The sequence below is a fragment of the Dactylosporangium sp. NPDC050588 genome (assembly GCF_040654975.1).
Lineage (GTDB): Bacteria > Actinomycetota > Actinomycetes > Mycobacteriales > Micromonosporaceae > Dactylosporangium > Dactylosporangium maewongense.
Genome location: NZ_JBFAJA010000052.1, coordinates 1 through 55,960, shown reverse-complemented (window position 1 = coordinate 55,960; position 55,960 = coordinate 1). Strand labels below are relative to the sequence as shown.

The following is a 55,960-nucleotide window of genomic DNA, read 5'->3' as shown; positions in this document are numbered from 1 at the left end:
CTCGTCTGGGCGACGATCCACCGCCTCCAGCTCGGCGACGAGAAGCTCTGGCGACTGCTGGTCGCCGCCGTCGCCTACCCCTTCTTCCTCCTGCTCGGCCTGGTCTCGACCTGGCGGGCGATCGGCCGGCAGATCAGCCGGCGACAGGCCTGGGCGAAGACCGAACGCCTGGTCGAAGAGCCGGTTCTCTCGTAAAGGACGCCACGCACATGTCTCCCGAAGTCTTCCTCATCGCCGGTACCCGTCCCGAGGCCATCAAGCTGGCGCCCGTCGCCGCCGCGATGCGCGCCGCCGGCCGGCTCACCCCGGTGCTGGTCGCCAGCGGCCAGCACCCGACGATGGTGACCCAGGCGCTCGACGCGTTCGACGTCCAGGCCGACGTGACGCTGCCACTGCAGCGGGTCACCGGCAGCCAGCCCGAGCTCCTCACCGCGATGATCTCCTCGCTCGACGCGCTCCTGGAGGAGCGCAAGCCGGCCGCGGTCATCGTCCAGGGCGACACCACCACGACGCTCGCCGGCGCCATGGCCGCGTTCTGGCGGCGCGTCCCGGTCGTGCACCTGGAGGCGGGGCTGCGCTCCGGCGACCTGGACTCGCCGTTCCCGGAGGAGGCCAACCGCAAGCTCGTCGGCCAGCTCGCCGCGCTGCACCTGGCGCCGACGGCCCTCGCCGCGACGAACCTGCTCGACGAGAGCATCGCCCCGGCCAGCGTCCTCATCACCGGCAACACGGTCGTGGACGCGGCCCTGTCGATCGCCGCTCGTGAGATGCCGTTCGAGGACTCCCGGATCGCCGCGGCGGTCGACGCCGCCGCGCACGGCGAAGCCCGGCTGGTCCTCGTCACCGCGCACCGCCGCGAGTCGTGGGGCGAGCCGCTGGACCGGATCCTCTCGGCGGTGCGGCGCCTGGTCGAGGCCTACCCCGACATCCGGGTCGTCCTGCCGGCGCACGCCAACCCCGCCGTGCGCGCCCAGGTCGAGGCCGGCCTCGCCGGGGTGCCGCGGGTCACCGTCACCGACCCGCTGCCCTACCCGGCGCTCGCCCGGCTGCTGTCCAACGCCTACCTGACGCTCACCGACTCGGGCGGCATCCAGGAGGAGGCGCCGTCGTTCAAGGTGCCGGCGCTGGTCCTGCGTGAGGTCACCGAGCGCGTCGAGTCGCTGCACGCCGGTTGCGCCAAGCTCGTCGGCACGGACGAGGACCTGATCGTCGCCGAGGCGGCCCGGCTGCTCGACGACCCGGCCCTGCGTGACTCCATGACCGCCAACGGCAACCCCTACGGTGACGGGCTCGCCTCGCACCGCACCGAGCAGGCCGTCGCCGCGCTCCTGGGCCTCGCCGCGCACCCCGCTCCCATGCCGTCCACCGTCGCCGCCTGAACTCGAAGGAACTTGTCCACCATGCGTAAGCTGCTCAGCTCGGTCGCGGCGGTTGCCGTCGCCGCGTCGCTCGCCCTGGCCGTGCCCTCGACCCCGGCGTTCGCCGCCGCCCCCACCGCGACCCGCTCCGGCGCCGGCGCCCCCGGCTCCAACGCCGCGACGAAGACGCTCGTCCTCTACGACAACACCGGCCCGTACTCGTGGCTCGGCGAGGACTACGGGATGATGGCGACGAACCTCGTCTCGCACTTCGGGTCCTGGACCGCGCACCCGGTCGGCAGCTACACGGCCGGTGAGATGGCGGCGTACTCGGCGGTCGTCTACGTCGGCTCCACCTACGACGAGCCGCTGCCCACCGCGTTCCTCGACGACACCCTCGCGGGCACGAAGCCGGTCGTCTGGATGTACAACAACATCTGGCAGCTGACCGCCCGCTCCGCGGACTTCGTCGCCAAGTACGGCTACACCTGGAAGGGCTACGACACCTCGCCCGTGTCGCAGGTCGTCTACAACGGCACCACGATGACCCGGGACGTGCGCAACGGCGGCGGCATCATGGACTACATCGTCTCCGACCCTGCGAAGGCCGTCTCCGTCGGCACCGCGGTGCGCGCCGACGGCACCACGTTCCCGTGGGGCATCAAGTCCGGCTACCTCACCTACCTGGGTGAGATCCCGCTGTCGTACATCACCTCCAACGACCGCTACCTCGCGTTCTCGGACCTGCTGTACTCGGTGCTCGCGCCGCAGACCGCCGCCCGGCACCGGGCCCTGGTCCGCATCGAGGACGTCGGCCCCGACGCCGACCCGGCGGAGCTGCGCGCCATCGCCGACTACCTGTCCTCGAAGCACGTCCCCTTCACCGTCGCCGTCTACAGCCGGTACCGCGACCCGAAAGGTGTGAACAACAATGGCAAGGCCGAGGACTACACGCTGCGCCAGCGGCCACTGGTGGTCAGCGCCCTGAAGTACATGCAGAGCAAGGGTGGCACCCTGCTCCAGCACGGCTACACGCACCAGCTCGACGCGCTCAACAACCCGTACGACGGCGTCAGCGCCAACGACTTCGAGTTCTTCACGGCGCACGTCGACGCCAACGACGCGGTCATCTACGACGGCCCGGTGAAGAACGACTCGGCGCTCAACGTCACCGCCCGGGTCCTGGCCTCCCGCGCCGACTGGGCCCTCGCCGGCCTGAAGCAGCCGACCATCTTCGAGTTCCCGCACTACGCGGCGAGCGCGCTGGACTACAAGACGATCAACACCCTGGTCGGCGTCCGCTACGAGCGCGGCCTGTACTTCCCCGGCGTCCTGTCCGGCGGCACCGTCGACAACAGCACGGCGCGCATGGTCGGGCAGTTCTTCCCCTACACCGTCCGTGACGTCTACGGCTCGACCGTCATCCCCGAGAACATCGGCAACATCGAGCCCGAGCCGTTCAACCAGCACCCGGCGGTCCTGCCCGCCGACCTGATCGCGAACGCGAAGACCAACCTGGCGGTCCGCGACGGCGTGGCGAGCTTCTTCTACCACCCGTACCTCGGCACGGCCTACCTGAAGCAGACCGTGGAGGGCATCCAGGGCCTCGGCTACACGTTCGTCTCCGCCGCCGCGATGTCCTGAAGTATCGAGTTGTCAACGGCCGGGTCCCTTCGGGGGCCCGGCCTTTCCTCGTCCCCGCCCACTTCCTTGTCCCCGCCCGCACAACGGTACGGTCCCGGCGCCCCGGACGGGAGGCGCCGCCCGGAGCAACCGGGGTGCGGGCGCGGTGCGGCCGGGGTCAGGTCTCCAGCAGGAGCTCGGGCATGAGCCGTTCGATCGCGTACAGGTCGTAGACGCGGCGGACCTCGGCGACCAGGCCGGTCGGGGTCACGACCAGGAACTCGGCGAGGCGGAACTGCTCCGCGTCGACCGCGCAGTCGTACACGAGCGCGACGCGCTGGTCGATCACGGTGCGGGTGAAGACCGACACCGAGGTCAGCGCGGCGGCGAAGCCGGTGAGCTTCTCGATGAAGTCGCCGTCGGGGTCCAGGTTGGACTCGACCCGGGCGCCGGCGGCGAGCAGCGTGAACAGGGTGCTGGTGCGGCCGGAGGTCCAGGCGGCGACCCAGCGATCGGTGACTTCCTCAACAGCCGTCGCGTCCATCACGCGCCATCCTGCCATGCGGCAAACCCCCGGCACCCCGGGGTTCTCAGGAAAGCGCTTTCCCCTTATCCTCGGGGGCATGTTGCGCATCGATGACGGGCTCGCGCCCAAGGATCTGCTGGCCGCGACCGGGCGGATGTGGGAGCTGTCCGCCGGGAAGATCGACGCGATCGACGCGTCCTGCCCCCCGGGCGGCAGCCAGGGAGCGCCCGTGTTCACCGTCGAGGGGCGGTACACGGCGCGCGGCTGGACCGAGTGGACGCAGGGGTTCCAGGTGGGCTCGGCGCTGCTGCAGTTCGACGCGACCGGCGACCCGCACTTCCTGGAGCAGGGCCGCCGGCACACGTTCGGCGTGATGGCGGCGCACGTCAGCCACATCGGCGTGCACGACCACGGGTTCAACAACGTCAGCACGTACGGGACGCTGCGCCGCCTCATCCTGGAGGGCCGCGCCGACGCCGGGGACCTCGCCTTCGCCGAGCTGGCGCTGAAGGTCAGCGGCGCCGTGCAGGCCGCCCGCTGGAGCCGGACCGCGGACGGCGGCGGCTACATCTACTCGTTCAACGGGCCGCAGTCGCTGTTCGTCGACACCATCCGCTCGTGCCGGTCGCTCGCCGTCGCGCACCGCCTCGGGCACGTGCTCATGGGCGAGCACGACGAGCGGATCGACCTCCTCGAACGGCTCGTGCGGCACGCGGAGAGCACCGCCCGCCACAACGTCTACTTCGGCGAGGGCCGCGACGTGTACGACGTCCGGGGCCGCACGGCGCACGAGGCCCTGTTCAACGTCAACGACGGGCGCTTCCGGGCGCCGAGCACGCAGCAGGGCTACTCGGCGTTCTCGACGTGGACGCGGGGGCTGGCCTGGGCGATGCTCGGCTTCGCCGAGCTCCTCGAGTTCCTCGAGTCCGGCGACCAGGTCGTCGACTCCGACCTGTTCCGCGCGGCGGCGCAAGCCACGTGCGACTTCTACATCGAGCACTCCCCCGCCGACGGGATCCCGTACTGGGACACGGGCGCGCCGGGCCTCGCGCACCTCGACGTCGACGCGCCCGCCGACCCGTACAACGCGTACGAGCCGGTCGACTCCAGCGCCGCCGCGATCGCCGCGCAGGGCCTGCTCCGCCTCGGTCGCGCGATCGGCGACGACCGGTACACCCAGGCGGGGCTCACGGTCGCGAGGACGTTGCTGCAGGAGCCCTACCTGTCGACGGACCCGCGGCACGAGGGGCTGCTGCTGCACTCGGTGTACCACCGCCCGAACGGCTGGGACCACGTCGCGCCGGGCCAGTCGGTGCCCAACGGCGAGTCGAGCATGTGGGGCGACTACCACCTGCGGGAGCTGGCGCTGTACATCGGCCGGCTGGTCGACGGGCCGTACTACACGTTCTTCGGCGGCACGCCCTCCTCCGCCGCTCCCGGCGGCACGCCCTCCTCCGCCGCTCCCGGCGGCACGCCCTCCTCCGCCGCTCCCGGCGGCACGCCCTCCTCCGCCGCTCCCGGCGGCGGCCTCGACGGCGACGGGGTGCAGCGGTGAGCGCGGCGCTCGTCACCGGGGCGTCCCGCGGGATCGGCCGGGGCATCGCCCTCGCCCTCGCCGGCGCCGGCTTCGACGTGGTGGTGAACTACGCGTCCAACCTCGCCGCCGCCGAGGACACCGCCGCCGAGATCCAGAAGCTCGGCGCCCGGGCCGCGCTCGTCCGTGCGGACGTCGGCGACGCCGAGGACCGTGCAAGGCTCGTGCAGGAGACGCACGACGCTTTCGGCGGCCTCGACCTCCTGGTGAACAACGCGGGCGTGGCCCCGAACGTCCGCGCCGACCTGCTGGAGGCGACCGAGGAGTCGTTCGACCGGCTCGTCGGCATCAACCTCAAAGGCCCCTACTTCCTCACCCAGCAGGTCGCCCGCCGGATGATCGACGCCGGCGTCCGCGGCAAGATCGTCACGATCTCGTCGATGAGCGCCTACACCGCGAGCGTCAACCGCGGCGACTACTGCGTGACGAAGGCCGGCCTGGGCATGATGACGAAGCTGTTCGCGGCCCGGCTCGCCGAGCACGGCATCACCGTGTTCGAGGTGCGGCCCGGCATCATCGCCACCGACATGACCGGCGCGGTGAAGGAGAAGTACGACAAGCTCATCCTCACCGACGGCATCACGCCGATCCGGCGCTGGGGCACCCCCGAGGACGTCGGCCGCGCCGTCGTCGCCGTCGCCACGGACCTGCTGCCGTTCTCCACCGGGCAGGTCATCGACGTGGACGGGGGCTTTCATCTGCGGACGCTGTAGCGCGCGCCCGCAGCAGCTCGTGCACCGCCTCGATGTCCGCCGGGGCGGTGCGCGACGCCAGCCAGTACATGACGCCGGTGGGCACGAAGAAGACCTGGAACGCGGCGAGCCCGACGGCGAGGTTCGTCGGCGGCGGGAAGCTGCGCGCGAGCGCGGCGAACACCGCCCCGACGAGCCCGTTCCCGGCGGCCCGCCCGACCCCGTTGACGAGGTTGCCCAGCGAGTACACGGTGCCGCGGTGCTCCGGCGGGTTCACGTCGGCGATCAGCGCGAACCAGTTCGGCGAGTTCGCCGACGTCAGCGCGAGCGCCAGCAGCGCGCACAGGAACGCCGCCAGCAGGCTCGGCGTCGTGAACAGCGCCTCGAGCACCAGCGTCGTCGCCGGCCGCCCGTCCGGCGCGGGCAGCGTCAGCGGCGCGAAGAACAGCAGCACGTACAGCGGCACCCCGGCGAGGATCCCGATCGCGGCGACCTTCGCCCGGCCGCCCCGGTCGCGCCGCTGCCAGCGGTCGCCGATCATCCCACCCACGACGGACAGCACGCCGCCGAGCTGGAAGAGGATCGCGAGGACGCCGCCGATCGCGATGGCCTGCTGCTCGTCGTAGCCCTGCGCCTCCGCCTTCGCCTGGAACAGCCGCGGCAGCCAGACGAGGGACCCGAACGCGGCCTGCGCGGTCAGCCCCTGCAGGATCAGCCACACGTTGGTGCGGCGGGCGACGATGCCGGGCAGGTCGGCGCGGGAGATCCGGTGCTCGTACTCCTCACCGGCGGCGAACACCGCGGCGAGGTCCGGTTCACTCTGCCCCCGCCGGATGTCGGCGGTCGTGAAGTACGCGGCGGACGCGAGCACCCCGAGCACCGCGAGGACGTAGAACGGCCGCCGCCAGTCCGCGCCGCCGAGCTGGCTCGCGACGAGGACGCCGGCGAGGGTGCCGACGCCCTGCGACAGCCCCCACAGGCTCATCACGAGGCCGCGGCGGCGGGGCGAGATCAGGTCGCTGACGACGGAGAACCCGACGGAGCCGACCGCGCCGAGGCCGACCGCCGCGACCAGCTGCGCGGCGAAGAACGTCCAGTAGCCGCCGGCGAGGACCGTGGCGACCGTGCCGCCGGCCCAGATCAGGGTGCCCGCCATGAGCACCGGCTTCCGGTCGGTCCGGTCGCCGGTGTACGCCCAGCCGACGGCGGCGACCGCGGTCACGAGGTACCCGACCGCGGTCACCACGCCGAGCGCTCCCTCGCCGACGCCGAGGGAGCGGCTGATCGGCGAGTAGAGCGGCGGCACCAGGCTGATCGCCACGTTGTCCAGCGACGCCAGCACGATGAAGACGGCGACGCTGTAGACGCGGTGGAAACTCACCCGCGGACGGTAACCCGTCGCGCCGCCTGGGGCGATGTCAGGGCGACGTCAGCCCGTCTCGCCGGCGACCGCGAACGTCCGCAGCTTCTGCACCGCGAGCGCCGTCATCCCGACGGTGAACACGCCCGCCATGACGAAGCTCACCGGCACCGACACGGACCCCGCGAGCACGTCGGTCGGGGCGAGCCAGTCGACGATCGTCTTCACGTACTGCTGGATGCTCAACTTCGCCGTGCCGGACAGCAGGTTGCCCAGCAGGCCCTCCCACAGCACCACGTAGACCAGGCCGAGCAGCACCGGCCGGCGGGTGATCACGCTGATCGCCAGGAACAGCGAGCAATAGGCGAGGGCCCCGACGAACGCGCCGACGACGAGGGCGAACGCGAGCGGCGTGGACTCGGCGAGCAGCCCGACGATGAACAGCGGCACGGCGGCGAACCCGCCGGTCACCCCGACCGCCACGGCCAGCTTGGTGAACACGATCTCCGAGCGCGGGATCGGCTTGGACAGGATGTGGGTGATCGTGCCGTCGTCGATCTCGGAGCCGAGCACGCCGGTGCCGACGATGAGCGCGATCACCGGCAGCACGGCGGCGAAGCCGAGACCGACGATGACCGGCTCACCCCACTCGGCCGGCGGCTCCCCGAAGGCCCGGGCCGCCGCGGCGAAGCCGGCGAGGATGATCGGCAGCGGCACCAGCAGCCAGATCCGGCGGCGGCCGAGCAGGCCGCGCAGCGTGATGCGGGCGATGGTCGGATTCATCAGGCACCCACCAGGTAGGAGAAGACGCTTTCCAGGGACTCGTCGGCGGGCAGCAGCTGCCGCACCCGCACGCCCTCCTTGAGCGCGATGCGGGGCAGCGCCCGGGTGAAGGTGCCGTAGTCGGACGCGCGGACCTGCAAGCCCGTTGCGTCGATGTCGACACCTGCGACGGACGCCTCGCCGATGAGCGCCACCGCGAGGCGGCGGTCGTCGCTGGAGCGGATGGAGAACACGTGCGGCCGGTTGGTCATCAGCCGGCGGATGGTACGGAAGTCGCCGGAGGCGGCGAGCCGGCCGGCGACCATGACCTGCACGGTGCCGGACACCTGCTCGACCTCCTCCAGGATGTGCGAGGAGAACAGCACGGTGCGGCCGTCGTCGCCCATCTTGTGCAGCAGGTCCATCATGTGGAAGCGCTGGCGCGGGTCCATGCCGTTGAACGGCTCGTCCAGCAGCAGCACGCCCGGGTCGTGCACGAGCGCGGCCGCGACCCGGACCCGCTGGCGCATGCCCTTGCTGTACGTGTCGATCCGCCGGTCCTGGGCCGGCTCCATCTCCACCATCGCCAGGGCGCGGCGGGCCGCCTCCTCCGGGTTCGCCAGGCGGAACAGCTTCGCGCTGGCGACGACGAACTCCTTGCCGGTGAGGAAGCCGTGCACGGCCTCCCGCTCGCTGACGAGGCCGAGCGTGCGGTACACGTCGGGGTTGCGCCACGACGGCGCGCCGTCGACGGTCAGCGTGCCCTTCGACGGGGCCAGGAAGCCCGACATCATGTGCAGCAGCGTGGTCTTGCCGGCGCCGTTCGGGCCCAGCAGGCCCGTGACGCCCGCCCCGAGGGTCATCGTCACGTCGTTGACGGCGACGACGTTGCCGTACCAGCGAGACACGTGCTGAAGATCGACGGTGCCCATCAGGCGGCCACCTTCCGGTAACGAAGCAGCAGCAGGCTGACACAGCCGGCGAGCACGACGGCGGTGCCGACGCCGTACGCGGGACCGTAGTCGCCGATCGGGACGCCTTCGGGCACCTTGCCGAAGATCCACTGCTCGAGGCCGAGCAGCAGGGTCATCGGGTTGACCAGGAACGCGAGGTAGCTCAGCGCGCTGCCCTGACCGCCGATGACGTTGAGGATGCCGACCATCGGCGCGGTGATGATGAACACGCCGACGATGAACGCCGCCGCGAACGCCCGCCGGCCGGTGAGCGACGCGACCAGCAGCGCGATCGCCGCGAGGACCAGCGACCGGATGACCGCACCGGCGAGGCCCGGACCCATGTCGCCGAGCTCCTTCATGGCGCCGGAGAACCCGTCGGTGCGGGTGAACACCGCACCGAGGTAGATGAGCAGCTGCGGCACGGCGAGCAGCAACAGCACGACCGTCGCCAGGGCCGCGTACTTCGTCAGCGCGTAGTCGGAGCGGCTGAGCGGCCGGCTGAAGTACAGCGGCAGCGTCCGGTCCCGCAGGTCACGGGAGACCAGCTCCGGCGCGACGATCGCCAGGAACAGCATCACCGGGAACGAGATGTTGGCCGCGTACGACCGGTAGCTTATGAGCGGCTCGCCGGTGCCGCTCAGCGACCGGACCGCGATCGCGATGACGGCGACGCTGAGCGCGATGCCGATCACCAGCCACGGGAAGATCTTCGCCTTGGCGCCCCGGCCGATGCCGAACGCGGTGCGCAGGCTCTGCTCGTAGAGGGAACGGTTGGCGTACCCGCGACCGAGCCTCGGGCCCGTGTACCGCTGGTAGCCGATGTCGTGGATGACGCTAGTTGGCTGCGCCATGGCCGGCCTCCTGCGGTGCGGATCCCATTACGGACGGGGTCTGGAAGAGCTCAGCGACGCGGTGGCGGCGCTGGTCGAGACGGTGCAGCGGCAGGTCCAGCTCGGCGACCGCGACGAGGATGCGGTCGTACACGTCGTCGCTGTCCATCGGCACCATGAGCGAGGCGCCGTCCCGGGACACCGGCAGGCCCTGCTCGCTGAGCCGGGCGACGAGCTGCTCGACGCCCTCGCTCACCTCGACGGTGAGCACGTCGCGGCTGGTCGTCATGTCCGACACCGTCGCGGAACGCAGCAGCTTGCCACCGTCGATCGCGATCAGCGACGTGCAGATCCGCTCGACCTCGCCGAGCAGGTGCGAGCACACGACGATCGAGATGCCGAACTCGGTGCCGATGCGGTGCACCAGCTCCAGCATCGCGTCGCGTCCGGCCGGATCGAGGCCGTTGGTCGGCTCGTCCAGCAGCAGCAGGTCCGGGTCGTGCGCGAGCGCCTGCGCCAGCTTGACCCGCTGCTTCATGCCGGTGGAGTAGCCGCCGATCTGGCGGTACCGCTCCTCGTAGAGCCCGACGTGCCGCAGCGCCTCGGAGGCCCGCTCCCGGGCGGCGTTGGCGGGCAGGCCGCTCATCCGCGCCAGGTGGGTCACGTACTCGGCGGCCGACGTCTCGCTGGGCAGGCAGTCGTGCTCGGGCATGTACCCGACGCGCTGCCGCACCTCAACCGACTGCGTCGTCGGGTCGAGCCCGAGGACCCGCAGCTCACCCCCGGACGGCTGGAGCAGACCGAGCATGATCTTGATGAAGGTCGACTTGCCGGCGCCGTTCGCGCCGACCAGACCGATGATCCCCGGCTCCACCGCCAGGGAAAGTTCCGAAAGGGCGGTGACGCCACCCCCGTAGCGCTTCGTCAGCGCACGCGTCTCGATGAGTGCCACGACGCCGACCTTACGGACCGTGAACCCTGAGGACTATCCGGAACGCACCTGAAAGCCGCCACCTAGGGGTTCAACCTGAGATTCTCCTCAGCTTCGCTCAGATCCTTCTCAGGTTTCGGCCACCGGTCCTCCTCAGATCCGGTTACTGGCGGTCGACGTCAGAGCGTGGATCTGCCCCTGTACCGCGTCCGGCGCAGCATCGAGTGGGCCGGCCTGATCAGCCGGTCGGTCTCGGTGCTGTGGATCGTCGTGTCCATCGCGGTGATGTCGCTGCCGCCCCTGACGACCATCTGGGTGCTCCCGCTGATCCTCACCAACCTCGTCGCCGTGTATGCGCTGCGCAGCGTCGCTCACCCCCGGTACCGCGTGCTCAACCCGCTGCTGGTCGCGCTGGACACGGCCACGTGCGTCGGCGCGGTCCTGGCGACCAGCCGCTGGGCCTCCGACGTCGGCCTCTGGCCGATCTTCGTCATCGCCATCGTCATCGGCGCCTTCCGCTGCCAGCTCGCCGGCGCCCTGCTGACCTGGCTCGCGACCGCCGCTGGCGGGGTCGCCCTCTACGTCTGGGCCGACCAGATCGCCGGCCGGCCGATGCCCGCCGACCTTGTCACGATGGCGCCCGCGCTGCACCTGGTCGTCGCCGTCCTCGCCGGCCTGCTGTCCCGGGGACACCGCAACCAGCTCCGGCAGCTCGGCGAGGCCCGCGCGAAGCTGCGCCACCTGGCACTGCACGACCCGCTGACCGGCCTGGGCAACCGCAACCTGCTCGACGAGCACACCCGCACCGCGCTCACCCCCGGCACCCCCGCGTCGGTGCTGGTCCTGGACCTCGACGGCTTCAAGGCCGTCAACGACACCCTCGGCCACGCGGCCGGCGACGAGCTGCTGCGGATCGTGGCCGCCCGCCTGCGCACCCACGCCCGCGAGGGCGACCTGGTCACCCGCCTCGGCGGCGACGAGTTCGTGGTCCTGCTGCCGGACACCCCGGCCGCGGCGGCGGCCGAGGTCGCGGCCAGGCTGCGCGCCGCGCTGCTCGACCCGATCACCATCGACGGCCGGCCGGTCCACATCGCCGCGAGCATCGGCGCCGCGACCGACACCGACACCACCCTCGACGCCCTGCTGCGCGCCGCCGACGCCGGCATGTACCGCGAGAAGGCGACCCACCGCCTCCACCCCGTCCCCGCCATGCACGCCGCCTGACGACGTCGGACGCATCAGGCCACTGCGAGGTGCGTGCCCGGCAGTTCTACTGGCACTCTACACACGCCGGAAAAATCGATCTCCGACATCTCGCGCTCCGCAGTCCACCCCGCACCGATCGTGACGCGTCCGTCCCGGACCGATCCGTGACGCGTCCGTCCCGGCGGGCGTGACGGAGCGGTCCCGGCCGGCGTGACGGGGGTGTGACAGCACCATCGAGGGCAGCACCGTCGAGGGCGGCGCGGGGGTGGTGCCGTGTCGTATTCTCGGGGCATGTCGTGGTCGCTGACCACTCTGCTCGCCGCGTGGTCCTCGGTGACCTCGCCGGCCGACGCTGTCGCCGTGGCGACGGCGGTGCTCACGGCGCTCGCGATCGTCCTCGCGGCGCGACTGCTCACCGGCGCGCCCATGGCGGCGCGGCGGGTGATGCCCGTCCCCGCCCGGGCCCGGTCCCGGCGGGCGCAGCCCACCCGGGCCATGGACCCCGACGCGGCCGGCCGGCCCCGGCCACGCGCGCCCGGACAGCGGTAGTCCGACTCCAGATCCGACTCCGTTCGTCCACTTCCCGCGCGCCCTCCTGCCCTGCCGACGACCCGTGCGGCGGCCGGCGCGTGCGTGCGCGCGTCCAAGCCGAAGGGCTCCCATCGTGCTGCACCATGTCCTCACCCTGCTCGCCACCTCCACCGGGTCCGTCGCCGCCGCCATCGTCATCGCCACCCTCGCCGTCCGGGCCGCGCTCCTGCCGCTGAGTCTCCGCGCGTACCGCGCAGAAAAGGTCCGGGCCAAGCTCGCGCCGCAGCTGGCGAAGCTGCGGGAGCGGCACGGCAAGGATCCGGTCGTCCTCGCCGAGAAGACCACCGAGCTCATGCGGGCGGAGGGGTCCGGGCCGCTCGCCGGCCTGCTGCCGATGCTGGCCCAGGCGCCGTTCATCTGGCTGCTGTACCGCGAGTTCACCGGCGACGCCGTCCGCGGGCACACCCTGCTCGGCGCCGACCTGACCGCCCGGCTGCTCGACCATCCGGCGATCGCCGCCGGGTGGCTGATCGCCGCCGCGCTCACCGCCATCGCCATCTGGAACGTGCGCCAGCTGCCTGAAGGCTCGCCCGTACTGGTCCGCCTGCTGTCGTTCGGGACTGTGGCGTTTTCCGTGATCACACCCGTCGCGGCCGGGATCTACCTGGTCACGTCGGGGGTCTGGACGGCCGTCGAGCGGGCCGTCGCCCGGCGTTGAGACCGGCGGCCTTTTGCACGTACACGCGCGAAGTTTTTTTCGTTTGTATAAAAGTTCGGTTGCCACTAGCGGAAGGCGGACACGCGTTCTACGCTGCCAAATCAGCGACAATCGGCGATGTCGCCCACAAGATCGTCACACAATTCCAACCGCCTTTGGAGGGCCCGGTGCAAACGGGTGTGTGGCTGGTAGGCGCGCGCGGCTCAGTCGCCGTCACCAGCATCGTCGGTGCCGCAGCAGTGCGCGCCGGGCTCACCGAGCCGATCGGTTGTGTCACCGAGCATCCCGTGCTGCGCAGCGACGCGCTGCCGGGGTTCGGTGAGCTCGTCTTCGGCGGCCACGACATCGCCACCATCTGCGTGGTGAAGAAGGCGGAGGCCCTGGCCGAGGCCGGGGTCGTGCCCGCCAGGCTGGTCGCGACGCTGCACACGGAGCTGTCGGCGGTGGACGAGGAGATCCGTCCGCTGCCGCACGGCACCGCGGCCGAGGTCGCCGCCGCCGTCACCGCCGACCTGCTGGACTTCCGGCGGCGGCACAACCTGGCCCGGGTGGTGGTCGTCAACGTCGCCTCGACCGAGGCCGCCGTCACGCCGCACCCCGCGCACGCCTCGCTGGACTCGTTACGCGACGCGCTGGACACGCTGCCGCCGAGCTCCCTGATGGCGTACGCCGCGTTCGAGGCCGGCTGCTCGTTCGTCGACTTCACCCCGTCGACGGGCGCCCGCCTGCCCGCGCTGGACGAGCTGGCGCAGGCCCGCAACGTCGTGTACGCGGGCCACGACGGCAAGACCGGCGAGACGCTGATCAAGTCGGTGCTGGCGCCGATGTTCGCGATGCGCAACCTGCGGGTGAAGTCCTGGTCCGGCACCAACCTGCTGGGCGGCGGCGACGGCGCGACCCTCGCCGAGCCGGCCGCCAACGCGGCCAAGTCCGCCAGCAAGCAGCGCGTCCTCAGCGAGACCCTCGGGTACCAGCCCGACGGCCACACCCGCATCGAATACGTGCCGGACATCGGCGACTTCAAGACCGCCTGGGACCTCATCACGTTCGCCGGCTTCCTCGGCACGCCGATGCGGATGGAGTTCACCTGGCACGGCTGCGACTCCGCGCTCGCCGCGCCCCTCGTCCTGGACCTCGCCCGGCTCGCCGCGGCCGCCCACGCCGCCGGCCGGGCCGGGCCGCTGACCGAGCTGGCGTTCTTCTTCAAGGACCCGCTCGGCGAGGTCGACCACGCCCTCGGCGCCCAGTTCGAGGCCCTCGCCGCGTTCGTGCGGTCGCTGTGAACCCCGCCCGACCCGACTGGCGGACCCTGGCCGAGCTGGTCCGTGCTCCCGCGGCGCTGAGCGTGCCCGGTGACGTCGTCGCCGGCGCGGCCGCCGCAGGCACGCTCGGGCCACGCACGCCGGTCCTCGCCGGATCGTCGGTCCTGCTGTACTGGGCGGGCATGGCGGCCAACGACTGGGCCGACCGGGACCTGGACGCCACCGAGCGCCCCGAGCGGCCGATCCCCTCGGGGCGCATCACCCCGGGGACCGCGTTCGGCGTCGCCGCCGGACTGACCGCCGCCGGGGTGGCCCTCGCCGGGCTCGCCGGCGGCCGCCGCGCCCTCGCCGTGGCCGTGCCGCTCGCCGGCGCGGTCTGGGCCTACGACCTGAAGCTGAAGAACACCCCGGCCGGCCCCGCCGCGATGGCCGCCTGCCGCGCCCTCGACGTGCTGCTCGGTGCGAGCGGTGGGCGGCTGCGCTCCGCCGTGTACCCCGCGGCGACGGTCTTCGCCCACACGTACACCGTGACCGCGCTGTCCACGGCGGAGGTCCACGGGTCCACGCCGGCGTTGCCCGCGGCCACGCTCGCCGGATCCGCCGCGGTCGCCGCCGCGGCGGCACTGCCGGCGCGACCCGTCGGCCGGTGGTCCTGGATTCCCGCCGCGCTGTCGGGCTGGTACGCGAAACGCTACGGCGAGGCGCAGCTGAAGGCGCTGGAGAAGCCGACGGCGGGCAACATCCGCGCGTCCGTCGGCGCCGGCATCGTGAACCTGCCGACGCTGCAGGGCGCGCTCACCGCCCGGGCCGGCGCACCCCTCGCCGGGATCGCCGTCGCGGCCGCCGCGCCGCTCGGCCGGCACCTCGCGAAGCGGCTGTCGCCGACATGAGTCTCCGATTCGGGTACGGCACCAACGGTTTCAGCAACCACCGGCTCGACGACGCGTTGACCGTCATCGCCGGGCTCGGCTACACGGGTGTGGCGCTGACCCTCGACCACCATCATCTGGATCCGTACGACGCCAACCTCTGGCGGCACGTCCGCGCGCTCGGCCACCGCCTCGCCGAGCTCGGCCTCGGTGTCGTCATCGAGACCGGCGCCCGGTTCCTGCTCGACCCGTGGCACAAGCACGCGCCGACGCTGCTGGACGACGAGCCCGAGGCGCGGATCGACTTCCTGAGCCGGGCCGTGCGGATCGGCTCGGACCTCGGCGCGGAGGCGGTCAGCTTCTGGGCCGGCGTCCGCCCGCCCGGGGTGGCGCCGGACCTCGCGTGGCGGCGGCTCGTCACCGGCAGCGCCGAGGTCCTCGCCGCCGCCGAGGGTGTGGAGATGATGCTCGGCTTCGAGCCCGAGCCGGGCATGCTGGTCGAGTCGATCGACGACTGGGAGCGGCTGCGGGCCGACCTCGGCGCGCCCGTCCACTTCGGACTGACCCTCGACATCGGCCACTGCCGCTGCCTGGAGCCGATCTCCGCAGAGGACTGCGTGCGCCGGGTCGCCGGGTCGCTCGTCAACGTGCAGATCGACGACATGCGCCGCGGCGTGCACGAGCATCTCGAGTTCGGCACCGGCGAGGTCGACTTCCCGGCGGTGCTGCGCGCCCTCAACGACACCGACTACGGCGGCCTCGTCGCCGTCGAGCTCCCCCGCCACAGCCACGCCGCGCCCGCGGTGGCCCGTGACTCCCTCGCCTTCCTGCGCGCCGCCGAAGCGCAGTCACTGGACCGATTCCAGGAGGTGCCATGAACCTGTACGACTCCCTCACCGCCGAGCTGACGGACACGGTGTGGCTCGACACGGCCCTGGAGACCGTGGCCCGCCAGCCATCGGCGATCGGCCGGCAGTTTCCCGCCGCGGGCCGCCGCTGCGGCCGGTGGGCCCTCGCCGGGCTGCCCGGGTGGACGGTCGACGACGCCGCCCGGGTCCTCCTGCTGACCCGGCTGCCCGAAAGCGCCTTGCAGACCGAGCTGGAGCCGCTCTACCGGTACGGTGACGCCGCCGAGAAGCGCGCGGTGCTGCGGGCGCTGCCGCTGCTGCCCGTGCAGGACTCGTTCCCGGGGCTCCTGCTCGACGCGTTGCGCACCAACGACACCAGGCTCGTCTCCGCCGCGCTCGGGCCGGCCGCCGCGTGCCTGCCCGCCGCCGCGTGGCGCCAGGGCGTGCTGAAGGCCGTCTTCATGGGCCTGCCCCTCGCCGACGTCGCCGACCTCGACACCCGCGCCGACGCGGAGCTCGCCACCATGCTCGCGGGGCTCGTCGAGGAGCGGCACGCCGCCGGCCGCGCCGTCGCCGACGACGCCACCGCGCTGCTGCACCGCCTCCAGGAAAAGGTCTCGTGATGCGCATCTTCGACCCGCACATCCACATGACGTCCCGCACCACCGACGACTACGAGCGGATGGCCGCCGCCGGCGTCCGGGCGATCGTGGAGCCGGCGTTCTGGCTCGGGCAGCCGCGCACCAACGTCGGCTCGTTCACCGACTACTTCGACTCCCTCGTCGGGTGGGAGCCCTTCCGGGCCTCGCAGTTCGGCATCCGGCACCACTGCACGATCGCGCTCAACCCGAAGGAGGCCAACGACCCGCGCTGCCGGGACGTGCTGTCGGTGCTGCCGCGGTACCTGGAGAAGGACGGCGTCGTCGCGGTCGGCGAGATCGGCTACGACTCGATGACGCCGGAGGAGGACGAGGTGTTCGCCGCGCAGCTCGCCCTCGCCGTCGAGCACGACCTGCCGGCGATGGTGCACACCCCGCACCGCGACAAGGCCCGCGGCACCGACCGGACCATCGCCATGGTCCGCGAGTCGGGCATCGACCCGGGCCGGGTCGTCGTCGACCACCTCAACGAGGTCACCGTCGCGCGGGTCGCCGAGAGCGGCTGCTGGATGGGGTTCTCCATCTACCCAGACACGAAGATGACGCCGTCGCGGATGGTGTCGATCCTGCAGGAGCACGGCATGGACCGGGTCCTGGTCAACTCGGCGGCCGACTGGGGCCGCTCCGACCCGCTGCTGACGCTGCGGACCGGCGAGGCGATGCTGGCCGCCGGGTTCAGCGACGACGACGTCGACCGGGTGCTGTGGCGCAACCCGGTCGAGTTCTACGGGCAGTCCAAACGCCTCGACGTCTCGGACCTCGCTTCCGCCGACGCCACCTTCGAGGGGAACTCGATCCTCCGCGGCGGGTCGTGATGCGGCTGCGGCACCCCGACGGCCAGGTGGTCCACCTGGCCTACGGGACCAACGTCCACCCCGCGGAGGACCTGCCCGGGATCCTGACGCAACTCGATGTCTACGCGGCGCGGGTCAGGTCGTGTCTCGACACGCCGGTGCTCGGCCTCGGGCTGTGGCTCGCCGCTCCGGTGGCCGCCGCCCTGGCCGGCGACGCCTCGCTGCGCCGGCAGCTGCGGCACGAGCTGGACGTCCGCGGGCTCGAGGTGGTGACCCTGAACGGGTTCCCGTACGAGGCGTTCCAGGCGCCGGTGGTGAAGAAGGCGGTGTACCTGCCGGACTGGGCCGACCCGCGGCGGCTGCGGTACACGATGGACCTCGCCCGGGTCCTCGTCGACCTGCTGCCCGACGACGCGGAGCGCGGCTCGATCTCGACGCTGCCGCTCGGCTGGCGCGACCCGTGGGACGGCCCGCAGGTCGCCGCCGTCCAGCGGGCCCTGGACCAGCTCGCGTACGGGCTGTCGTTCCTGGACCGGCCGATCCGGGTCGCGTTCGAGCCGGAGCCGGGGTGCGTCATCGAGAACACCCTCCAGGCGACGGTGCACCTGGCCCGGATCGACCCCAGGTACCTCGGGGTGTGTCTGGACCTCGCGCACCTGGCCTGCGCGTGGGAGGACCCGGTCACCGCGGTGCAGCGGCTCGCCCGCACCGGCCTGCCGGTCGTGAAGGTGCAGGTGTCGGCGGCGCTCGCGGTCGACGACCCGTCCGTGCCCGCGCTCGCCGACTACGTCGAGCCGCGCTTCATGCACCAGACCCGCTCCCGTGGCTGCGCGGCGTCCTTCGACGACCTCGACGAGGCCCTCGCCAGCGGCGACGGCGGCCCGTGGCGGGTGCACTACCACGTGCCGCTGCACGCCTCGCCGGAGCCGCCGCTGCAGGCGACCACCGACGTGCTGCGGGCCGGCCTCGCGGCGCTGCTCGGCGGGCCGGTCGCCGGCTGCGACCACCTCGAGGTCGAGACCTACACGTGGGGCGTGCTGCCGGAGTCCCAGCGGCCCACCGGCCCCGAGCAGCTCGCCGCGGGGATGGCCGCCGAGCTCGCCTACGCCCGCGACATCCTGCACGACCTCGGTCTCAAAACGTTGGAGCCTCGATGAGCAAGCCCCTGCTGGTCCTCGACGTGGTCGGGCTGACGCCCAGGCTGCTGCCGCACATGCCGCACCTGTCCGCCGTCGGCGCCGCCGTGCCGCTGCGCCCGGTCCTGCCCGCGGTCACCTGCTCGGTGCAATCGACGTTCCTCACCGGGGCGATGCCCTCCGACCACGGTGTCGTCGGCAACGGCTGGTACTTCCGCGACCTCGGCGAGATCTTCCTGTGGCGGCAGCACAACGCGCTCGTCGGCGGCGACAAGCTGTGGCACGCGGCCCGCCGGGCCGAACCCGGCTACACGGTCGCGAACGTCTGCTGGTGGTACGCGATGGGCGCCGACGTCGACTGGACCGTCACCCCGCGCCCCATCTACTACTCCGACGGTCGCAAGGAGCCGGACTGCTACACGTACCCGCCGGCGCTGCACGACGAGCTCACCACCCGGCTGGGCGAGTTCCCGCTCTTCACCTACTGGGGTCCCGGCGCCGGCATCCCGTCCTCGGAGTGGATCGCCAGGGCGGCCGAGCAGATCATGGTCGAGAAGTCGCCGGACCTGACCCTGGTGTACCTGCCGCACCTCGACTACGACCTGCAGCGCTTCGGCCCGTCCTCGCCGGAGGCCGCCGCGGCCGCCACGGCGCTGGACAACGTCGTCGCTCCCCTGCTGGCCGCCGCGGCCGCCCGGGACGTGACCGTCGTCGTCCTGTCCGAGTACGGCATCACCGAGGCCAGCCGGCCCGTCGACGTCAACCGCCTCCTGCGCGCCGAGGGCCTGCTCAACGTCTACACCCAGGACGGCATGGAGTACCTGGACCCGTGGACCTCGCGGGCGTTCGCCGTCGCCGACCACCAGATCGCCCACGTCTACGTGCGCGACGAGGCGGACCTGCCGGCGGTGCAGAAGCTGTGTGCGGCCCTGCCCGGCGTCGGCGAGGTCCTCGACGCCGCCGGCAAGGCACGGACCGGGCTCGACCACGAGCGCGCCGGCGAGCTGGTCCTGCTCGCCGAGCCCGACGCGTGGTTCACCTACTACTACTGGCTCGACGACGCCCGCCGCCCCGATTTCGCCCAGCTCGTCGAGATCCACCGCAAGCCCGGGTACGACCCGGCCGAGCTCCTCTTCGACCCCGCCGCCCCCGGCGCGGCGAAGGCCCGTGCGGGGGTCGCGCTGGCCCGCAAGAAGCTGGGGCTGCGGTACATGATGAACGTGGTCGGCCTCGACGCCGGCGCCAAAGCGGTCAAGGGCTCCCACGGCCTCCTCCCCGCGACCGTCGAAGACGGCCCGGTCTGGATGTGCGGCGACCCGTCGCTGTCCCTGGACTCGGTCGACGCGACGGAGGTGAAGGGCCTGCTGCTGCGCCTGGCCGGCCTGGCCTGACCGTCCCGGTGGTTCGGTGGACGACCCGCGTCGTCCACCTCAGCCTCCCGGCGGGCCGTTCGAAGCGTCGGCGGTCAGCGGACGAGGAGCCAGGCGTCCTGGGCGACCGTCCAGCGGCGGCTGCGGAAGGGGCCGGTGAGCTCGCCGTCGGCGTTGACGTGGAACGGGTCGCCTTCGATGTGGATGTCGCGGCCGCGGAGGTGGATGACGTCGTCGCGGCCCGGGTGGCGGCCCTTGCGCAGGGCGAGGGCGTAACCGACCCGGGCGAGCGGGCCGACGGCGAACGACACCGTGATGTCGGCCAGGCCGTCCGTCGGGTCCGCGTCGGGGGCCAGCTCGCCGGTGCCGCCGGCGATGGTCGGCGCGTTGGACAGGCCTGCCATCAGGACGCGACGGCGGCCGCGGGACACCACCGCACCGTCGACGGTGACGCGCAGGCGCCAGCCCCTGGCGGTGAACCCGGCGAGGACCGCGCCGATCGGGAACGCGGCGATCTTCAGGCGCTTCTTGAGAGGGCGGGCCTTCAGGGCCGCCTCGGCGCCGGCGCCGACGTGGACCGCGTTGATGACGACGCCGTCGCCGTCGGCGACGATCAGGTCGATCGGGCCGGCGATGCCGGCGGCGGCGATCCGGGCGGCGGCGTGCAGGTCGTCGACGGGGATGCCGGCGCCGCGGGCGAAGTCGTTGCCGGTGCCGAGGGGGATGAGGGCGACTTCGCAGGTGGCGGCCTCGCCGCGGCGCAGCAGGGCGCCGACCATCGTGTGCAGCGAACCGTCGCCCCCGACGACCACCAGCCGCCGGCCGCGCCGGGTGTCGAGGATCCTGTCGACGTCGCCCGCATGGCCGCACGTCATGGTCTCGACGTCGCCGGTTTCGCGCAGGACGCCGAGGACGGATTCGACCGCCTCGGCCTCGGTCCGGCCGGCGAGCTCGTTCGTGACGACCAGCACCCGCTCACCATACGGCGCCCACCCGCCCAGCACACCCGTCACTCGCCCAGCTTCAGCAGCACGGATAGACGCCGCGCGATCCACCTGCACATCAGAGATCATCTTGTGGGTGGATCGCGCAACGTCTAAGTCACAAAAGCCGCAAACACGGGCATTGATCAGTGTCTGTACGCGAGGGGCACGCGTACGAGACGGTGCGCGGGCAGAAACGGCGAAGCAGCACGGCTACGCGAAGAGCAGCAGCACGGCAAAGCGCGGCAAGGCACAGCACCGGTGACGCGAAGAACAGCTGTGCCGAGAAGAGCAGCGGCAAGGCGCAGCACCGGTGACGCGAAGGACGGCTGCGACGCGGGAGACCAGCGACGACCCGAAAGCACCGGCAACGCGAAGACAGCTGCGCCGAGGAGAGCAGCGGCGACGTGAGCAGCGGCGGCAGCACGAAGAGCGGAGACCGGCCGGCGCGAGTCGCACACCGGCGGCAGGACGAGACAGGAGTCAGCTGCCGGCGCGGACCCAGGCGGCGATCTGCGTGCGGGACTCCAGGTTGAGCTTGCTCAAGATGTTGGAGACGTGCACGGCGGCGGTGCGGGGGGAGATGTAGAGGCGGCGGGCGAGCTCGGCGTTGGTCAGACCCTCCGCGAGCAGCACCGCGACCTCGCGCTCGCGGGGCGTCAGCGCCTGGTCGCCGGCGACGGGGACGGCGAGGCCCAGCCTGCCGCGGAGGGCGGAGAGCTCCGCGACGCGCCAGCCGGACCAGCGGGCCAGGAGGGGCTCGGCGACGCGGACGTGCTGGCGGGCGGCTTCGAGGTCGCCGAGGGCGAGCAGGCAGCGGGCGGCGCCGACGTGCCCGGAGCCCTTGGTGGCGGGCAGGAGCATGGACGGTTCGGCGACAGCGCGGCGGTATCCGGCGAGCGCGGCCCGGTGGTCGCCCGCGGCCTCGGCGATCTGGGCGTCGGCGAGCCAGCGCCACGCGTCGTCGAAGAACGGGTCGTCGATGGCGGCGGCGACCGGGCGCAGCTCGTCGACGGCGAGGCCACCGACGAGGCCGGCGGAGATGAGGTCGTGGGCGAAGTCGCGGCCGGTGACGCCGGTGGCACGGACGGCGTCGAGGACCGCGCGGAGCAGCTCGCGGGCCTGCTCGGTCTGGCCGCGGCGGGCCGTCAGGTGGAACTGCAGGCCGGGCACCGACGTCTGGGTCAGCATCGTGTACGTGTCGGTGGCCTCGACCATGCCGCGGATGACGGCGTCGGCGCGGTCGAGCTCGCCGGCCTCCAGAAGCAGGCCGGCGAAGAAGACGCCGTGGTAGTCGATGCCGTTGCGGGTGCGCAGCAGGCCGCGGTCGCGGCGGCGGGCGGACTCCAGCTCGGCGAGGGCGCCGCCGAGGTTGCCCTCCTGCACGGCGAGCCGGGCACGGCCCTGGAAGTACGCGGCGACGGCGAGGGAGTCGAAGCCGGCCCGCTCCGCGAAGGTGCGCATGCGCTCCAGCGCCGCGGCCCAGTCGGCGGGGCCGCCGGGCAGGAGGTTGTACAGGTTGTTGAGCGACCGCGCGGCGAGCAGCCACTCCCCCGCCTGCTCCGCTTCCTGGGCCGCCTCGTTGAGCAGCTTGATGCCGTCGTCGACGCCGGCGGCGAAGTTGACCAGCGCGGAGCCCTTCTCGACCTTGCCGGCGAGCCAGACGCCGGGCAGCCCGAGCCGCTCGCCGAGGCCGATCGCCTTGTCGGCCCATTCGATGGCGCACTCGGTGTTGTCCATCAGCATGTAGGCCTGCGCGATCGCCGCGTATGCGTACGCCTTCGACGGCCCGTCGCCGAGGTGCTCGATCTCGGCCCGCAGCTCCTCGGCGCGCTCCTGCATGCTGCCGCTGCTGCCGACCTCCCAGCTGAGCCGCACGAGCAGGCGCAGCGCGTCGGCGCGCTCGTCGCCGGTGCCGGCCGCGGCGAGCCAGCGCCGGCCGAGCTGCTGCGCGTCGTCGAGGAGCCCGGCGAGCCAGGCGGCGCGGGCGCCGCACGACAGCAGCTCCACGTCGTCGGGCAGCTCGTCGAGGCCCATCTCGGCCAGCTGCAGCGCCTGGTAGGGCGAGCCCATCGCCAGGTACTTGGAGAGCCCGCGCCGGGCGGCCTCGACCATGTCGAGGTAGCGGCCGGCGCCCCGGGCGTGGTGCGCCACCAGGGCGTAGTCCTTGCTGCCGGTCGACAGCAGCGTCTCCAGGGCCAGCTCGTGCAGGCGGCGGCGCTGCCGGGCGAGCAGCTCGTCGGCGAGCGCCTCCCGGGTCAGCGCGTGCCGGAAGCTGAACTCGTCGTCGCCGGTCTCCACCATCAGCCCGCGCCGCACCAGGTCGCGCAGGGCGTCGATGAGCTCCGGCTCGCTGTGGCTCGTCACGGCCGCGAGCAGGTCGAACGGCACCTTGCGGCCGAGCACGGCGGCGGCCTCGACGATCCGCTTCTCGGTCGGGTCGAGGTCGTCGAGCTGCCTGCGCAGGGCCTCCGCGACGTTCCACGGCAGCGGCCGGTCACACAGCGTGTCGAGGTCCTCGTCGCCGTTGGCCTTGATCAGCTCTTCGAGGAAGAAGGGGTTGCCGCCGGTGCGGTTGTGCAGCGACAGCGCGGTCCGGTACGCCGGTGGCCGCCCGGTGACGGACTTGAGGAACTGCGACGTCTCGGCGAGGTTGAGCCGCTCCAGCCGCACGTTGGTCACCATGTACCGCCGTTCGAGGCGGGTCAGCAGGTCGGCGAGCGGGTGCCGGCGGGTGACCTCGTCGGGCCGGTACGTGCCGACGAGCAGCCTGGTGCCGGGCAGGTCCGCGATCCGCTCGAACAGCGCCACGCTCTCCGAGTCGGCCCAGTGCAGGTCCTCGAACACCACCACCGACGGTCCCGGCGTCGTCAGCTGCCGCACGATCTCCAGCCCGGCCTGGATCCGGTCGATCATGGACCGCGACGCGTCGGTGACCGTCACGAGCAGCTCCGGGTCGAGCCCGGCCGCGCGGTGGCCGCTGTCGATCGCGCCGAGCAGCACCTCGAACGGCCGGCTGAGCGTGCCGGGATCGGCCTGCCCGTCGAGCACCGGCACCGTCTCGGGCAACCCCGTGATCAGCTCCTGCACCAGACGGCTCTTGCCGATGCCCGGCTCGCCGCCGAGCATGGCGATGGAAGGCTCGGACCCGTCGAGAAGCCGGCGCAACCTGCGCAGCTCGTCGTCGCGGCCGACCATCACCTGGCTCACTCCGCTACGGCTGGCCCGCACGCAACCAGCCTACCGGCGGGCAGCTTGTGCGTCGGCTGTGACGCGCGCGACCTGCGCCACCATGGCCGGTCGTCCCCACCGGCCGGCCGCCGGCGCCGGCCCAGGCCGAGCAGGCTCTCCTGACGGTGCTGGACCTGGACGAAGAGGAACACTGGGTGCATCATGGCCGTCTCCTTGGCTCGGTGATGTCTCCATCCTGGTCGTGTAAGGAGCCGTTTCCATCTGTACCTGTTACGTATCTTGGGCGCCGCCGCGATACCTAGCCGGGCCGGACGCACGTAGTCACCTGCTACGCGTGAGGAAGAAGTTCATTGCTCAGGTCCGCCGCCGAGGGGTGGACGCACGGCAGCCCCGGACCGGTCGACGTCCGCGCCACCCGGAGGGATTGGGTGGCCGGGACGCGAGGTCCGGGGCTGCTGGGTTACGCCGGTGCGGGCCGGTCAGGCCGCGGTGCCGGAGCGGTCCGCTCTGCGGCGGAGCTTCACTCGGCTTGACCAGTGTTTGGCCTCGTCGAGCATGTGCAGCTGGCGCTGGCGGACGAGCTCGGTGAGAAGGATCGGGTGGACGTTCACTGCGGGCTCCTCTGGATCGTTGTGACACCATCCTCGCGCGGTAAGGCCCGCGCGACATCGGTAACACTTACCTAAACGCCTCCGGGCGACATACGTAGTCGGCCGGGCGACCGACGTACGTACACGTAGGCGACAGTGCCCCGGGTTTCTGGGTAACCGGTCGGCATGATGCGCATCGGCACGTCGGGCTGGCAGTACCGCGACTGGAAGGGCCGCTTGTACCCGGCCGGCCTGCCGCAACGGTGCTGGCTGGAGCACTACGCGACCGCGTTCGGCACGGTGGAGGTCAACAACGCGTTCTACCGGCTGCCCGAGCGGTCGACGTTCGAGGCGTGGCGGGAGCGGACACCGGACGACTTCGTGGTGGCGGTGAAGGCCAGCCGGTACCTGACGCACGTACGCCGGCTGCGCGACCCGCAGGAGCCGGTGCAGCGGCTCATGGACCGGGCCCGCGGACTCGGCGGCAAGCTCGGGCCGGTGCTCCTGCAGCTGCCGCCGACGATGAAGCTCGACGTGGCGGCGCTGGACGCGACGCTGGCCGCGTTCCCGGCCGGCGTGCGGGTCGCGGTCGAGCCGCGGCACGAGACCTGGTGGGTGGACGAGGTGCGGCAGGTCCTCGACACCCGCGGGGCGGCGCTGTGCTGGGCGGACCGCCACAGCCGGCCGGTGACCCCGCTGTGGTCGACCGGCGGCTGGTGCTACCTGCGGCTGCACGAGGGCCGCGCGGCGCCGTGGCCACGGTACGGCCGGTCCGCCCTCGACACCTGGGCCGGCCGCCTGGCGGACTCCTGCGCGGACTCGTACGTCTACTTCAACAACGACCCGGGCGGCGCCGCCGTCGAGGACGCGGTCACGTTCGCCCACCTGGCCGGGCGCAGGGGTCAGGACACCACCCGGGCCGGGAATCTGGCCGGCCACGGACGCTGAATCGCCCCTGCCCGAGCGGGGACGCACACCGGCGCCAAGGACGCAGGCCGAAGGACGGTGGCCGGAAGCAGGGAGCCGGAGGCAGGGTGAGGGTGGGGGCCGCCGTACGCTGTCGCGATGGCCAAGTTCCTGTGCGTGATCATGCTGCTGATCGCGTTGTTCGCGTTCCTGATCTGGCAGCGCAACCGGCTGCTGCGGCGCGGCCACCGCGACCAGGACTGATCGGCAACGCCCGCGACCAGGACCGATCAGCCTCCGGCCGCGGCGAGGCCCGTCGGCGCCGACAGGAGCGCGGTCAGCAGGGGTCCAGGTCGAGGGACTCGGTGGTGGCGGCGACGAAGAGGCCCGGCTTCGGGCCACCCGGCAGCGTGAGCAGCGTGCTGCCGACGGTCACCACCGCCAGGCCGTGCCGCGGGTTGGGCATCGGCGGCAGGGCGCGCCACCGGTCGGCGGCCGGGTCGTAGAGCTCGACCTGCGGAAACGTCTCCTTGCCCTCGCCGCCGGCGGCGATGACCCAGCCGTGGCAGGTGCCGGTCGCGGCCAGGCCGCCGCGCGCGGTCGGCAGGTCGGGGCGCTTCGTCCACGCGCCGGTGGCCGGGTCGAACGACTCGACGGCCGCCAGGAGCTTCCCGCCGACGCGGCCGCCGACGGTGTAGAACCGGCCACCCGCGGCCGCGCCGCCGAGGTGCTCACGCGGTGTGGGCGGTCCAGGTGCGGAGCGCCACCGGTCGGCCACGGTGTCGTACACGAGCATCGACGCGGCCAGGAGGTCCTTGCCGGGGCCGATCCCGCCGGCCACGAAGATCGACGTGCCCAGCGCGGCACCGGCGCCGGCGCCGCGCGCCTCCGGCAGGTCCGCGACCGACTCCCAGCGCTGCGCGCCGGCGGGCAGGCGGAACGCCGCGGCGCTCGGGGTGCCGTCGGCGAGGAACCCGCCGAACACGTAGACGGCCTCTCCGGCCGCGGCGGCCATCGCGTGGTTGACGGCGAGCGGCAGCGGCGGGCCGGTCGTCCAGGCGCGGGCGACGGTGTCGTAGATCTCGACGGTGCTGACGCTGCCGCCGTCGCGCTGATACCCGCCGGCGACCACGATCTTCGCGCCGGTGACGGCGGCGGCGACCTCGGTGCGCTCCGACGGCGCGTCCGGCAGGCGCTGCCACGGCGAGGCGGCCTGGTGCTGCTGCGTAGGCCCGGCGGGCCCGCCGCACGCGGCCGCCCCGCCGCCCACGGTCAGGCCGAGCAGCGTCGTGACGGCCAGCAGTGCGACCCGCATGGTTCCAGTGTCGTCGATGGACGCCTGGATCGGTACAGTCGGGCACTTCAGAAGTTTCAATTCATCTGATAGCCGATAAATTGTGGCGACAAAGCGGGCAAACAGCACGAAGACGGTCTACGTTTCGCGTTCATGGAATTGCTGTGGGTGATGGCGGGGCAACGGAACCGCTATGTTTTCGATATTCTGTGTGTTCTATGGGGACCGGAGGGGGGCCGCCCACATGGGCATGCGAGGTGTCGTGTCGAGACATGAGCGGTTGCGTGACGAGAGGTGACCGCTACGCAGGACGTCGCCGCTGACTCGACGGCGACGGAGACCGTGCTGCACCTGCACCGGGCGGCCAACGCCGTCAGGCAGCACGTCGAGCAGGTGGTGCTGCGTCCGCGGCAGCTGACGTGGACGGGGTTCGTGGTCCTGCGCACCGTGTGGGCCGCGCGCAGGATGGAGACCAGGCACGTCGCGGAGCAGGCGGGCATCTCCAAGGCGACGCTGACCGGCGTCGTCGACACGCTGTCCGGTCGTGGGCTGGTGCGCCGCAGCCCGCATCCCGACGACGGCAGGCTCGTGGTGCTGCAGCTGACCCGCAAGGGCCAGCGCCTCATCCGCGAGCTGCTGCCGGAGTCGCAGAGCGCGGAGGTGTTCGCCCTGTCGTACCTGGAGCCGGCCCAGCTCGCGGTGGTCACGACTGCGCTGCGTGGAATGATCGCTCACCTGGAGCGACCACGCTGATCTCAGCGCGGGCCGCGTCATCTCATCGGGCGTCATTCGTTGAACGCTGGGGGTCGAAGGTGTGACCTCCGGCGCGGACGTCCGCGCGGATCTCGACTAATGTCGAGGCACCATGCGCGGATGCCGCATGGGCGAAATCTGCCCGAACGGGCACGAGGGTTGCATCCAGGGTGGTCTTTTCATCTCGCGGTGGACGGACCAGACTGCATGGAACCTGTGCCGAGTGGCTGGAAGGACCCCGATGACCGAGGCTGGCACGCACGACGGCGCCGGTGAGTCCGGCACGCCGGACCTGCCGCTGCGCTCGGCCGCCCCGGCACGCCGTGCCACCATCGGCGACCTCACGGCCAACGACCCGATCCGCATCGACGACTACCGGCTGATCGGTCAGCTGGGCGTCGGTGGCATGGGCACCGTCTACCTGGCGCAGTCCTCCGACGGCTCCCGCGTCGCGGTGAAGCTGGTGCACGCGCACCTCGCGCGCGACCCGAGGTTCCGGGTGCGGTTCGCCGGCGAGGTCCGGGCCGCCCAGCGGGTCCCCGGCTTCTGCACCGCCCGCGTGCTCGACTCCGGCATGCACGAGGACCGGCCGTACCTGGTCACCGAGTATCTCGAGGGCATCCCGCTGTCGCGGCTCGTCGCCGACGACGGCCCGCTCGACCCGGCGATGCTGCACAGCGTGGCGCTCGGCGTCGCGGCCGCGCTCGCCGCGATCCACAACGTCGGCCTGGTCCACCGCGACCTGAAGCCGAGCAACCTCATGGTCACGCTCGGTGGTGTCCGGATCATCGACTTCGGCATCGCCCGCGCGATGGACGCCGCGAGCGACATCACCGGCACCGGCAACATCGTCGGCAGCCTCGGCTGGGCCTCCCCCGAGCAGCTGCGCGCCGAGGAGCCCTCGGCCGCCATGGACATCTTCGGCTGGGGCTGCCTGGTCGCGTTCGCGGCGACGGGGCGCCACCCGTACGGTGGCGAAGAGGCCGCGGCCCGGGCCTGGAAGATCCTCGAGGGCGAGCCCGACCTCAACGGCATCCCCGACCCGGTGCGGGACCTCGTCGCGGCCGCTCTCAGCCGCGACCCGCTGGACCGGCCCGACGCGCGGCAGCTGCTGCTCGGCCTCGCCGTGGACGACCTCGACGTCGCGCCGCTGCCGACGCAGAAGCGCTGGCTGCGGGGCACGACCCAGATGTCGCGCCGCCGGGTGACGTCGATGGCGATCGCGGTGCCGATGGCGCTGGCGCTCGTCTTCGCCGCCGCGGAGACCACGACCGACATGATGGGCGGCAAGTCCGACTCTGGCACGCACCGCGGCAGCACAACCGGCGACCAGGTCGGCACCAACCTGTCGCCGGCGCCGAACCCGCAGGTGACCGCCGTGCAGCGGCCCAACCCGGGCGCCACGGGCGGCGGGGGCAACCCGACCAACGGCCCGCTGGTGCCCCCGACCGCGTCCGGGGTCGTGTCGGCCACGTCGACCGCCGTGCCCACGACGACGGTGACGACGCCGACGCCGGACCCGACGACCGACCCGACCACCACGCCGCCGACGACGCCGCCCACCACCACGCCGCCGACCTCCGACCCGGTCTCGGACCCGCCGGCCGCCGAGGGCAACCGGGGCTGACCCGGCCCGGGCGGCACACGGCCCGGGAGCCGGCACACGGCCCGGGAGCCGGCACACGGCCCGGGAGCCGGCACACGGCCCGGGAGCCGGCACACGGCCCGGGAGCCGGCACACGGCCGGGGCGACGCCGGGAGGACCCGGACGCCGCCCCGCGCGGGTGGTCACAGGACGTGCGTGACGTAACCCTCGATCGACTCGGCCAGCACGTCGGCGCCGGGGCGCGACCACACGGTGTCGTGGAAGACCTCGACCTCGATCGGGCCGGTGTACCCGGTGGCGTCCACCGCCTCGCGGAACCGGCGCAGCTCCACGCAACCGGTGCCCGGCAGGCCGCGGCCGAGCAGCACGCCCTCCGGCAGCGGCGTGATCCAGTCGGCGACCTGGAAACACGCGATGCGCGACTCGGCGCCGGCCCTGGCCAGCTGGGTCCAGACCTGGTCGTCCCACCACAGGTGGTAGGTGTCGACGGCCACCCCCACCGCCGCGGCGGGGAACGGCGACGCGAGGTCCAGGGCGTTCGACAGGGTGGACACGACGCACCGGTCCGAGGCGAACATCGGGTGCAGCGGCTCGATCGCCAGTCGTACACCTGCCGCGATCGCATGCGGGACCAGCTCACCGATCGCGTCACCGACGCTCCGGCGGGCCGCGTCCAGATCGCGGCTGCCGTCGGGAAGACCGCCGCTGACCAGGACCAGCACCGGCGCGCCGAGGGTCGCGGCCTCGTCGATCGCGCGGCGGTTGTCGTCGAACCAGCCCGGCGTGGTGAAGAAGCCGCCGCGGCACAGGGTCGTGACGCGCATGCCGGCGGCGCGGACCAGGGCGGCGGTCCGTTCGAGGCCGAACGTGTCCACCTGGTCGCGCCACAGCCCGATCTGCGTCACGCCCTGCTTGACGCAGCCGGCGATCGTCTCGTCGACAGGCCAGCGCTTGGTGGTGGCCTGGTTCAGCGAGAACCGTTCGAGCTGCCGGGTGTTCACAGGTCGAGGGCCGGGATGTCGAGGCGGCGGCCCTCGCGGGCGGACTGGAGGCCGAGCTCGGCGAGCTGGACGCCGCGGGCGCCGGCGGCGAAGTCCCACGGGAACGCCGCGCCGTGCTCCGGACCGTCGACGACGTGCCGCAGGAACAGCTCCCACTGCGCCTTGAAGCCGTTGTCGAACGGCTCGTTGTCCGGCACGGACTGCCACTGCGCGCGGAACGGCTCGGTGACCGGCAGGTCCGGGTTCCACACCGGCTTCGGGGTGGTGCCGCGGTGCTGGACGTGGCACTCGCGCAGCCCCGCGACGGCACTGCCGTGCGTGCCGTCGACCTGGAACTCGACCAGCTCGTCGCGGCGGACGCGGACCGCCCACGAGGAGTTGATCTGCGCGACGATGCCGCCCTCCAGCTCGAACGTGCCGTAGGCGGCGTCGTCGGCGGTCGCCTCATACTCCTGGCCGAGCTCGTCCACCCGGGTCGGGATGTGGGTTGCGATGGTCGCCTGCACCGAGCGGATCGGGGCGAAGAGCTGCTCCAGCACGTACTGCCAGTGCGGGAACATGTCCACCACGATGCCCCCGCCGTCGGCGGCGCGGTAGTTCCACGACGGGCGCTGCGCGGCCTGCCAGTCGCCCTCGAAGACCCAGTAGCCGAACTCGCCGCGCACCGACAGGATCCGGCCGAAGAAGCCGCCGTCGATGAGGCGCTTCAGCTTGCGCAGGCCCGGCAGGAACAGCTTGTCCTGCACGACGCCGTGCTTGATGCCGGCGGACCGCGCGGCGCGGCACAGCGCGACGGCGGCGTCGGTGTCCTCCGCCAGGGGCTTCTCGGTGTAGACGTGCTTGCCGGCGTCGATGGCGGCGCGGATCGCCTTCTCCCGCTGCTGGGTCACCTGCGCGTCGAAGTAGATCTGCACGTCGGGGCGGGCCAGCGCGGCGTCGAGGTCGGTCGTCCACTCGGTCAGGCCGTGCCGCTGGGCCAGCTGCTCCAGCTTGTCGGCGTTGCGGCCGACCAGGACGAGCTCCGGCCAGATCAGCGAGCCGTCGCGGGACGGCAGGCCACCCTCTTCGCGGATCGCGAGCAGCGAGCGGACCAGATGCTGGCGGTACCCCATGCGGCCGGTGACGCCGTTGAGCACGATACCGATCGGGATGCGGGACACAGGACTCCTCAGGCGGCGGTGGCGTGGTAGGTGTCGAGCAGGCCGCACATGCCGTGCCGGCCGTGTTCGCTCGGCTGCGGCAGCACGCTGATGCCGCCGTGGCCGAGGTGACTCGCGTCGCCGGCGGCGAGCGCGTCGATCTGCCTCCCCGTCTCCAGCGCGGCCTGGAGCGCGCCGCGCTCCCACTTCTCGCGCCAGGCGGGCAGCTTCGGGGCGATCAGCCGGGCGGCGGCCGCGTGGAACTCGCCGAGCGCGTCGGGGCCCTTGTCGCGCAGCATGAGGAAGCCGGTGACGGCCAGGTCGCGGCGGCGGAAGGCGGCGCTCAGGTCGGTGCCCGGCACGCCGCCCTCGGGCAGCCGCGCGGCCTCCGCGTAGGCGTCAGGGTCGGCGAGGACGTCCGGCGGGAACGTCAGGACCGCGTCGCCGGCCTCGGGCAGGCCGCTGTTCTGCATCACCACGACGATCTGCAGGCCGCCCTGGTTGACGAGGCGGTGGATCGTGCCGGGCGGGAACCAGGCGACGGTGCCGGGCTCGAGTCGCGTCTCGCGGTAGCCGCCGCTGGACAGCGTCTGCACGAGCCCTTCGCCGGCGGTCACCACGTACCCCTCCGAGCAGGTGAGGTGCATGTGCGGCGTCCCGCCGAGCAGCCCGTCGGGGGCGAGCGAGTCGTAGACGGACAGCCGGGAGATTCCGACCGCACCGGGCAGCTGGTCCATCTTCGATCCTCCAGGAAAACGCTTTCCTCTGGTGATGTCGACGCTAACCCGTATGCTGCGAACGAGTCAATGGAAGGGGGCGGATGATGGCGACGCTCGCCGACGTGGCCCGCCGTGCCGGGGTGTCTCCCGCGACCGCCTCGCGGATCATCAGCGGCAGCACGAAGCTCGTCACCGACGAGCTGCGCGAGCGGGTGCTGCGCGCCGTGGACGAGCTGCAGTACGTGCCGAACGCGCACGCGCAGTTCCTCGCCCGCGCGCAGCGGACCGCGGTCGGCGTGATCGTGCACGACGTCTCCGACCCGTACTTCGCCGAGATCACCCGGGGGCTGCAACAGGTCGCCACGGCGAACGGGCGGCTCGTCATCATCTGCAACAGCTACCGCGACCCGTCGCGCGAGCTGGAGTACGTGGAGCTGCTGCGGGCCCAGCAGGTCGCCGCGATCATCCTGGCCGGCTCCGGCTACCACGACCCGGCGTTCACGAAGGCGCTGACCGGCAAGCTCGCCGCCTACACCCGTACCGGCGGCAGGGTCAGCGTCATCGGCCGGCACGAGCTGCCCGGCGACGCCGTCATGCCCGCCAACGCCGACGGCGGGCACCTCGCCGGGGTGGAGGTGTTCGGCGGCGGGCACCGCAAGGTCGGGGTCATCGCCGGCCCGAAGGTGCTGACCACGACCACCGACCGGCTCGCGGGGCTGCGCCGGGCGGCCAAGCAGTACGGGCGGACGCTGCCGCCGCGCCGGATCGTCTTCGCCGACTTCGACCGCGACAGCGGCGCCGACGCCACCCGCCGGCTGCTGGACGACGCCCCCGACCTGACGGCGATCGTCGCCCTGAACGACTCCATGGCCGTCGGCACGCTCAGCGTGCTGCGCGAGCGTGGGATCGCGGTGCCGTCGCAGATGAGCGTGGTCGGGTTCGACGACATGCCGATCGCCCGGGACGTGACGCCGGCGCTGACCACGGTCCGGCTGCCGCTGACGGAGATGGGGGCGCGGGCGATGACCCTGGCGCTGGAGGACCGGGCGCGGACGCCCCGCGTGGAGCCGGCCGCCGCCACCCTGGTGCACCGCGAGTCCTCGGCGCCGCTGGCCACCTGACGCTTTTCTGGTCCTTGCCGCCCCTTGGGGGCGGCCTGGCCCTGCTTTGGCGCGGGCTGGCGTTGTCAGCCCGTGGCGGCGATGTCCGCGTACGTCGGCAGGCCTGCGGTGCGCACCGGGGTGCCGGCGCGGACCGCGCGGGCGGCCTCCACGGTCGCGGCGAGCGCCGCCCGGAACAGCAGCGACCCGGTGCTCACCCGCCGCACGCCCAGCGCCGTCAGCTCCGCGAGGGTGGGCCCGCAAGGGTCGTGCAGGACGTTGACCGGCACGTCCACCGCACGGACGACGGCATCGATGTCGCTCGGTTCCCGCAGCCTCGGGACGAACACCCCGTCGGCTCCGGCGTCCGCGTAGGCCCGCACCCGTCGCACCGCCTCGCCCAGGTCACCGGCCCGCTGCCAGTGCGTGTCGGTGCGCGCGTTGACGAACAGCCCGGGCACCTCCCGCTTCACCGCCCTGATGAGGCGCACCTGCGTCTCGACCGGCCCCATCGCGTCCTCGACGTTGACCCCGGCGGCCCCCGCGGCGGCGACCGCGACCGCCAGGCCCACCGAGCCACGTTCGATGTCGACCGTCACGTGGCAGGGCAGCCCGGTGATCCTCCGGACGAGCCGCAGCGCGTCCGCGTCGGTGGCACCTTCCCCGTCGGGCACGCCGTTCGCCGCGGCGACCCCGAGGCTCGTCGTCCCGACCGCCACGAACCCCGCCCGCACCAGCATCCTGGCCGACGCGACGTCCCAGGCGTTCGGCAGGACGAGCGGCGCACCCGAACGGTGCAGGGACCGGAAGTCGCTCACCGCCCACCTCCTGGATGCTCCGACGCCGCCGCGCTGAGGGCCCCCTCGGCGATCGCGATCGCGTGGGCACGGCCCGGACAACGCCGCGGACCCGCACCGAACGGAATGCCGCGAAGACTGACGCGCACCACCTCGCCCGCCTCGACCCGGATGCGGCCCGCCTCGTCCCGGGTCCCGGAACGCTCGCCCGGCGCAACGTGGACTCCGGAACGCTCGCCCGGCGCAACGTGGACTCCGGGACGCCCGTCCGGACCGACGCGGACTTCGAAACGGTCGCCCAGCCCGACGTGACCCTCGGGACGACCGTCCAGCCCGACGCGGGCTCCAAGGCGGCCACCCGGCTCGACGCGGACCTCGGGGCGATCACGGTCGGCCGGTTCGGCGGCGGCCGTCCGGCTGCCCGGCCCGACGTGACCCTCGGGACGGCCCTCCAGCCCGACGCGGGCTCCAAGGCGGCCACCCGGCTCGACGCGGACCTCGGGACGGTCACGGTCGGCCGGTTCGGCGACGGCCGTCCGGCTGCCCGGCCCGACGTGCCCCTCGGGACAACCCTCCAGCCCGACGTGACCCTCGGGACAACCCTCCAGCCCGACGCGGGCTCCAGGACGGCCACCCGGCTCGACGCGGGCCTCGGGGCGGGCGCGGTCGGCCGGTTCGGCGGCGGCCGTCCGGTTGCCCGGTTCGGCGCGGGTGCCGGAGGAGTCGGCCGGGTCGGGGTGGCGGGCTGTGAGGGTGGCCGGCCGGGTGGCCATGCGCTTGGTGGCCGGGACCGGTGGGGTGTCGCGGAGCGCCGCTTCCAGGCTCGTGGCGCGGGCCCGGGCGATCAGGGCGGCCGTCGCGTCGCAGGCCTGGACCAGCAGGCCGATCCGCGCGGCGGTGGTCTCGTCCGGTGTACCGCCGCACAGGTCCACCAGCGCGCGCACCGCCTCGTCGGCGGCGGGCTCGTCGCCGGTGCCTGGGTGGTACGCGGCAGCGACGACGCGGACCGTGGCGAGGGTCGTCCGTGAGGAGGAGGGCAGGCCGAGGGCGGTGCACAGGAGTTGCACGGGGTGAAGGTGCGGGGATGACGCGGCGGCGTCCCGGAGCGCCGCTGGATCCACTGTGGACAGCAGGGACTCGCTGAGGGCACGGCGGCGGGTGTACGCGTCGCCGTCACTGAACCGGCCGACGGCGGATCGCAGCCAGGCGATGCCGTGGGTGGCGGCGGGCACCGGCGGGACCACGAACGCCGGGTCGTGGAGCACGGCGAGGGCGGCGCCCGGGTCGTCGATCGTCTGCATGGTCCGACGGTAGGACCGCGACCGTTCGGCCCGGGACGAACTGACCAGCGCGGACAATCGGAGGTATGACCGCACCGTCCTCGCTCGCGCAGCTGGCCGCGCTCCTCGCCGACGAGACCCGGGCCGCGATGTGCCTGGCGCTGCTCGACGGCCGGGCGTGGACCGCCGGCGAGCTGGCCCGGCACGCCGGGGTCGCGCGGTCCACCGCGACCGAGCACCTGCACCGGCTGACGGCCGGCGGGCTGCTGGCCGAGGAGCGGCAGGGGCGGCACCGGTACGTCCGGCTCGCCGACGCCTCCGTCGCCACACTGCTGGAGGACATGTCGGCACGGCTGGCGCCGGACGCGACGCGGCCCACCGGGCTGCGCGCGGCGACGGCGTCGGCGGCGCTCGCACGCGGGCGGACCTGCTACGACCACCTCGCCGGGCGGCTCGGCGTCGCGGTCACGGACGCGCTGACGGCGCGGGGGCTGCTGGACCAGTCGGGAGGTTTCGCGCTGACGGAGGCGGGCCTGCGCTGGATGGCCGGCCAGGGCCTGCGGCTCGACGGCGGCAAGCGGCCGGTGGCCCGCGCCTGCCTCGACTGGACGGAGCGGCGCCCGCACCTCGCCGGGGTCGCCGGGGCACGGCTGTGCGAACGCTTCCTGGCCCGCGGCTGGGTCGCGCGGATCGGGTCGGGACGGGCCGTGCGGGTCACCCCGGACGGCCGGGTCGCCCTCGCCGACCTGCTCGGCATCGACGGCGTCGATTAGGTTTCGCGGGCGTTGGGTACTCAGCGATCACTACGAAGGAGGCCGTTGTGTTCGCTGTGATCGCCGCGATCCTGTTCGCTGTCGCGCTGCTGATGGACCTGTTCGGGGCCGACGCCGGGCCGGTGCTCGACGTGGGGACCCTGAGCCTGGCCGGGTTCCTGTGCGTCGCTCTGCACCTCGCCGGCGCGGGCACCTGGCACACCCGCTACGGAAGCTACCGCCGGCGGCGCCGCTGAGCGTGCTCGCTGCACGGGCCTTGCACGGCCGCGTCCGACCCGGGAACGGGGTCCGGGCGCGGCCGTCGTCCGTTCCGGCGACACTGGCCGGTATGAGTGTGCGCATCGAACGGTCCGGACCCGTGTGGACGGTCGTGCTGGACCGGCCGGAGACCCGCAACGCCGTCGACCGGGACACGGCGGAGCGGCTCGCGGCGGCGTTCCGCGAGTTCGACGCCGACGACACCGCCGCGGTCGCCGTACTGTGGGGCGCCGGCGGCACGTTCTGCTCCGGTGCCGACCTGAAGGCCGTCGCGGCGGGCACCGGCAACCGCGTCGAGCCCGACGGCGACGGCCCGCTCGGCCCGACCCGGATGCGGCTCACCAAGCCAGTGATCGCGGCGGTCGCCGGGCACGCCGTCGCGGGCGGACTGGAGCTGGCGATCTGGTGCGACCTGCGGGTCGTCGAGGAGACGGCGACGTTCGGCGTGTACTGCAGGCGCTGGGGCGTGCCGCTGATCGACGGCGGAACGGTCCGGCTGCCGCAGCTGATCGGGGTCGGCCGCGCCCTCGACCTGATCCTGACCGGCCGGCCCGTCGACGCGGCGGAAGCGCACCGCATCGGCCTCGCGGACCGCGTCGTGCCGCCGGGCGAGGCCAGACGCGCGGCGGAGGCCCTGGCCGCGACGCTCGCCGACCTGCCGCAGGAGTGCCTGCGCAATGACCGCCGTTCGGTGTACGACTCGCTGGGCCGCCCCATCGAGGACGCCCTCGCGATCGAGCACCGCCTCGGCGTCGCCTCGCTCCACGCGGGTGCCACGAGCGGCGCCGCCAGGTTCGCTTCCGGCGAGGGCCGCGGCGGCCGCCCAGCCGGCCTCTGACCCGCACCGACACGTACCGAACAAAGCCACAAATCCGGGCATTGATCAACGTCTGCATCGGTGGTGTCGGACGCCGTCTCACCACCAGACCCGGAAAGGCCGCGCCGCCGGACCCGGGGGTGGTGGTGGGCGGCGGATCGACAGGAGGTGCGGGTGGCGTGGACGTAGGGTGGGCGCATGGTCGACAGGGACGCGGTGGAGGCGGCGGCGCGGCGGATCGAAGGGCACGTGCGGCGCACCCCGTCGGTCGAGGTGGCGCCCGGGTTGTGGTTCAAGCTGGAGCTCCTGCAGCACAGCGGCTCGTTCAAGGCCCGCGGTGCGTTCAACCGGATCCTCGCCGCGCGGGAGGACGGTGAGCTGCCGGCCGCGGGGGTCGTCGCGGCGTCGGGGGGCAACGCGGGGCTGGCGGTGGCGTTCGCGGCGGCGCGGCTCGGCATCCCGGCGGAGGTGTTCGTGCCGGCGGTCGCGCCGGCGGTGAAGGTCCGCAAGCTGCGGCAGCTCGGCGCCGTCGTGCACCAGCACGGGCGGGAGTACGCGGAGGCCTACGCGGCCTCGACGATCCGGGTGGCGGAGACCGGGGCGCTGTTCGTGCACGCGTACGACCAGCCGGAGATCGTCGCCGGGCAGGGCACGCTCGCGCTCGAGCTGCCCGAGGTCGACACCGTCCTGGTCGCCACCGGCGGCGGGGGGCTCGTCGGTGGCGTCGCGGCGGCGGTCGGTGACCGGGCGCGGGTCGTCGCCGTCGAGCCGGCCGGTGCACCGACCTTGCACGCGGCCCTCGCCGCCGGTCGTCCCGTGGACGTGGTCGTGGACAGCGTCGCCGCGGACTCGCTCGGTGCGCGGCGCGTGGGGGCGATCGCGCTCGATTCGGCCGTCCGGCACGGGGTGCGGAGCGTGCTTGTGGACGACGAGGCGATCGTCCGGGCCCGCAAACGCCTGTGGGCGGAGCACCGGATCGTGGTCGAGCTCGGCGCGGCCGCCGCCTACGCGGGGCTCGGGCGGCTCGACGACGCGGGGCGGGTGGCGGTGGTGCTCTGCGGGGCGAACACCGACCCGTCCGACATCGCCGACGAGGCGCCCGCTGAGACAGTTCAGGATCTGTCTCAAGGCGTGTAACCTGCCTGGCATGCCGCCCGACGAGATCTTCGATGCGGCCATGCGGCGGTTCCTAGAGCAGCGCCGGGTCGACATGCGCTCGCTCGCGGCCGAGCTGGGCATGGGCCGCGCCACGCTGTACCGGCGCGCCGGCGGCCGCGACCAGCTGCTCGGCGCGGTGCTGTGGCAGCTCACCCAGCGCAGCCTCCAGCGGGCCGTGAAGCACGCCGAGGGCCGCCGCGGCGCCGACCGGATCGTCGCGGTGATCGGCAACTTCCTTGCCGGCGTCATCGAGCAGCCGAGCCTGCGGCACTTCCTCGCCGCCGAGCCCGAGGCGGCGCTACGCATCCTCACGTCGAAGCACGGTGTCGTCCAGCCGGGGGTCCGCGCGCACCTGGAGGGCCTCCTGCAGGAGGAGATCGCGGCCGGCGCGTTCACCCCCAGGATGGACGCGCGGACCCTGGCCTTCGTCCTGGTCCGCATCGGCGAGAGCTTCCTCTACGCGGACGCGATCGCCGACGGCGAACCGGACGTCGAGCAGGCGTTGCAGGTGATCGGGCGGCTACTGGACGACCAGCCGTGACACGCCGCTGCGCACCGCGTAGGCCTTGACCCGGCGGGCGGTGGTGTCGCGGTCGGTGCGCTCCCGGACGTGGAACCACTCCATCCGGCACGCGTCGGGGCGGATCTCCAGCACGCCGTAGCCGTGCCCTTCCAGCTCGGCCCACTTCACGTGCCCGTTGGCCGCCTGCACCAGCGACGCGGCGACCGGGCCGACGAAGCCGGGCGGGACGCCGAGGAAGTCGTTGACGTTGTCGCTCGTCACGGACGGCACGACGAACTCGACGGCGGTCGGCGAGCCGACCGTGGACCTCGTGACCAGCTCGCTGGCCCACGACGTGTGGATGTCGCCGGTGATGAAGACGGTGTCGCGGACGTTGCTGGCCCGCAGGTGGTTCACGAGCTCGTCGCGGTCGGCGTTGTACCCGTCCCACTGGTCCGTGTTGATCGCGTAGCCGTTCGAGGGGATGCCGAGCAGCTTGCCGAGCAGCCGCGGGCGTCGACCTTGACGGTGTGGTCGCGCTCGGGCCCGGTGGTAACGGTGCCGCCGGCGACCACGTCGGCGAACCCGGGGTCGGTGGCGATCTGCCAGGTGACCGCGACCGAAGGCCCGGCACCAGAGCCGGGGGTGGCCGACGGCGTCGGGGTCACCCGGGTCCAGAGCAGGACGCCGTCAGGCAGCGGGTCGCCGGAGGCCACGCCGTGCAGGAAGACCGGGGTCGCGGCGTGCGCGCCGGCGGCCGTGACCACGGCGACCGCGGTCGCGCCGCCGGTCACCAGCAGGGCGCGGCGCGTCAATGCATCGACAGTCATGCTCGGCAGTTGTACGGCACCCGGTTACCCACAGGTACCCGTACGAACGGAAGTCCCGGCGAACGGAGGATGACCGCCACCGAAAAACCCGGACATGTCGGATTCGTCCATCGACCGCGGGAGCTGGCACTTGCGCCAGGACGTATGTTCTTCGCATGGCCACGGTGCTGCTGGTTGAGGACGACCATGTCGTGCGGGGCGCCCTGCTGCGCTCGTTGACCGACCGGGGTCACACGGTGCACGCGGTCGGCACCGCGCTGGAGGCGTTGCGGCGGTTCGCCGCGGAGACGCCGGACCTGGTGGTGCTCGACCTCGGGCTGCCCGACCTCGACGGCGCCGACGCGCTGCGGATGCTGCGCGGCATCGCCGACACGCCGATCATCATCGCCACCGCGCGCGACGACGAGGCGGAGATCGTGCGGCTGCTCAAGGCCGGCGCCGACGACTACATGATCAAACCGTTCACCTCCGCCCACCTCGACGCCCGGATGACCTCCGTGCTGCGCCGCACCGGACGGGCGAGCCGCGAGGAACCCACCGCCATCGAGGTGGGAGGCTTGCGTGTCGACATCGGACAACGGCAGGCACACTTGCACGGTGAGCCGCTGACGCTGACCCGCAAAGAGTTCGACCTGCTGGCGTACCTCGCCGCCCGTCCCGGACGAGTGGTCTCACGCCGTGAGCTGTTGGAGGAGGTATGGCGGCAACCCTCAGTGGGCGAGGACCAGACGATCGACGTGCATCTGTACTGGCTACGCCGGAAACTTGGCGAGAGCGCCTCGGCGCCCAGATACCTGCACACCGTGCGGGGCGTGGGCTTCAGGTTCGCGGCGCCGGACTGAGGCGGACCCTCGCCTACGTCTGCGCCGCGGTCACCACGATGGTGGCCCTGGCGTTCCTGATCCCCCTCGGGCTGGTCGTGCAGCAGCTCGCCCGCGAGCGTGCCTTCGCCGACGCCGAACGCCAGACCGCCGTGGTCGTGGCGGTCCTCACCGTGACCACCGACCCCCTGGCGATCGAACGGGCCATCGCCAGCACCGGCGGCCCGGCGGTCAGCCGCGTCTCGGTGCACAACCTGGGCGAGGAAGGCCTCGAGATCGGCACGGGGCACGCCGCCCCCAAGGACCTCGCGCGCGCCGCCGACCAGGCGGCCCCCGTCACGGCGACCGTCACCGGCGGGGTGTCCTACCTGGAGCCGGTGGACGTCGGGTCGGGCCGCACGGCGGTTGTGGAGGTCTTCATCCCCGAGGACGAGCTGTCCAACGGGGTGAGCGGCGCCTGGTGGGCGCTGACCGCCGTCGCGCTGGGGCTCGTCATCGCCTCCGTCTGGGTCGGCGACCGCCTCGCCGCGAAGGTCACCGCGTCGGCCCGCCAGCTCGCGGGCGCCGCGGGGGCGCTGAGCGAGGGGTACCTCGACGTGCGCCTCGACCCGTCGGGGCCGCGGGAGCTGGCCGAGGCGAGCTTCGCGCTCAACGTGATGGCCGACCGCATCATGGCGTTGCTGACCAACGAACGCGAGCTGGTCGCGGACCTGTCGCACCGGCTGCGCACGCCGCTGACCGCGCTGCGGCTGGACGCCGAGACGCTCGACGACAGCCAGGACGCCGAGCGGATCCGCGACGCGATCGCCGCGCTCGAGGTCGAGATCGACAAGCTCATCCGCGCGATGCGGGAGCCGATCGACGCGCACTCCCCCACCCCCGACCGCGGCGAGCGCAGCGACGGCGCCGCCGCGTCGACCGGCGAGCAGGGCTGCGACGTCGCCGAGGTCGTCCGGGACCGGATGATGTTCTGGTCGGCGGTCGCCGGTGACCAGGAGCGCGACTGCAAGGCGATCGGCACCGAGGGGCCGGCGCCGGTCCACGTCGCGAAGAGCGAGCTCGCCGCCGCGCTGGACGCGCTGATCGGCAACGTCATCCGGTACACGCCCCAGGGCGTGCCCTTCGAGGTCGCGGTCACCCGGCGCGACGACGGCTACGTCGTGCTGCGGGTGGAGGACGGCGGCCCCGGCATCCCGGACCCGGAGCTGGCGCTGCAGCGCGGCGAGAGCGGCCAGGGCTCGACCGGGCTGGGCCTGGACATCGTGCGGCGGGTCGCGATCGAGGGCAACGGCACCGTCAACATCGGCACGTCCGCCACGCTCGGCGGCGCCAGCGTCGTCATCGTCATGGCCGACGCCGACCCGGCCCCGAAGGAGCAGCCGCCGCAGAGCCGGTTCGGCCTCGTCGGCCGCCTCTCCAGGGAGCCGAACGAACGCCGCCGCCGCGGCAAGTCCGCCTGAGCCCGCCTCCCACCTCCCGACCTCCGATCGAGCTGATCCGGGCGACTTCATGCTGCTCCGACGACACAACGCACGACCCAAAGGGAGCGGGCGCGCACCCGCCGTGAACAGGTAGGACGCCTACCTGTTCGCCGCCGGTCGGGACCGCGGGACGTGAAACGCCATCTGGCAAAGCGGCAACGTAGGACTGCCACAAGTCTCGGTTATGAGTCCCTTAATTGGGTCGTTCGGGCTGGAACGGCACGTTGACGGATCGCTATGGTCAGCCCGTTCCCACGTGGACGGACCGGCACTCACCCGCCTTGCCACCCTCGAAGGCCGGCCGTCCCGCGCGCGGCGGGGACGGGTACCTCTGCCCTGTGCCCGTCCCTGCCGCGCCCCCTTTTTCCCCTCCGGAGGAACCGAGCGTGTCTCGAGTCTTGCGCCGCGTGGCTGTGACCGTGGCGGTCGCGGTGGTCGGCACGGGTGCGGCGATCGCCGGACCAGGTGCGATCGACGACCTGTTCAACGAGAAGGGTCCGGCCGCGATCAGTCGCGTGCCGGCCGACAACCCTGAGCTCGGCCTGGTGTACGCGGGTCTGACGCCGGCGAAGAAGGGCCAGCCGTGCGTCGGCGGGTACCAGCTCACCGAGCGCGGCCAGTGCAGCCACGGCCCTGACGTCCCGCCGTCCGGCCTGACCGTGCGGGGCACGATCGCCCCGATCACCGCGGCCGGCCCCACGCAGGTCGTCCCCGAGACGGACACGGCGGCCGCCCCGCTGGAGCAGACGGTCACCGCCGAGGACGGCTCAGTCGCCTCCGAGGGCGGTTTCGCTCTGGTCCCGGAGGCCGGCGCCGACACCGCGCTGGGCTACACGATCGGCGCCTCCGGGGTGGCGTGCGACGGCGACGGCGTGGCCGGCAAGCGCGTGCAGGTGCTGTACGTGCGCGACGCCAACACGGCGAGCCGGTTCAACCAGTACCTGGAGAGCTTCCGCACCTGGAGCGCCGGCGTCGACGCGATCTACAACACCAGCGCCAAGGAGACCGGCGGCGAGCGGCACGTCCGCTTCGTGACGACCGCCGACTGCAAGGTCGACGTCCGCGAGGTCGAGCTGCCCGCGGGTGGCCTCGCCACCTTCGACGCGACGATCCAGGGGCTCAAGGCTCTCGGGTACAACCGGACCGACCGCAAGTACATGATCTTCGGTGAGTCGAAGGTCTACTGCGGCATCGGCACCTTCAACGGCGACACCCAGCCGGGCGTGAACAACCGCAGCAACGGCGGCCCCGGCTACGGCCGCAGCGACTCCGGCTGCTGGACGGCGAGCGTCGCCGCGCACGAGCTGGGGCACAACCTCGGCGCCGTGAACAACAACGCGCCGAACTCCAGCAAGGCCGGGCACTGCCTCGATGAGTACGACATCATGTGCTACAACGACTCGGGTGGCCTGAAGACGTCCGTCCGGGCCGGTTGCACCGACAAGGCCGGTGAGAACCGGATGGACTGCAACCACGACGACTACTACAACACCAACCCGAGCCCGGGCAGCTACCTCGCGAACAACTGGAACGTGGCCAACAACCAGTTCCTGATCGCGGGCCCCGGCGGCACCACGCCGCCCCCGCCGTCGCCGACGGCGTCCCCCACCCCGACGAAGACCGCCTCGCCGACGCCCACGAAGACCGCGTCGCCCTCGCCGTCGAAGTCGGTCTCGCCGACACCCACGAAGACCGCGTCGCCGACTCCGACTCCGACGAAGCCGCCGACGGGACTCAAGGAGCTGCGGGTCAGTGACACCACCGCCAACTCGGTGCGCCTGTTCTGGGACGCGGCCGCGGCCGGCAGCCGCTACGCGGTCGTCCTCAATGGACGCTCCATCGGCCAGGTCGGCTCGACCAACGTCCGGATCGTCGGCATGCGCCCCGACACCGACTACCAGATCGGGATTTCGCTCGCGCAGAACGGCACCCTGACCCCGTGGACGACGACCGTGAAGGTCCACACCGCGGCGGCTCCGGCGCCGACGGCCGGCGCGTGGATGGTGTTCGGCAACAGCCTGACCGGTGGGGTGGCCGACGTGTTCGGCGCCCGCAGCGCGGCCGGCACGCCGATCATCATCTACCGCCAGCACGGCGGGGCGAACCAGCAGTGGAAGCTGGAGCAGGTGGCCGGCGGCAAGTACGTGGTCCGCTCGAAGGCGACGAACGCCTGCATCACCACCACTGGTGACAAGGACGTCGCCGGTGCGACCCTGGTCCAGGGCGACTGCGCGAAGGCCTTGCAGTGGACGCTCACCAAGACGGAGTTCGGTGTCTCGGTGCAGTCCGCGAGCGGCCTGGTCGTCGGCGTCAGCAACAACCAGTACTTCGGCAGCCGGCTGCTCGTCCTGCAGAAGCCGAGCGGCGCCAAGTACCAGAGCTGGATCCCGCAGCGCGCGTGAACCGGTCCTCAACCGATCGCGGCCCGGCGCCCTTGTGGCGCCGGGCCGCGGCCTGCGTGGCGGCGGCCCTGGCCCTCGCCTCCGGCACGGTGCTCGGCACCGCGAAGCCGGCCGCCGCCCATGACGGCGTCATCCTCACCCTGCACGGCGACGGCCGCGGCTCGGTGTGGGTGACGGCGACCTGGCAGGACGGCCATCCGGTCACCGAGGCCGTCGGCATCACGCTGCTGGCCACGACCGCCGACGGGCGCCGTGAGGGCCCCGCCGGCCTGCGCCGCAACGGTGACGCGCTCACATTCGCCGGCACGCTCGCCGCCGGCGACTGGACGGTCGTGGCCGAGATGGGCACGCCGGCGATCGGCCGCTGCCAGGGCGTGCTGCACGTGGCTCCCGACGGCGTGCCGCAGGACATCGTCTGCGCGCCGCCCCCGGCCGCGGCGGCACCACCTCCGGCGCCGGCGCCGCGGACGTCGTACACCTGGGTCTGGTACGTGCTGGGCGTCGCGGCGCTCGCCGGCGTCGCCGCGTGGCTGTTCCACCGGCGGTCGGCGGCGGCAGCGAAGCGCAAGCCCTCCTCCCGGAGGACGACCCCGCGCCGCAAGTGACGTGCGTCGCCGCCTCCGACGACCCGAATTCGCTTGACCGGTACAGCGCCACTCGGTACTGTACCGGTATAGGCACTGGACCGGTACAGTACCGGGCAGGCCTGGTCCGAGGAGGTCGGCCGTGTTCCCGTTCGCGATGATCGAGTCCCAGAACGCGATGGCCCACGAGGTCCGCAGCGCGCTGCCCCAGGCGCCCGTGGTCGCGCCCGCCGCCCCGCTCATCGGCGGCCGGGCGGACAGGTCGCGCCGGGTCCGCGCGGCGCTCGCGGCGACCCTGCACCGGGCCGCCGACGCGGTCGCCCCGGCCGCCGCGTGCAGCCCCGCGAACTGAGGCAGGATATCGTCGGCGGGTCCCCCTGACGGGGCCCCGCGACGACAGCCGGGAGGTGCGCATGGCGAGGGTCACCTTGCAGACGATCGCCGACCAGGTCGGTGTGAGCCGGATGACCGTCTCCAATGCCTTCTCCCGGCCGGACCAGCTCTCCCCCACCCTGCGCGACAAGATCCTGGCGGTCGCCTCGGAGCTCGGCTACGTGGGGCCCGACCCCGCGGCCCGCGCCCTGGCCCGCGGCACGACCGGTGCCGTCGGCGTCCTGCTGACCGAGTCGTTGCGGTATGCGTTCAACGACGAGGTGGCCACCACGTTCCTCGGCGCGATCGCGGAGGAGCTGGCCCCGACGGGCCTGGCCCTGACGCTGCTGACCGCCGCCGCCCGCGAGGACGTGGTGCCCGCCAGGGACGTCGCCATGGACGGCGCGATGGTCTACTCGTGCGACCCGGCGTCCACGGCCGTGGACTGGCTCATCCGGCGCAGGATCCCGCTCGTCTTCATCGACCAGGTGCCCGCCGACGGCATCCCCTGCGTCAACGTCGCCGACCGCCCCGGCGCCCGCGCCGCCGCCCAGCACCTCGTCGACCTCGGCCACCGCCGCGTCGCCTTCGTCACCAGCGGCGTGCGCGGCGCCCACGGCCTGCTGCCGGCCGGCTCCGTCATCCCGGGCGCCGCGGTCGACGAGGACGCGGTGGTCATCGACGGGTATGTCGCTCAGCAGCGCATCCTCGGCTGGCTCGACGCGCTGACCCCGGCCGGCATCACCCCGCCGGTCGTGCGGCTCGCGCACGGCCAGCCCGAGGACGGCTACGACGGCGCCAAGGTCCTCCTCGCGCAGGACCCGCGCCCCACCGCGATCCTCTGCTTCTCCGACGCGATCGCCCAGGGCGTCGTCCAGGCCGCGCACGACCTGGGCCTGCGGGTGCCCGAGGACCTGTCGGTGGTCGGGTTCGACGACAGCCCGCTCGCCGCCCGGATGCGGCCGGGGCTGACCACCGTGCGCCAGGACGTCCTCGCGAAGGGCCGGGCGGCCGCGGCCGCGCTCACCCGGGCGATCGCGGAGGCCCGCGCCGGCACCGAACCGACCGCCGAGCAGATCCTCGTCCCGGCCGACCTCATCGTCCGCGAGAGCACCGCCCCGCCCGGCTGAACCGGCGCGCTGGACCCCGTCCGAGCACCGGCCCGCCCGGCTGACCGCACGGCGCGGCACCCCGCCCGGGCCCCGGCGACCTGAGAGGTGCTTGGGCCCGGGCGTTGTGCCGGCAATGGGTCATGGCTTGTCGTACATGCGACGTCAATGCACCAGGACGGGCATCTGCTCCTGGTCGGTGGCGCTGCTGACATCGGCCGGGGTGCGCCTGATGAACAGGATCACCAGCAGGGCGGCGACGCCGAGGAGCACCGCGCTGGCGGTGAAGGCCACGTTGTACCCGTGGATCGCCGCCTCGGCCTGCTGGAGCGGCTCCGCGCCGTGGGTGGTGAGGTAGCCGGTGACGGCGGTGGTGAAGATGGTGTTGAGCAGCGCGGTCCCGAGGGAGCCGCCGACCTGCTGGGTGGTGTTGACCAGGGCGCTCGCCACGCCGGCGTCGTGGTTGGCGACGCCGGTGAGGGCGACGCTGCTCAGCGGGACGAAGACGAGGCCCATGCCGACGCTCATCGCGATGAACGCGGGCAGGATGTCCACCACGTAGTCCGAGTGCAGGTCGAGACGAGTGAGCCAGATCATCGCGGCGGTGCCCATGACCCCGCCGATCGACATGATCACGCGCGGGCCGACGCGGGGCAGGAAGCGCGCCGCGAGGGTGGCGGCGACGATGATGCCGGCGGAGAACGGCAGGTAGGCGACGCCGCTCTTGAGGGCCGAGTAGCCCATCGTCTGCTGCAGGTAGAACGTCATGAACAGGAACATGCCGAGCATGCCGGCGCCGACCAGGACCGACACGACGAACGAGGTGCCGCGGTTGCGGTCCCACAGGACGCGCAGCGGCAGCAGCGGGTGCTTCGCCCGGGACTCCCAGACGACGAACGCGGCGAGCAGGATGCCTGCGGCGACGAGCCAGCCGATGGTCACGCCGGAGCTCCAGCCGTCGGTCGCGGCCTTCGTGAAGCCGTACACGAGCGCGACCTGGCCGAGAGTGGCGAGGACCGCTCCTGGGATGTCGTACTTCGTGTCGCCGGTGGCCTTGCTCTCCCGCACGACCGGCAGCGCCGCCACGAAGGCGATGATCGCGATCGGGATGTTGACGAGGAGGGTCCAGCGCCAGTTCGCGTACTGGGTGAGCAGGCCGCCGGAGATGAGGCCGATGGCGGCGCCGCCGCCGGAGATCGCGCCGAAGACGCCGAACGCCTTGGCCCGCTCCTTCGCCTCGGTGAAGGTGACCGTGATCAGCGACAGGGCGGCGGGCGCGAGCAGCGCGCCGAAGGCACCCTGCAGGCCGCGGGCGGCGTAGAGGGTCTCGGCGTTGACCGCGGCGCCACCGAGCGCGGAGGCGCCGGCGAAGCCGAGGAGGCCGATGAGGAAGGTCCGGCGGCGGCCGAAGAAGTCGGCGATCCTGCCGCCGAGGAGGAGCAGGCCGCCGAAGGCCAGGGTGTACGCGGTGACGATCCATTGGCGGTCGGCGGTGGAGATGTGCAGGGCCTCCTGCGCCGATGGCAGGGCGATGTTCACGACGGTGGCGTCGAGGACCACCATGAGCTGCGCGACAGCGATGACCGACAGGGCGAGCCAGCGCTTGGGGTCGGCCGTGGCCTCACCGGTCGCGCGTCCGGGATTGACCGCGACGGCCGAGTCCCCCGATTGGTTCGACATGAGCTTGTGCCTCCCAAGGCATGGTTGATCGCGACCGCACCCGGTCGGCGGGCGGGCCTTCAACAGGCAGGAATACGGGTCAGGCAGGCTGGTGCAGGACGGGCAGCAGCACCCGGTCGACGACCCGCGTGGCGAACGCCTCGTCGAGCGGCCCCTCGTGCCACATGGTCCGGTTGAGCACCAGCGCGTGCAGGACTTCTTGCAGCAGGTCGGAGGTGGCTCCGGCGGGCAGCTCGCCACGGTCCACCGCGCGTCGCACGATGGTGTCGTACGCGGAGCGCTTCGCCTCGTAGACGCAGCGGCGGAACGTCTCGGCCAGCTCCGGGTTGCGGGTGGCCGCGGTCAGCAGACCGGTCATGACGTCGCCGTCGGGACTGTTCGCCACCTCGCACGCCGCGGTGAGCAGCGCCATCAGGTCGCCGCGCAGCGTCCCGGTGTCCTGCGGCTCGTAGGAGCCGCCGAACCGGTGCTCGAAGGCGTCCATCACCAGGTCGGGCTTGTTGGGCCAGCCCCGGTAGATGGTCGCCTTGCTGGCGCGGGCCCGCGCCGCCACGGCATCCATCGACATGCGGTCGTATCCGACCTCGCCGAGCAGCTCGAAGACCGCTTCGCAGATCGCTTCACGGCGTTCGGGCTTCGGCGCGGGAGACATGACCACTTCCTAAGGTGCGAGGGCCGGGTTCCGCAAGTCCTGGATCACAGGTGTACGGAACCGTTTCGTACTGGAACCCTACTCCCGCTCCGAGAGCGTACGAAACGGTTCCGTACACCTCACCCCCGTGAACGACGTCACAGCCGTTTCGGGAATGCCTGCTGTGAAAAAGTCCCCGACTCCGCCGGGCGTGTTCGCGTATACCGTCAGGTCCATGACAGAGTTGTCGACCGAACGTCGCATGTGGAACCTGTTCGAGCCGGTCCACGCGGTCACCTACTTCGCCCCGGACGCCCTGGCGGCGTTCGAGGAGGCGGGCCTGCGCGGGTTCTGGCGGGGGTACTTCGCCGGCCGTAGCGCCCCGCTCGGCGCGGTGCCGGCCGGGCCGGTGATCGCGGCGTTCTACGGGTTCGCGCCCCGGATGGTGACCCGGGCGCTGCCGGACGTGTGGACGCGGATCACGCCGGAGGCGGCCCTCGCCGCGCGGCTGGAAGGGTCGCGGCGGGTCCTGCTCACGGTGGACGGGGACCTGGCGGAGGTCGCAAGCCTGTTGCGGGCGGCGGCGGAGGCGGCCGACCTGCACGGCCGGGTGCTGGGCGCGGCCAACGCGATGCTGCCGTGGCCGGAGGACCCGGCCGGCGTGCTGTGGCAGGCGGCGACGGTGCTGCGGGAGCACCGCGGCGACGGGCACCTCGCGGCGCTGCTCGTCGAGGGCCTGGACGGGGCCGAGTGCAACGTGTGGCGGGTCGCGCTGCTCGACGGCGCCGGCCGGGAGTTCTACCAGCCCGCCCGCGGCTGGACCGACGAGGAGTGGGCCGCGGCGATCGACCGGCTGCGCGGTCGCGGGTGGCTGGACGCGGAGGGGAAGGCGACCGGCCGGGCGCGGGAGGCGTACACCTCCGTCGAACGCACGACGGATGCCCTGGCCGCGGCGCCGTGGCGGGCCCTCGGGGAGACCGCCACGGCGCGCTGTGCCGAACTGCTGCGCCCGATCGCCGTGCAGGCGTCGGCGCTGCTGCGGCACCCGAACCCGATCGGGCTGCAGCCGCTCAGCTGAGCTCTGGGTGCCGCTTGAGGTAGGCGGCGATGAAGGGGCACTGCGGGACGACACGCAGTGCCCGCTCCTTCGCCGCGTTCAGGGCCCCGGCGGCGAGCTTGCTGCCCAGGCCCTTGCCCTCGTACTCCTTGTCGACCTCGGTGTGGGTGAAGACGATCTCACCCGGGTGCAGCCGGTAGTAGGCCGCACCCGCGTGTGCTCCGTCGACCCGCAGCTCGAAGCGGTGCTGCTGCGGGTCGTCGACGACCTCGATGTCCACTTAGGACGCCTCTCCTCGCACTGCGGCGTGCGCGGCCGGGATCGTGCCGAGCCGGCCGGCCTGGTAGTCCTCGAACGCCTGGACCACCTCGGCCTTGGTGTTCATGACGAACGGACCATACGCCACGACGGGCTCGCGGATCGGCTTTCCACCGAGGAACAGCACGTCCATCGTGGGGTGGCGCGGGTCCTGCTTCGCGTCGGCGGTGACGGTGATGCTGTCACCCTCACCGAAGACCGCGAGCTGGCCCAGCTCCACCGGCCGGCCCTTCGTGCCCACGCTGCCCTTGCCCGCGAGGGTGTAGGCGAGCGCGTTGAAGTCCTTGCGCCACGGCAGCGTCAGCGACGCACCGGGCGAGATCGTCGCGTGGATCATCGTGATCGGCGTGTAGGTGTTGCCGGGGCCGGCGTGGCCGTCGAGCTCACCGGCGATGACCCGCAGCAGCGAGCCGCCGTCGGGCGAGCTGAGCAGCGCCACCTGGCCACCACGGATGTCCTGGTAGCGCGGGGCGGCGAACTTGTCGGCGCGCGGCAGGTTGACCCACAGCTGGAAGCCGTGGAAGAGACCGCCGCTGACGACGAGGTGCTCGGGCGGGGTCTCGATGTGCAGCAAGCCGCTTCCGGCCGTCATCCACTGGGTGTCGCCGTCACGGATGACGCCGCCACCGCCGTGCGAGTCGTTGTGCACGAACTCGCCGTCGATGATGTACGTGACGGTCTCGAACCCCCGGTGCGGGTGCCACGGGGTGCCCTTCGGCTCGCCCGGGGCGTATTCGACCTCGCCCATCTGGTCCATGTGGATGAACGGGTCGAGGGTGCGCAGGTCGACGCCGGCGAACGCGCGCCGGACGGGGAAGCCCTCGCCCTCGAATCCCTTCGGCGCCGTCGTCACCGACACCACCGGGCGGGGGCGCGCCGACACAGGGTCCGGGGTGGACACGCGCGGCAGCGCAAGGACGTTTTCGACGGTGATCGCGGGCATCTTGTGCCTCCAGGGCTGAGCGGGTTTGTCGCCTGCTGCAACGGTACTTGCCGCGCAAGTATTCCGCAAGTCAACAATCTCCACTCCGGGGATCGCGGCGTGGCCGCGCCGGTCGCTGCGGGCCTGCGGCGTGGCCCGGTGGGCGACCGGCGCGGCGGCTCACACCCGGACGAACCTGACCGCGTCGGCGCGGGCGCAGCCGGTGCCCGAGCTGGTCAGGGTGACCGCGGTGCCGGTGCCGGCGGGCAGGGCGAGGGTGCCCAGGTCGACCCAGCCGGACGGGCCCGAGGTGCCGTTGACCGTCGTCTGGGTGCCGGCGACGGCGAGCTTCGCGGCGGGGTCGCTGTTGGCGGCCGTCACCTTGTAGTAGGAGACCTTGTAGGTGCCCGCCGCACGGAGGTTGGGGCGCCAGGTCGCGGTGTTCCCACCTGAGTTGCAGGCCGCGTAGCGGGTCGGCGAGCCCGTCGTCCAGCCGGTCAGCGTCGACGGCGACCAGGTGCCGGTCTCGCTGTAGCCGTACGCGGCCGGGCCGTCGTCGTCGACGTAGTAGTCCTTCTGCCAGTAGCGCACGTAGTCGAACTGCACGGCCGACGGCAACTTGCTCGCGTCGGGGACGCTGCCGTAGGCGATGCTGGTGAGCCAGATGCTCGTGTAGTCGTGCGTCCAGTCCGTCGGCAGGTAGGGCGCGGTGTACTTGAGCACGCCGTCGACGTAGAACTTCGTGCTGGTCTCGGACCAGTCGATGCCGTAGACGTGCCAGTCCCTCGAGTCGATCGTGTCGCTGGTGTACGTGGTGCCGTACGACTTCCCGGCGGACACGCCGTTGCCCTTCCAGGTCAGCACGCCGTGGTGGATCCGGGTCGGGCTGATCGAGTCGATCTCGAAGCCGTCGATCTCGGTGCGCTGCGACGCCGGGAAGGTCGTCGAGCCGTCGCCGGCCATGAGCCAGAACGAGCTGTGCCAGCCGGCGCCGTCGTTGAGCTTCGCCCGGGTCTCGTAGTAGCCGTAGCGCAACGTCTGCTTGCTGACCACGCCGCCGCCGGTGTAGTCCTTGCCGCCGTACGTCTCCTTCTTCAGGGCGATGTTCAGCGCTCCCCCGCTGACGGACACGTTCTGCGGGCGTTGGGTGCTGTACGCCTTGGAGTCGGTGCGGTAGTTCCACTTCGCGGTGTCGACCGCGGTGCCGTTGAACTGGTCCTCGAAGACGAGGGTGTAGCCGGTGCCGGCGGGGTCGGCGTGGGCGGCCGTGGCGGTTCCCAGGCCGACGGCGGCGGGCACCAGCAACACGATTGCGAGCAGGCGGCGCATCAGTTCCTCCCGTAGTACAGGCGAAGGTTGGTGAGGTCGACGAGGTAGAGGACGTCGACGCCGGCGGTGGTGCGTTCGACCGCGAAGCGCTGCACGGGGACCCCGGGCGCGACGGCGGCGGCGGTCCACGCGGTGCCGGGCTTGGTCGCCACGTACATCACGCCGGCCTCGGTGGTGTAGTAGACGCGCTTCTGCTCCGTCGGGTGCCAGGTGATGTCGATGGCGGCGCTGGTCTGCGCGGCGGAGTACACCGTGTCCCGGACCCAGGTGGTGCCTGAGACGTACGCGTAGCGGACCATGAAGTTCGTCGCGCTCCGGTAGCGGTACGCGACCTTCGGGCTGGTGCCGTCGACCGTGAGCTTCGCGCTCTGCACGGCCGGTCCGGTGCCGTCGTTGCCCTGGTACACCTCGCCGGCCTCGATCGGCTGGATGACGTCGGCGGTGGCGGTGCTGACGGGCACGGTGACCGCGGCGCCGGTGTGGTCGGCGAACGTGCCGGTCGCGGGCTTGTACAGCAGGTAGCTGAGCTGGTGGCGGAACGCGGTCGCCGGGTACAGCCCCCACTCCCACAGGACGTGGAGGTTGCCGGCGGCGTCGAACTGCAGGTCGTCCGGGTAGACGGCGCGGTTGGCGGACTCGGCGAAGACGGCCACCCGGGTCCACGTCGCGGCGGCGTTGTTCCACCGGTACAGCCGGCCGGAGCGGGCGGTGCTCCCGTCGAGCCGCGCGATGAGGTACAGGTCGCCGTTCGGCGCGGTGGTCAGCACCGGGTACGTGACGCCGATCCCCTGGTCCGGCAGGTCCGCGGCGTGGTTGGTGGGCGCGCCGCCGACGGTGTCGGAGCGGAAGTAGCGCCAGGCGTTGTTGTGCATGCTGGCGAACACGTGCAGCCGGCCGCTGCCGTCGCGCGCGACCGACGGCTGGTTGTGCCCGATGTCGTCGGCGTACTCGGCCTGGGCGGCGCCGTTCATGACGGGCAGCCTCGTCCAGCCGCCGGCGGTGTCGCGGCGGGCGATGGCGACGCGGTGCGTGCCGGCGGTGGAGCCGGGCTCGTTGAACGCCAGATACGCGTAGTCGTTGCCGGGGGTGTACGTGTCCAGCGGCGACCACCAGGCGGCCTGGTTGGAGCTGTCGATGCCGTACGGCACGAGGGTGACGGTGGCGGGGGCGGCGTGCACGGCGGTTGCGGGCACGGTGACGAGGGCCGTCGCCATGGCGGTGGCGGCGACCAGGGCGGCTCTGTGCATGGGCCTCTTCCTCGGGGCTTGCTCACGTGGCGCCGGCGCGGCCAGGCCACACCGCGTGCGGCACGGCACGGCACACCGTCTGCGGCACTGCACACCGCGTGCGGCACACCGCACCGCCGTGTGCGGCACACCGCTTGCGGCGCAGCACACCGCGGCGTGCGGCAGGGCACACCGTCTGCGGCGCACCGCTTGCGGCGTAACGCATCACCGCCTGCGGCGCAGAGCACCGGGTGCGGTGCGGCCGTGCCTCGGAGGTGTGGCCGGTCCGCGGCGGCGCCTCGGAGCGTGGGTCGGTCAGGTTCGGCGGAGGACCTCCAGGAGCGGTGGCAGGCCGCCGTCGGTGGTGACGGCGCCGCCGACCCCCAGCGCGCGGGCGCCGGCGGCCAGGTATTCGGGTGCGTTGTGGGCGCCGATGCCGCCGGTGGCGACGAACTTCGCCTCGGGGAACGGGCCGCGCAGCTCGCGCAGCCAGGCGGGGCCGAGCGCTCCGGCGGGGAACGCCTTGAGCCACTCGCAACCCGCTTGCAGCGCGTGGTGGACCTCGGACGGAGTGGCGACGCCCGGCAGGTGCGGCAGACCGGCCGCCTGGCTGGCCCGCACCACGTCGAGGTCCAGGCCGGGCGCGACGGTGAACACCGCGCCCGCCTCGGCGGCGGCCTCGATCTGCGCCGCGCTGCGGACGGTGCCGGCGCCGACGGGGTGCCCCTCGGCGGCGAGCGCGCGCAGGCACTCGACCGCCTCGGGGGTCTGGATCGGGACCTCGACCACGCCGAGGCCGCTGTCCCACACGGCGCGGGCGATCTCGAGGGCCCGCGCAACCGGTACACCACGCAGGATCGCCACCAGTGGGCGGCCGCGGAGCAGGTCGTCGAAGCTCATTTGATGAGGGCGTTCATCCGGTCGCGGGCGGACATGAGCGCGTCCTTCGGCGACTTCTTGCCGATGAGGATCGACTGGACCTCCTCGGCCAGGACCTTCTCCATCTGGGAGAACTGCGGGTAGATCCAGAACGGGCTGGCGCTGGAGTTGGCGCCGATCTGGCTGGTGAAGTCGGTGGCGAACTTGTCGTTCTTGACGGCGGAGTCGGCGAGGCCGGCGTTGGTGGTCGGCGGAAGGCCCGTCTTCTTGAACCAGTCGACGTTGTACCCGGGGTCGGTGGTGACGGTCTTGGCGTAGTTCGCGGCGGCGGCGGCGCCGGCACCGTTCATCACGGCGATCACCTGCCCCCAGGCGAGGTGGCGGGGCTTGTCGCCGGCGTTCTTCACCGGGCGGGCGACGGGGACCATCTTCGTGCCGAGGTCCTTGTCGGGTGAGGATTTCGTGACGGCGGCGCGGCCGCCGATGGCGTCCTCGTAGAAGGCGGTCTTGCCCTGGGACATGAGGGCGCGGGCGTCGACGCGGTTGACGTCGGGGGCGATGAGCTTCTGGTCGTAGAGCTTCTTGTACCAGGTGAGCGCCTCGATCGACGGGTCGTCGCCGATGACGACCTTGTTGTTCTCCACGATCGGGGAGCCGAACTCCCACAGCCACGGGATGATGTCCTTGAGCTGGTCGACCTTCGTCATGCCGGCCCACGGCACGACCCCGCCGCCGAGGCCCTTGACGGCGGTGAGCGCCGCCTCGAACTCCGCGACCGTCTTCGGCGGGCTGGTCACCCCGGCCTTCGTCAGCAGCTCGGTGTTGCTGATGAGGCCGATGCCGGCGAAGGTCCACGGCAGGCCGTACTGCACCCCGCCGGACTGCCCGAGCGCCAGGGCCGCCGGGGAGTAGTCGAGGCCGGCGGCGACGCTCTTGAGGTCCAGGAGCTTGCCGGTGGCGGCGAGGGTGGCGAGCCAGGCGACGTCGAGCTGGACCGCGCCGGTCAGCTGCCCGCCCTGCACCTGCAGCAGCAACTGGTTGAGGTAGTCGTTGTACGGGTACGACGGCGTGCTGATCTTCGTCCCGGCGTTGGCGGCCGTGTACTTGTCGATCTGGGCCTGGATCGGTTCCTTGGTGACCGCCTCGTTGAACGACCAGCTGGTCAGGGGGAACTCTTTGACGCCGTCGTCCTTGAGGCCTTCGGTGCCGGCGGGTGCGGGGGTGTTGGTGGCGGGGGCGCAGGCGGCGAGGGTCGTCCCGAGGGCGCCGAGACCGCCGATCTTGAGCATGGTGCGGCGGGACAGAGACATGTGGATCTCCTGGACTGGGCGGGGGTGTTCAGCCCTTCACGGCGCCGGCGGTGAGGCCGGCGACCAGATAGCGCTGGAGGATGGTGAAGCCGATGACGACGGGGAGGGACACGACC

The 55,960-nt window shown here is 72.7% G+C and carries 54 protein-coding genes and 1 pseudogene (1 of these 55 cut by a window edge); 31 read left to right on the top strand and 24 right to left on the bottom strand.

The annotated features are described in order from the left end of the window. The 3 genes in view from AB0I21_RS32445 to AB0I21_RS32435 are tightly spaced (at most 21 nt apart) and all read left to right on the top strand, a layout consistent with a single transcriptional unit that may run on beyond the window. A protein-coding gene (locus AB0I21_RS32445) for a glycosyltransferase family 2 protein (RefSeq protein ID WP_360566881.1) crosses the window boundary here: on the top strand, nt 1–195 show its end. The gene continues 1,116 nt to the left of window position 1, outside the view; the window shows 195 of its 1,311 coding nt (coding positions 1,117–1,311); its start codon lies beyond the left edge, outside the window; it ends in the stop codon at nt 193–195. A gap of 14 nt (nt 196–209) precedes the next feature. After that, nucleotides 210–1,379: a UDP-N-acetylglucosamine 2-epimerase (non-hydrolyzing) gene (wecB, locus tag AB0I21_RS32440; RefSeq protein WP_360566879.1), complete on the top strand. Its 1,170-nt coding sequence runs from the start codon at nt 210–212 to the stop codon at nt 1,377–1,379. 21 nt (nt 1,380–1,400) lie between these two features. Next, nucleotides 1,401–3,002 (top strand): polysaccharide deacetylase family protein, encoded by a 1,602-nt coding sequence (locus AB0I21_RS32435; protein ID WP_360566877.1) that lies wholly within the window; start codon nt 1,401–1,403, stop codon nt 3,000–3,002. Nucleotides 3,003–3,159: 157 nt separating this feature from the next. Here AB0I21_RS32435 and AB0I21_RS32430 read toward each other — a convergent pair whose 3' ends face one another. Beyond that, nucleotides 3,160–3,543: a hypothetical protein gene (locus tag AB0I21_RS32430; RefSeq protein WP_360566876.1), complete on the bottom strand. Its 384-nt coding sequence runs from the start codon at nt 3,541–3,543 to the stop codon at nt 3,160–3,162. Between the two features lie 61 nt (nt 3,544–3,604). Between AB0I21_RS32430 and AB0I21_RS32425 the strand changes: the two genes are divergently transcribed. Both AB0I21_RS32425 and AB0I21_RS32420 read left to right on the top strand, forming a co-directional pair. Next, a complete protein-coding gene (locus tag AB0I21_RS32425) occupies nt 3,605–5,062 on the top strand; it encodes a hypothetical protein (RefSeq protein ID WP_360566874.1) in 1,458 nt (485 codons plus the stop codon). Beyond that, complete coding sequence (locus AB0I21_RS32420; protein ID WP_360566873.1) at nt 5,059–5,814, top strand: 3-ketoacyl-ACP reductase; 756 nt, start codon at nt 5,059–5,061, stop codon at nt 5,812–5,814. Before AB0I21_RS32425 ends, AB0I21_RS32420 begins: the two co-directional genes overlap by 4 nt. Here AB0I21_RS32420 and AB0I21_RS32415 read toward each other — a convergent pair. The 5 genes from AB0I21_RS32415 to AB0I21_RS32395 are packed head-to-tail and all read right to left on the bottom strand — an operon-like array spanning nt 5,774 to nt 10,653. After that, nucleotides 5,774–7,174 (bottom strand): MFS transporter, encoded by a 1,401-nt coding sequence (locus AB0I21_RS32415; RefSeq protein WP_360566871.1) that lies wholly within the window; start codon nt 7,172–7,174, stop codon nt 5,774–5,776. The two genes, AB0I21_RS32420 and AB0I21_RS32415, sit on opposite strands and share 41 nt — an antisense overlap. Before the next feature lie 48 nt (nt 7,175–7,222). Continuing rightward, nucleotides 7,223–7,936 (bottom strand): ABC transporter permease subunit, encoded by a 714-nt coding sequence (locus AB0I21_RS32410; RefSeq protein ID WP_360566869.1) that lies wholly within the window; start codon nt 7,934–7,936, stop codon nt 7,223–7,225. After that, nucleotides 7,936–8,847, bottom strand: a complete 912-nt coding sequence (locus tag AB0I21_RS32405) for an ABC transporter ATP-binding protein (protein WP_360566867.1) — start codon at nt 8,845–8,847, stop codon at nt 7,936–7,938. Before AB0I21_RS32405 ends, AB0I21_RS32410 begins: the two co-directional genes overlap by 1 nt. Then, nucleotides 8,847–9,722 (bottom strand): ABC transporter permease, encoded by an 876-nt coding sequence (locus AB0I21_RS32400; RefSeq protein ID WP_360566866.1) that lies wholly within the window; start codon nt 9,720–9,722, stop codon nt 8,847–8,849. Before AB0I21_RS32400 ends, AB0I21_RS32405 begins: the two co-directional genes overlap by 1 nt. Beyond that, nucleotides 9,706–10,653 carry an ABC transporter ATP-binding protein gene (locus AB0I21_RS32395; RefSeq protein WP_360566864.1) on the bottom strand — a complete coding sequence of 316 codons (948 nt, stop codon included), beginning with the start codon at nt 10,651–10,653 and terminating at the stop codon, nt 9,706–9,708. Before AB0I21_RS32395 ends, AB0I21_RS32400 begins: the two co-directional genes overlap by 17 nt. A 165-nt stretch (nt 10,654–10,818) precedes the next feature. On the opposite strand from AB0I21_RS32395, the gene AB0I21_RS32390 reads away from it, so the two are divergent. The 10 genes from AB0I21_RS32390 (at nt 10,819) to AB0I21_RS32345 (ending at nt 20,046) form a co-directional block, all read left to right on the top strand. After that, the gene (locus tag AB0I21_RS32390; protein WP_360566862.1) at nt 10,819–11,856 is read left to right on the top strand and encodes a GGDEF domain-containing protein; all 1,038 of its coding nucleotides are present in this window, start codon (nt 10,819–10,821) and stop codon (nt 11,854–11,856) included. 273 nt (nt 11,857–12,129) lie between these two features. After that, the gene (locus AB0I21_RS32385) at nt 12,130–12,387 is read left to right on the top strand and encodes a hypothetical protein (RefSeq protein ID WP_344512883.1); all 258 of its coding nucleotides are present in this window, start codon (nt 12,130–12,132) and stop codon (nt 12,385–12,387) included. Between the two features lie 115 nt (nt 12,388–12,502). Continuing rightward, nucleotides 12,503–13,087 carry a membrane protein insertase YidC gene (gene yidC / locus AB0I21_RS32380; protein ID WP_344512881.1) on the top strand — a complete coding sequence of 195 codons (585 nt, stop codon included), beginning with the start codon at nt 12,503–12,505 and terminating at the stop codon, nt 13,085–13,087. 167 nt (nt 13,088–13,254) lie between these two features. Then, nucleotides 13,255–14,370, top strand: coding sequence for an inositol-3-phosphate synthase (locus AB0I21_RS32375; RefSeq protein WP_360566860.1), 1,116 nt, complete (start codon nt 13,255–13,257; stop codon nt 14,368–14,370). Beyond that, on the top strand, nt 14,367–15,239 hold the full coding sequence (locus AB0I21_RS32370) for an SCO3242 family prenyltransferase (protein ID WP_344512877.1): 873 nt from the start codon (nt 14,367–14,369) through the stop codon (nt 15,237–15,239). Before AB0I21_RS32375 ends, AB0I21_RS32370 begins: the two co-directional genes overlap by 4 nt. After that, nucleotides 15,236–16,096 carry a sugar phosphate isomerase/epimerase family protein gene (locus AB0I21_RS32365; RefSeq protein WP_360566859.1) on the top strand — a complete coding sequence of 287 codons (861 nt, stop codon included), beginning with the start codon at nt 15,236–15,238 and terminating at the stop codon, nt 16,094–16,096. The genes AB0I21_RS32370 and AB0I21_RS32365 overlap by 4 nt, the downstream gene beginning before the upstream one ends. After that, complete coding sequence (locus AB0I21_RS32360; RefSeq protein WP_360566857.1) at nt 16,093–16,689, top strand: EboA domain-containing protein; 597 nt, start codon at nt 16,093–16,095, stop codon at nt 16,687–16,689. Before AB0I21_RS32365 ends, AB0I21_RS32360 begins: the two co-directional genes overlap by 4 nt. Next, entirely contained in the window at nt 16,689–17,540 is an 852-nt protein-coding gene (locus AB0I21_RS32355) for a TatD family hydrolase (protein ID WP_360566855.1), read from the top strand. The genes AB0I21_RS32360 and AB0I21_RS32355 overlap by 1 nt, the downstream gene beginning before the upstream one ends. Then, the gene (gene eboE / locus AB0I21_RS32350; protein WP_344512962.1) at nt 17,540–18,676 is read left to right on the top strand and encodes a metabolite traffic protein EboE; all 1,137 of its coding nucleotides are present in this window, start codon (nt 17,540–17,542) and stop codon (nt 18,674–18,676) included. The genes AB0I21_RS32355 and eboE overlap by 1 nt, the downstream gene beginning before the upstream one ends. After that, on the top strand, nt 18,673–20,046 hold the full coding sequence (locus AB0I21_RS32345; RefSeq protein ID WP_360566854.1) for a nucleotide pyrophosphatase/phosphodiesterase family protein: 1,374 nt from the start codon (nt 18,673–18,675) through the stop codon (nt 20,044–20,046). Before eboE ends, AB0I21_RS32345 begins: the two co-directional genes overlap by 4 nt. Before the next feature lie 74 nt (nt 20,047–20,120). Here the strand turns inward: AB0I21_RS32345 and AB0I21_RS32340 are convergent, their stop codons facing one another. From AB0I21_RS32340 to AB0I21_RS32330, 3 genes are all read right to left on the bottom strand, one after another. Beyond that, on the bottom strand, nt 20,121–21,038 hold the full coding sequence (locus AB0I21_RS32340; RefSeq protein WP_360566852.1) for a diacylglycerol kinase family protein: 918 nt from the start codon (nt 21,036–21,038) through the stop codon (nt 20,121–20,123). Nucleotides 21,039–21,491: 453 nt separating this feature from the next. Continuing rightward, complete coding sequence (locus AB0I21_RS32335) at nt 21,492–24,239, bottom strand: AAA family ATPase (protein ID WP_360566850.1); 2,748 nt, start codon at nt 24,237–24,239, stop codon at nt 21,492–21,494. A gap of 440 nt (nt 24,240–24,679) precedes the next feature. Further along, entirely contained in the window at nt 24,680–24,811 is a 132-nt protein-coding gene (locus AB0I21_RS32330; RefSeq protein WP_344512863.1) for a hypothetical protein, read from the bottom strand. Between the two features lie 165 nt (nt 24,812–24,976). On the opposite strand from AB0I21_RS32330, the gene AB0I21_RS32325 reads away from it, so the two are divergent. Then, nucleotides 24,977–25,738, top strand: a complete 762-nt coding sequence (locus AB0I21_RS32325; RefSeq protein ID WP_360566847.1) for a DUF72 domain-containing protein — start codon at nt 24,977–24,979, stop codon at nt 25,736–25,738. Between the two features lie 295 nt (nt 25,739–26,033). Here AB0I21_RS32325 and AB0I21_RS32320 read toward each other — a convergent pair whose 3' ends face one another. Then, nucleotides 26,034–27,011: a kelch repeat-containing protein gene (locus AB0I21_RS32320; RefSeq protein ID WP_360566845.1), complete on the bottom strand. Its 978-nt coding sequence runs from the start codon at nt 27,009–27,011 to the stop codon at nt 26,034–26,036. A gap of 273 nt (nt 27,012–27,284) precedes the next feature. Here AB0I21_RS32320 and AB0I21_RS32315 point away from each other — a divergent pair, with 273 nt between their 5' ends. Together AB0I21_RS32315 and AB0I21_RS32310 are read left to right on the top strand one after the other, a co-directional pair. Further along, the gene (locus AB0I21_RS32315; protein ID WP_344512857.1) at nt 27,285–27,743 is read left to right on the top strand and encodes a MarR family transcriptional regulator; all 459 of its coding nucleotides are present in this window, start codon (nt 27,285–27,287) and stop codon (nt 27,741–27,743) included. A 241-nt stretch (nt 27,744–27,984) separates the two neighbouring features. Next, nucleotides 27,985–29,370, top strand: coding sequence for a serine/threonine-protein kinase (locus tag AB0I21_RS32310; protein WP_360566843.1), 1,386 nt, complete (start codon nt 27,985–27,987; stop codon nt 29,368–29,370). Between the two features lie 161 nt (nt 29,371–29,531). Here the strand turns inward: AB0I21_RS32310 and AB0I21_RS32305 are convergent, their stop codons facing one another. The 3 genes from AB0I21_RS32305 to AB0I21_RS32295 are packed head-to-tail and all read right to left on the bottom strand — an operon-like array spanning nt 29,532 to nt 32,226. After that, nucleotides 29,532–30,350: a sugar phosphate isomerase/epimerase family protein gene (locus tag AB0I21_RS32305; protein WP_360566841.1), complete on the bottom strand. Its 819-nt coding sequence runs from the start codon at nt 30,348–30,350 to the stop codon at nt 29,532–29,534. Next, nucleotides 30,347–31,510 (bottom strand): Gfo/Idh/MocA family oxidoreductase, encoded by a 1,164-nt coding sequence (locus tag AB0I21_RS32300; protein ID WP_360566839.1) that lies wholly within the window; start codon nt 31,508–31,510, stop codon nt 30,347–30,349. The genes AB0I21_RS32305 and AB0I21_RS32300 overlap by 4 nt, the downstream gene beginning before the upstream one ends. Before the next feature lie 8 nt (nt 31,511–31,518). Beyond that, nucleotides 31,519–32,226 (bottom strand): cupin domain-containing protein, encoded by a 708-nt coding sequence (locus AB0I21_RS32295; RefSeq protein ID WP_360566837.1) that lies wholly within the window; start codon nt 32,224–32,226, stop codon nt 31,519–31,521. Nucleotides 32,227–32,312: 86 nt separating this feature from the next. Here AB0I21_RS32295 and AB0I21_RS32290 point away from each other — a divergent pair, with 86 nt between their 5' ends. Continuing rightward, entirely contained in the window at nt 32,313–33,329 is a 1,017-nt protein-coding gene (locus AB0I21_RS32290) for a LacI family DNA-binding transcriptional regulator (RefSeq protein ID WP_360566929.1), read from the top strand. Between the two features lie 65 nt (nt 33,330–33,394). Here AB0I21_RS32290 and AB0I21_RS32285 read toward each other — a convergent pair whose 3' ends face one another. Beyond that, on the bottom strand, nt 33,395–34,126 hold the full coding sequence (locus AB0I21_RS32285; RefSeq protein WP_360566836.1) for an isocitrate lyase/phosphoenolpyruvate mutase family protein: 732 nt from the start codon (nt 34,124–34,126) through the stop codon (nt 33,395–33,397). Then, nucleotides 34,123–35,406, bottom strand: coding sequence for a hypothetical protein (locus tag AB0I21_RS32280; protein WP_360566834.1), 1,284 nt, complete (start codon nt 35,404–35,406; stop codon nt 34,123–34,125). The genes AB0I21_RS32285 and AB0I21_RS32280 overlap by 4 nt, the downstream gene beginning before the upstream one ends. Nucleotides 35,407–35,471: 65 nt before the next feature. Here AB0I21_RS32280 and AB0I21_RS32275 point away from each other — a divergent pair, with 65 nt between their 5' ends. From AB0I21_RS32275 to AB0I21_RS32255, 5 genes are all read left to right on the top strand, one after another. Then, nucleotides 35,472–36,158, top strand: a complete 687-nt coding sequence (locus tag AB0I21_RS32275) for a winged helix-turn-helix domain-containing protein (RefSeq protein ID WP_360566832.1) — start codon at nt 35,472–35,474, stop codon at nt 36,156–36,158. 47 nt (nt 36,159–36,205) lie between these two features. Next, entirely contained in the window at nt 36,206–36,394 is a 189-nt protein-coding gene (locus AB0I21_RS32270) for a hypothetical protein (RefSeq protein ID WP_344512841.1), read from the top strand. 92 nt (nt 36,395–36,486) lie between these two features. Beyond that, entirely contained in the window at nt 36,487–37,254 is a 768-nt protein-coding gene (locus tag AB0I21_RS32265) for a crotonase/enoyl-CoA hydratase family protein (protein WP_360566831.1), read from the top strand. A 177-nt stretch (nt 37,255–37,431) separates the two neighbouring features. Continuing rightward, nucleotides 37,432–38,370 (top strand): serine/threonine dehydratase, encoded by a 939-nt coding sequence (locus AB0I21_RS32260; RefSeq protein ID WP_360566829.1) that lies wholly within the window; start codon nt 37,432–37,434, stop codon nt 38,368–38,370. Between the two features lie 40 nt (nt 38,371–38,410). Beyond that, nucleotides 38,411–38,932: a QsdR family transcriptional regulator gene (locus AB0I21_RS32255; protein ID WP_360566827.1), complete on the top strand. Its 522-nt coding sequence runs from the start codon at nt 38,411–38,413 to the stop codon at nt 38,930–38,932. Here the strand turns inward: AB0I21_RS32255 and AB0I21_RS32250 are convergent. Then, a pseudogene (locus AB0I21_RS32250) lies at nt 38,912–39,723 on the bottom strand (alkaline phosphatase D family protein). The gene AB0I21_RS32255 and the pseudogene AB0I21_RS32250 sit on opposite strands and share 21 nt — an antisense overlap. A 155-nt stretch (nt 39,724–39,878) precedes the next feature. Here AB0I21_RS32250 and AB0I21_RS32245 point away from each other — a divergent pair. The 6 genes from AB0I21_RS32245 (at nt 39,879) to AB0I21_RS32220 (ending at nt 46,513) form a co-directional block, all read left to right on the top strand. After that, nucleotides 39,879–40,565 carry a response regulator transcription factor gene (locus AB0I21_RS32245; protein ID WP_033363396.1) on the top strand — a complete coding sequence of 229 codons (687 nt, stop codon included), beginning with the start codon at nt 39,879–39,881 and terminating at the stop codon, nt 40,563–40,565. A gap of 38 nt (nt 40,566–40,603) precedes the next feature. Beyond that, nucleotides 40,604–42,004, top strand: coding sequence for a HAMP domain-containing sensor histidine kinase (locus AB0I21_RS32240; protein ID WP_360566825.1), 1,401 nt, complete (start codon nt 40,604–40,606; stop codon nt 42,002–42,004). Between the two features lie 428 nt (nt 42,005–42,432). Next, entirely contained in the window at nt 42,433–44,427 is a 1,995-nt protein-coding gene (locus tag AB0I21_RS32235) for an RICIN domain-containing protein (RefSeq protein ID WP_360566824.1), read from the top strand. Next, nucleotides 44,424–45,032: a hypothetical protein gene (locus AB0I21_RS32230; RefSeq protein ID WP_360566823.1), complete on the top strand. Its 609-nt coding sequence runs from the start codon at nt 44,424–44,426 to the stop codon at nt 45,030–45,032. The genes AB0I21_RS32235 and AB0I21_RS32230 overlap by 4 nt, the downstream gene beginning before the upstream one ends. Nucleotides 45,033–45,153: 121 nt before the next feature. Beyond that, nucleotides 45,154–45,363, top strand: a complete 210-nt coding sequence (locus AB0I21_RS32225; protein WP_344512825.1) for a hypothetical protein — start codon at nt 45,154–45,156, stop codon at nt 45,361–45,363. A gap of 61 nt (nt 45,364–45,424) precedes the next feature. After that, a complete protein-coding gene (locus tag AB0I21_RS32220; RefSeq protein ID WP_360566821.1) occupies nt 45,425–46,513 on the top strand; it encodes a LacI family DNA-binding transcriptional regulator in 1,089 nt (362 codons plus the stop codon). 144 nt (nt 46,514–46,657) lie between these two features. Here the strand turns inward: AB0I21_RS32220 and AB0I21_RS32215 are convergent, their stop codons facing one another. Together AB0I21_RS32215 and AB0I21_RS32210 are read right to left on the bottom strand one after the other, a co-directional pair. Further along, nucleotides 46,658–48,172, bottom strand: coding sequence for an MFS transporter (locus AB0I21_RS32215; RefSeq protein WP_360566819.1), 1,515 nt, complete (start codon nt 48,170–48,172; stop codon nt 46,658–46,660). A 79-nt stretch (nt 48,173–48,251) separates the two neighbouring features. After that, nucleotides 48,252–48,824 carry a TetR/AcrR family transcriptional regulator gene (locus AB0I21_RS32210; protein WP_360566818.1) on the bottom strand — a complete coding sequence of 191 codons (573 nt, stop codon included), beginning with the start codon at nt 48,822–48,824 and terminating at the stop codon, nt 48,252–48,254. Between the two features lie 214 nt (nt 48,825–49,038). On the opposite strand from AB0I21_RS32210, the gene AB0I21_RS32205 reads away from it, so the two are divergent. Beyond that, nucleotides 49,039–49,881 (top strand): hypothetical protein, encoded by an 843-nt coding sequence (locus AB0I21_RS32205; protein WP_360566816.1) that lies wholly within the window; start codon nt 49,039–49,041, stop codon nt 49,879–49,881. Here AB0I21_RS32205 and AB0I21_RS32200 read toward each other — a convergent pair. From AB0I21_RS32200 to AB0I21_RS32175, 6 genes are all read right to left on the bottom strand, one after another. Beyond that, nucleotides 49,874–50,140 carry a GNAT family N-acetyltransferase gene (locus tag AB0I21_RS32200; protein ID WP_344512815.1) on the bottom strand — a complete coding sequence of 89 codons (267 nt, stop codon included), beginning with the start codon at nt 50,138–50,140 and terminating at the stop codon, nt 49,874–49,876. The genes AB0I21_RS32205 and AB0I21_RS32200 overlap by 8 nt on opposite strands. Continuing rightward, nucleotides 50,141–51,121, bottom strand: coding sequence for a pirin family protein (locus AB0I21_RS32195; RefSeq protein WP_360566814.1), 981 nt, complete (start codon nt 51,119–51,121; stop codon nt 50,141–50,143). 159 nt (nt 51,122–51,280) lie between these two features. Continuing rightward, a complete protein-coding gene (locus AB0I21_RS32190; RefSeq protein WP_360566813.1) occupies nt 51,281–52,429 on the bottom strand; it encodes a glycoside hydrolase family 16 protein in 1,149 nt (382 codons plus the stop codon). Further along, nucleotides 52,429–53,676: a BNR-4 repeat-containing protein gene (locus tag AB0I21_RS32185; protein WP_360566811.1), complete on the bottom strand. Its 1,248-nt coding sequence runs from the start codon at nt 53,674–53,676 to the stop codon at nt 52,429–52,431. Before AB0I21_RS32185 ends, AB0I21_RS32190 begins: the two co-directional genes overlap by 1 nt. Before the next feature lie 294 nt (nt 53,677–53,970). Continuing rightward, the gene (locus AB0I21_RS32180) at nt 53,971–54,555 is read right to left on the bottom strand and encodes a bifunctional 4-hydroxy-2-oxoglutarate aldolase/2-dehydro-3-deoxy-phosphogluconate aldolase (RefSeq protein ID WP_360566810.1); all 585 of its coding nucleotides are present in this window, start codon (nt 54,553–54,555) and stop codon (nt 53,971–53,973) included. Continuing rightward, nucleotides 54,552–55,844 (bottom strand): extracellular solute-binding protein, encoded by a 1,293-nt coding sequence (locus AB0I21_RS32175; protein WP_360566808.1) that lies wholly within the window; start codon nt 55,842–55,844, stop codon nt 54,552–54,554. The genes AB0I21_RS32180 and AB0I21_RS32175 overlap by 4 nt, the downstream gene beginning before the upstream one ends. Nucleotides 55,845–55,960: the final 116 nt, after the last annotated feature.

Bases quoted from the DNA above. Each gene is read 5' to 3' on its own strand.
- AB0I21_RS32210 (WP_360566818.1), bottom strand. From the start codon at position 48,824: ATGTCTCCCGCGCCGAAGCCCGAACGCCGTGAAGCGATCTGCGAAGCG.
- AB0I21_RS32405 (WP_360566867.1), bottom strand. From the start codon at position 8,847: ATGGGCACCGTCGATCTTCAGCACGTGTCTCGCTGGTACGGCAACGTC.
- AB0I21_RS32220 (WP_360566821.1), top strand. From the start codon at position 45,425: ATGGCGAGGGTCACCTTGCAGACGATCGCCGACCAGGTCGGTGTGAGC.
- AB0I21_RS32360 (WP_360566857.1), top strand. From the start codon at position 16,093: ATGAACCTGTACGACTCCCTCACCGCCGAGCTGACGGACACGGTGTGG.
- AB0I21_RS32185 (WP_360566811.1), bottom strand. From the start codon at position 53,676: ATGCACAGAGCCGCCCTGGTCGCCGCCACCGCCATGGCGACGGCCCTC.
- AB0I21_RS32275 (WP_360566832.1), top strand. From the start codon at position 35,472: ATGACCGCACCGTCCTCGCTCGCGCAGCTGGCCGCGCTCCTCGCCGAC.
- AB0I21_RS32345 (WP_360566854.1), top strand. From the start codon at position 18,673: ATGAGCAAGCCCCTGCTGGTCCTCGACGTGGTCGGGCTGACGCCCAGG.
- eboE (WP_344512962.1), top strand. From the start codon at position 17,540: ATGCGGCTGCGGCACCCCGACGGCCAGGTGGTCCACCTGGCCTACGGG.
- AB0I21_RS32245 (WP_033363396.1), top strand. From the start codon at position 39,879: ATGGCCACGGTGCTGCTGGTTGAGGACGACCATGTCGTGCGGGGCGCC.
- AB0I21_RS32195 (WP_360566814.1), bottom strand. From the start codon at position 51,121: ATGCCCGCGATCACCGTCGAAAACGTCCTTGCGCTGCCGCGCGTGTCC.
- AB0I21_RS32240 (WP_360566825.1), top strand. From the start codon at position 40,604: ATGGTGGCCCTGGCGTTCCTGATCCCCCTCGGGCTGGTCGTGCAGCAG.
- AB0I21_RS32310 (WP_360566843.1), top strand. From the start codon at position 27,985: ATGACCGAGGCTGGCACGCACGACGGCGCCGGTGAGTCCGGCACGCCG.
- AB0I21_RS32410 (WP_360566869.1), bottom strand. From the start codon at position 7,936: ATGAATCCGACCATCGCCCGCATCACGCTGCGCGGCCTGCTCGGCCGC.
- AB0I21_RS32400 (WP_360566866.1), bottom strand. From the start codon at position 9,722: ATGGCGCAGCCAACTAGCGTCATCCACGACATCGGCTACCAGCGGTAC.
- AB0I21_RS32260 (WP_360566829.1), top strand. From the start codon at position 37,432: ATGGTCGACAGGGACGCGGTGGAGGCGGCGGCGCGGCGGATCGAAGGG.
- AB0I21_RS32265 (WP_360566831.1), top strand. From the start codon at position 36,487: ATGAGTGTGCGCATCGAACGGTCCGGACCCGTGTGGACGGTCGTGCTG.
- AB0I21_RS32430 (WP_360566876.1), bottom strand. From the start codon at position 3,543: ATGGCAGGATGGCGCGTGATGGACGCGACGGCTGTTGAGGAAGTCACC.
- AB0I21_RS32180 (WP_360566810.1), bottom strand. From the start codon at position 54,555: ATGAGCTTCGACGACCTGCTCCGCGGCCGCCCACTGGTGGCGATCCTG.
- AB0I21_RS32385 (WP_344512883.1), top strand. From the start codon at position 12,130: ATGTCGTGGTCGCTGACCACTCTGCTCGCCGCGTGGTCCTCGGTGACC.
- AB0I21_RS32325 (WP_360566847.1), top strand. From the start codon at position 24,977: ATGATGCGCATCGGCACGTCGGGCTGGCAGTACCGCGACTGGAAGGGC.
- AB0I21_RS32435 (WP_360566877.1), top strand. From the start codon at position 1,401: ATGCGTAAGCTGCTCAGCTCGGTCGCGGCGGTTGCCGTCGCCGCGTCG.
- AB0I21_RS32355 (WP_360566855.1), top strand. From the start codon at position 16,689: ATGCGCATCTTCGACCCGCACATCCACATGACGTCCCGCACCACCGAC.
- AB0I21_RS32295 (WP_360566837.1), bottom strand. From the start codon at position 32,226: ATGGACCAGCTGCCCGGTGCGGTCGGAATCTCCCGGCTGTCCGTCTAC.
- AB0I21_RS32215 (WP_360566819.1), bottom strand. From the start codon at position 48,172: ATGTCGAACCAATCGGGGGACTCGGCCGTCGCGGTCAATCCCGGACGC.
- AB0I21_RS32175 (WP_360566808.1), bottom strand. From the start codon at position 55,844: ATGTCTCTGTCCCGCCGCACCATGCTCAAGATCGGCGGTCTCGGCGCC.
- AB0I21_RS32190 (WP_360566813.1), bottom strand. From the start codon at position 52,429: ATGCGCCGCCTGCTCGCAATCGTGTTGCTGGTGCCCGCCGCCGTCGGC.
- AB0I21_RS32205 (WP_360566816.1), top strand. From the start codon at position 49,039: ATGACAGAGTTGTCGACCGAACGTCGCATGTGGAACCTGTTCGAGCCG.
- AB0I21_RS32425 (WP_360566874.1), top strand. From the start codon at position 3,605: ATGTTGCGCATCGATGACGGGCTCGCGCCCAAGGATCTGCTGGCCGCG.
- AB0I21_RS32280 (WP_360566834.1), bottom strand. From the start codon at position 35,406: ATGCAGACGATCGACGACCCGGGCGCCGCCCTCGCCGTGCTCCACGAC.
- AB0I21_RS32365 (WP_360566859.1), top strand. From the start codon at position 15,236: ATGAGTCTCCGATTCGGGTACGGCACCAACGGTTTCAGCAACCACCGG.
- AB0I21_RS32255 (WP_360566827.1), top strand. From the start codon at position 38,411: ATGCGGCGGTTCCTAGAGCAGCGCCGGGTCGACATGCGCTCGCTCGCG.
- AB0I21_RS32290 (WP_360566929.1), top strand. From the start codon at position 32,313: ATGGCGACGCTCGCCGACGTGGCCCGCCGTGCCGGGGTGTCTCCCGCG.
- AB0I21_RS32320 (WP_360566845.1), bottom strand. From the start codon at position 27,011: ATGCGGGTCGCACTGCTGGCCGTCACGACGCTGCTCGGCCTGACCGTG.
- wecB (WP_360566879.1), top strand. From the start codon at position 210: ATGTCTCCCGAAGTCTTCCTCATCGCCGGTACCCGTCCCGAGGCCATC.